A 57,671-nucleotide genomic window follows, 5' to 3' on the forward strand; every position below is an offset into this window, starting at 1 on the left:
CCCATCGACATGCTCTTTATTACCTGGACGTGATGCAGAGCGACATTAAAATTGAGGATTGCCAAGTTGTGTTGCCCATCGACATGCTCTTTATTACCAGGTACAATACAGATTGATGTAGAATTAGAATAGGGGGAAACCATGTTATTCTAATCAATATAAGTTTCTCAATTAATGCTACATAGACATACTTTGAAATCCTATTACTATCAATAAAAGGAATTTGGTAAAGTACCTTTTACAAAAATGATGTAGCCTTAAAACATTATAACTACTAAAAATCTCTAATTCCCAGTAACTTATTAGTTAGCAAACCATTTTTTCTAAAGAAAATTGGTCTACAAAGGACTTCACTTTACCATATAGAATTCTACATATAAAAGGAGGGTGTCGCTATGGAAAACGACACAACAAGATCTGAAAAAGCATATTGGACAAACGAAGTTGCTAAAAGATTAGATATAGCAGTTACAACAGTACGCAAGTACGCTACTTTGATGGAAAAACATAATTATAAATTTATACGTAATGAGCATGATCAAAGGGCCTTTTTGGAACGTGACATACTTGTTTTAGAAAATATTCAATCCCTAAGTAAATCACCTGGTATTACATTAGAAGAAGCTGTAAAAACTGTCCTCGAGGATATCCCTAAGACACCCGTGTCGACACCCGACATAAAGGAGAATGACCAGTTACAAGCTATAATTAAACAATATGGTAATGAATTTACTACACTAAAAAATGAGAATGCTGAGCTAAAAAATATGATGTTAGAATTACAGGATATGATGAGGGAGCAAAAAGAATATATTGCTGTTTCACTTGAAAAACGTGATAAACAAATTACTGAGTTTTATAAAAAGACTATTAAAGAAAAACAAGAGAGAAAAAAAAGTTGGTTCCAGCGTCTCTTTAATAATTAATTACTATTAACCTGATCTTGAGCTAAAGTAATAGTTCAATCAAAACTGTATCGCCCACCGACATAGTATTTTTCCCTAAATAAGATATAATTTAGGATTAAAATAGTAGTTAGTTATTCATATGTCGCCCTGCGATACAAAATCACACTATAAGTGCAACATAAGTTGAACTTAAAACAATGACTAGTTATTCATATGTCGCCCCGCGATACAAAATCACACTATAAGTACGACATAAGTCGAACTTAAAATAACAATGAGCATTCATATATCGCCCTGCGATATACGCTCCCTCCCACAAGTTGAACTGTAGTTCAACTTGTTTTTTTTATACAAGCAAGTTTAAAGATCATTTGTCTTACTAAATGATCTTTAAACCCTAATTATTTAATGTTTAGAGATACTTAAATCTCTAAAATCCACGTTGTATGCCTAGTAGAATACTTTTGAATGTAATATAAACTAAAATTTAACTTTAATACCAAGAAAAGGGGTTATAAATGTTACAGTCATGAACTTATTTTTATAAAAAAATGGATGTAGAAGGGGGTTATAAAAGCTGAGAGGAATAAACAATATTATTTCTAATAGATAAAGGCTTATATATCTTTCTTTTTTAGGCAGGGTGAGAAAAAATCACACTACCCAAACTAATCTTTTCGAATTAACATAGAGAGAGAGTAATGAATCTATTACCTTTGAACAAACCCTGTCTTAAACATTTCATTTTCTAATTAAGTACTCTATTCTCTAATAGATTCATTTCTACGTAGATATGTAGTTAAAAATAATTGTTTTAAGAGATATTATAATTTTTATTGAATTTTGAGACGAGTTAACGCTATAATAAAACTAACAAAAAGGACCGGAATAGAAAAAAGACTTCAACTGTTTAAGAAGTGTTGACCGCACTCTTAAACCGTTCCCCCTAATGACGGTAGGGAAAACACTTGTCGAAGTCTCTTGTTAATAGTTTCATTTTTTCTATAAGATAAAACTTATGTTTTTATTTTATATGAAATAGCTATCTATTTCAAGGGCTTAGTTCATTAAAATCAAGGCATTGTTTTCCTTTTTCCAGGGAAACAGTGTCTTTTTTGTGTTCCTTAAAGGAGACGATGAACAAATGACAAAGATCTTGACCTGTTATTTAAAAGATGTAGATACCTTCAATGGACGGTTCAAATGGTTATGGACCCACAAGTCCACACTTCGGAAAAAGAAAGAAGAGTTTTTAGAAAGTCTTCGTGCCCACTTTAAACAACAACAATCTGCTATACATAAAGAATTTCCTAAAAAGAGAATGGAAATGCTCGATCATGTCATCTATAACCTAGTGGCTACGGGCATTCAAGCGATCCGTTCTGAAACGCTTATGAAGAAATTTAATGTTTCCAAAAGTACCGTTTCTCGTTTTGTACGCTCGTTAAAAGCGACACCGTTTATCATTGTCGCTCGTTACATTAAAGAAGATACAACAGGTACTCATCCGGACAGTTATGTATTTATCCTTAAAAGTCATAAGAACTTTCATCACATTTGCGACGAAATCTTTTTTGCCCATGATACAACAGGAATACAAACGCTTCAACAAGAAGAAATGACCACTCCTGTGACACGTCCTGTGACGCATCCAGAAAGTACTGAAAACGTTGATACACCAAGCTTAGAGGCCGATAAATCACCTGATGCCTTTATTAACCTTGATTTACCTGTAAATCATATAAATAATCATTTAATATCTGTTTCACAGGCTTTCAGCTATATTAAAGGTGTGCCAAAGAAAGTTAATCAAGTCTATGCAGGTAAGTATGGACATCAACTACAAGACTTTTATGCTCGTATTCAAAATGCAGCAAAGGCAGTAAAAAGAGATACAGAGACTGAGATTAAAAAAGAGCAAGTACATGATATTGCGTATACATCTATTGTGGGATTAGATAAATATGTCCATGAAGCCAATCAACAAGGCAATCCGTTATCCCTACGGGATATGTGTCGATTAATCTATCAAATTGCGAAAAATCAATTCTATGATTTAACAAAGCCTAAAGACCAGGATTATTCATCAGTATACGCAAACCAACAAGAAGTTATACATAACGAAAGCAAAGAAACAACATTGGCTACACCAAAACGGATTATCCGTAAGGAACTCGTTCCAAATTGGTTAAAAGCTGAACAGCAACAAGAAGAAGCTCCAAAAGAAACAGAGATATCTTTGGATCAACAGCTTGAAATGATCCAGTTAAAGCAAGATTTAGGACAAGAACTCACGCCAGAAGAAGAGAACTTGCTGCAGGAGCACAGCTCTACGTATAGTTTGTTGGAGATAGCTCAGGTAAAACAAGACCTAGGACAAGCTTTAACACCAGAGGAACAAGAATGTTTGCGTCAACATAACCAGCTAAAAGACACAGCTTCCTAATCAAAAAAAGTAGAAATCTCTTAGAAGCTGATGTTTTAATAGAATTTGTTTATTTAGAACTGTGTTCTAAATAAACATTAACTAATCATCTACGCAGGAGGAGACTATTATGCCACATAAAATTACGTTAACCGGATCAGCCACAGGACCACTACGAGAGTACGATCGCTATGTTGCCTTTGATATGCGTGAAAAAGGGTCACCATCTGCGCCTAAAGGGTTAAAGAAGAGTACCTTTATTTCGTATACGGTGTTTGTTGCGAAGAAAGCCTTTAATAAAACCGGGCTTACAAAGAAAAGTATCATGCATGAAAAGGTTTTAATTCAAGGGGAACCAACGTTAGATATTCCGATAGATGAATGCCCTGGTGAAGTAGGGGTCATCTGTTTTCAAATTACGGTTCTCCCGAATAAAAATGACAAAGAGAAGAATCAGCCAGAAGAGAAAAAAGAACCTAAACAAGAGGCATCTGCGCCTTCTGAAACACAAAAGAAAACGGAATCTACTAAACAGGAAGGGGCGCAAGCACCTGTTTCTCAACCTCTAGCAAAAGAAGAGAAGAAAGAAGTAAAGCCTATTCAGCCAGAAGTACAACAAGCGCCTACAGAAGAGAAAAAGGCTGAGGAAAAAAAGACAACACTATCCAACCAACCGAAGGGAACTCAGGATCTAGTGAACTTTGATGATATTATCGTTCCTGATGAGTTCTTAAAGACACGCCCAAACCCTGAAAAAACGCAAAAAGTGATCGATTTTGTGAAGCGTACAGGGCGCTTAGATGAGCCATTGACGATTGAAAAAGGATCGAAGATCTTAAAAGATGGATACCGTCGTTATGTCGTAGCCAAAACGGTCAAAATGGATCAAGTTCCTGTTGTATATGAGTATCAAAAGTAAGAACGCAAAGAAAAAGTAACGATTGTTTATCGTTTCACTGACAAATTAGACAAAAACAGACTAAACAAAGTGATAACCTATGTCCAATAGATAAAAGGTAAATGAAACAGGATTTAATCTCTGTTTAGGTAAGATGAACATCTTCATTACTATTCTCTATACGTAGCTTTCTATACATCTAAGTCGCGAATTGGAGGGAGATATAATGACTAAAAACCAAAAACTGTGGACGAAGGAAGAAGATTTATTTCTAAAAGAACAATATGGGCGGATGACACTCCAAAAAATTGGTGAATGTTTAAATCGTAGTAAAGAATCGGTTAATAAACGGGTCTCACGACTACAACTTCGCAACAACCAGAATGGCATACGCAAAAAATGGTCCCCTGACCAAGATACGTTCTTAAAAGTAAATATTAATAAGATGAACAATCGAGAGATTGGAAAACATTTAGGCAAGAGCCTATCTTCTGTTGCGAATCGAATTAGACTGTTAAAATTAGTACGAAATACGTCATTACGCAGATGGACAAAGAAAGAGGATGAATACTTGGTAAAATGGTATGGAGTCAAGTCCCTTGACCAAATATCTAGACGCTTACAGCGAAGTACACAAGCATTAGAGTCTAGATTATATCGTTTAGGTATACGTGGCGTAAGAGCTCATCTAGGGAATGTTACAGTATATGAACTAGCAGAGTGTCTCCAAGTTGATGTTCATACCATTTATAATTGGATTCAGAAAAGAGAATTGCCCTATAACATCTTGAGAGCAAACACACGAACATTTTTAGGAATTGACGTAGCAGCCTTTTGGAAATGGGCACAGCAGAATAAGGAACTTATTAATTTTTCTAAGATATCCCTAAATACTCTTATTCCAGAACCCGACTGGGTAAAGGCACAAAGAAAATATGATTATTTTAATCGACCTAAATATGAAAATAAAAAGTGGACTGAAGAGGAAGATGCCCGTCTATGGTACATGTTTTATCAAGAAGGTCGTACTCAACAAGAAATTGGCCAACTAATCGGTAGATCAGCCCATGGAATTCAACGGAGATTACACCGACTACGGAAAAAGAAGTTACCTCAATAAATCCTACCTTTTTTTAATCGTTTTTACTGCTCTCACATATTAGTCCTTTACATTGCACATTCATTTTGTGAAACAGCCTTTTTTATAAGAAAGGTAGCCCTATAGAAGCATAGAAATTCATGTTATGCTTAAAAATATTATATTTTACACTTTACTATTATCTATTGTTTTATTCCATAAAGGAGAGGACTCTATACGGATAGATGGGGTTCTCTTTTCTCCTTCACTGATTAAATTGTGTTTTCTGGTCTGATAATTTATGAATTGCTGTTGTTAACAATGTTCTTACTTTCTCTTGGGCAGACTGCTTTATGACAGGTTGTTTTTTATTTTCTATGATACTCAAAAACTATTCATACCTATAACAAAGACCGCCCATTACTTATGAGTTTATAAGGCGGTCTTAACTGTATGTATGCTATATGATTATTCCAAAAAAGTCGACAGGATACACGAATCGGCTTATTTTCTTCTATTCTATTCGAAATTTGACTCCTTATGCCTACTTTTTTTCTTTTCTTAGGTTCAAAAAGGTGAAAAATGGACAGGCTAGTAGTAAAAGAGGAGTGTGAGATGAATGTCCTGGTGGAAGAATCCCAAAAGAACAAAGTTTGGTAAATTCTTAGATAAAGAAGGTATTACGCAGATGGATTTTGCGGATCGCAGTGGTGTGAGTAGAAATACAGTATGGCGTCTATGTAATGTAAAGGGATATATTCCAACACCTGTGGTCTTGAGAAAAGTTATGCGTGCCGTCATTAAAATTGATCATCGTAAAGATTTTCATGACTTTTTTGACATATAACCCCCATGATGTTTAGTTATAACATGGGGTTATGTTTCAGTTGGAAAAGTATACTGTGTACCAATGATGCGATTTAGAATTAATTCAGTATGTAGGATGTTACGAATAGAACCTTGGTCAGATGACAGAGAAATCATACCTTCTTCACCAACCTTTGAAAGAGTACACAAGTTTAGTACATGTTTTTCATACGTTGCAGTTGCTTCATATGCCTCTCCGCGAATTTCAAATTGAAAGGAAATAAATCCGTTTCTTACCTTTTTAAACCTCTTTAAATTGGCGATATCGTTTTCTTTTAAGCTAGTGGCATCCAAAGCTTCCATCCAATTTCCCTCTTTTTCTGAAGGCATACTTAGAATATCAAGAACATCCTGATAAATACGGATTGCGAGTTCAAGTTGTGCAACTGGCTCAGGATCTTCTCCATAATTCTTACTTATTGATTTTAATTGAACTTCTAGAGCCTTCTTTTTAGCTTTAATAAGCTTTATTTTATCTTGCATATCAAGAATCCTCCATTAGCTAAATAAACGCGAAAAAAATCCTATTTTATACTTTGTTTGTTGGTTTTGTTAGTCTTGTAACTTTTTCTGTAATAATTGAATACTTTCCATTATGAGTTACTCACGTTGAATAAGTGTTTCGTTCAGTTGTTCCTGCCAATTTTTCTGTTTACTTTCTTCTTTTGATATTTCTTGCTGTTTTCGAATGTTTTCCTCTTGTTCCGGATAAAAAATCCCCTCCATAATAGACAGAATAGGTAGCTTTCCTTTACTTGTCTACTATAAGGGGAGCATACCATACTATATCAATTCAAGGTAGATTTTTTTATTTATCATATTAGGTAAGACTAATTTTAATTTCACCAAGAGAAGGGAGCTTTTCTTTACTGTCTTGTAGAATTTTTATATTTCTCCATAAGATCATGATTACTTGCCACCTGTACAATGAGGATTTAGTCTGAAGATACTGCATAACGAACGGGCGTAATTGAGATAACGGAAGGAAAGATGGTTGTTCGATCTTCTGGCTGTCAATGTAAGGATCTCCATTCATCTGAAAAGAAAAAAACTCCTTATAGAGATTAATCTTCGTCTGCATTTTCTGCTCATTAATTTTCTCCATGATTATATTTAATTTCCTTTTGATATTATCCAACCGTTCATCAGTTCCAATTGAATTTCCAATCTTAAATTATTTCAATTTATAAATATTATTAATATCATTATGAATTACCCTTATGACTAAATTTAAATTACAGGAATTCATATACGCAGGATATTTAATTAGGAATCCTGAATATATGAACTTAAAAACATAATGAAAGTAGGTGACTTTTATTTATGTTAGTAGGTGAAATGCTTAATATGATTATAAATAAAGAAATAACAATTAATGAATTAGCTACAATGTATAGCGTTACTGATCAAACGATCCAAAGAAAGATTAAAAAATTAGGCTATGAATGGGACAAGAAAAAGTCCACTTACAAATATATAGGAAAATCACCTCAACCTTTAGACACTGATTTTAGTACATTATTTAGGAAAAAACAGGCTAGTAATTATAAGCACAGTCAGGTTAAGAATAAAGACAGGAAGAAAGCCAGTTACAGCAAGGGCACTAGTGACATACTAGATGTCTTATTGATAAGAACGAAATCGCCACCTAAAAGAGTATATCAAGGCTTTTACTTCGATAAAGACGTATTAAGTATTATAAATAGTGTTCCTAAAAATTATAAATCTGAACTAGTGAATGAAGCGTTAAGAAAAGTATTCAAGGAGAAAGGATTACTCTAATGAAAAAAGGGCACCCCCTTGGAAAGGAAGCACCCCGTGTCAATTAAAACGTTGGACCTTTATTATAGCATGGGTGGCCCTCGAAAAATTGGAGGGTCTTATCATGAATCAAAGCTAAAAACTATTAATGTGTATTGAAAATATCTTGAGTGAAGCGTCTGATTTAGTTGATGAAGTTGCTCGATTGAAGAGTGTAGAAGAATGTAAAATCCTGAAGGAGAAAGTCTCCATGAACCAACTTACTCAAGCAGAACAAAAAGCCTTTGCTCTTGCTATTGATGGTCTCTCTACTTTAGAAATACAAGACATTCTTCATAAAGAAGAGTGCACGATTAAGAACCAGGGAAGAAATATCTTAAGGAAGTTGAATACACCATCTATGACAGAAGCTGTTCAACAGTTTCAAAATTTGCGTCAAGAGCCTCCACAAAAACTAATACGCACCTCTTAACTATAGAATAGCCTTAAAGGTTATAATAGCAGGCTTAAGCCTGCTTTTGATACGAGATGTATCATTTTCTATACATAAATGTTTCATAACTGGTGAAACATTTATGTGAATGATTTATATCTTAATTGAACACACTATTGAAAAGATGGAGAGATGTTCATTCTCAATTCTTCATTGTGTACTATGAATAGTCTAAAAGAAAAACTTACTGTTCAAGGAGCAGTAAGTTTTTCTATTTTAAGCTGTGTATGCTATACAACCTTAGTTAACATAATGGATTTTATCGGTAAGAAGAGTTCCCTACGTAAAGGTTCTTGTTATTTTTATATTCATCAACTAAAAAAAGGTATTTACCTACTTATATCTAATCTTATAAAAGACCAAGTTCATAAAAGCTAGGTTATTCTCCTAATATTAATGTACTTGCTTAAACAAATGATATGAATAAAATGAAACTAATCACAGCCACTCCAATAAAATTAAATCCAACACAGAAAAACTCTACAAAAGTCGTAAATGTAGTATGTAGAACCATTGCTGTAGAACATGCCCAGAAAGAAAAAATTCAATTAATTGGATTTGGTATATTTGAAATTCGAAAGTGCACAAAACGAACAAGTCGCATTTTCAAACGGTTGATACAACGCTGATTCTTGTTTCAAGAATAGCTTCTCCTAAAGCAGGGAAGGAATCAAAACAAGATGTTAAATAACCTCGCGTACCCAAATAGGAAAGAAAAGTGCCTTGTTTTGATTTTCAGAAAGGGATACAAGTTTATAAATTAAATGTTTATTTGCTTTTGCTGCTGGATATATGCTCTGCCCCTTCAATCAAATCCGTTCACAACGATACAATTACACTATTTCATAGACTTTTTGCAGTTCACGTAATATCTTTTATAAATACATTCAAGGGGGAGCAAATCGGATGTCGCAAGAAATGGAATTATTGAATAAGGGAATTCATTTATGTAAGGAAATTATAGATTTATTAGAAAAAAGAGAGGATAGGAGCGTAGGTTTTAAACAATTAGTTACAAAAAATGATTTCCATCCCTTACCTTTGGAACATAAGAAAAAATAATCTCCGGTAAATGACATAAGTCATGGACTTCCTGAACGACAGTATTACTTTGTTTTCTTTTCTTTCTTCACAAAAAAATTCGGATTATGCGTAGACCTATCTACATGCAGGTATTCTTCATAAACTGTCATAACCAAAGGTTTATAAGCTTAAACGCTGGGTATTATAAAATCAAGACGATGTGTTAATGGTACCGCCCATGGGAGGGTGTGTTCACCTCATTCTGTAAAAAATGGCGCTTAAAACGGCGTCATTTTTTATTTGTAAATAAATTTATAGCTTCAAGAGCGAGGCTTACATTTATATAAAAAAGATAAGTAGATTCGGACCCAATGGGATCTATTTCACGTAAAGATTCAAAAAAACCAAATGAAATTCCCTTTATTTTGAACAGGTTGATTCTATTGGACTCTCTCATCTAATTTAGATTTATATTGGTGGATACACGGCCTACCAATTGTGTGAGCAATAGATAATTCCCCACCTTCCATCATTTCTATGTTTAGACGGTCACTTACAGATATTTTGAAGTTTTTGTACGAGAACCTTATTATGCATATAGGCAGTTCCTAATAATCTTTTAGTAGAGTTAGTAATAAGAAAGAACCTTAGAAAGGTCCATTTAATTTAAGTTTAAGGTGCCTTTATTGGGATAATATAATAAATAAGCTAGGTTTAATCTTAATCTGGTTTATTTTCTATATTGTGGGAGGAAACAAAATGGAACACGGTAAAGTGAAATGGTTTAATGCTGAAAAAGGATTTGGATTTATCGAGCGTGAAGGTGGAGAAGATGTGTTTGTTCACTTCTCAGCTATTCAAGGGGAAGGTTTTAAATCCTTAGATGAAGGTCAAGATGTGACTTTTGATATCGAACAAGGGCAACGTGGCCCACAAGCGACAAACGTACGTAAAGCAAAATAAAAACAGACTCTATTTTCAGAGTCTGTTTTTATTTTAAAAGTCCTTTTTACCAGAACACATTGAATAGTAATTGTTATCCACATTTCATTAATTCTTCTTCAAAGTAAAAAGTACTTGGGTATTTATCGACTGTGTAAGAGTATCTTTTCATGTTTTTTACATAATGACTTTTTATGATTGTAACTAATTCATTAGATGCTCTTATAATTACTATTTCTCCATTCGTAAATATATTTTGGCTCATATCTTTGTCCTCCCTAATACCAGAAATAATAAAATTTTTATTTTTAATTGCCTTCGGACATAATTTAAATCTTCTAAGTTGAGGTTGAAAAATAAGGAAAATAAGCGAGTGAGGGAGGGAAGAGAATCTTTTGATAATAATTATGAGGGAGAAATTCAAGAAAAGAAACTGTTAGGAGACAAAAAGTTTCAACAAACCTTTCTTTATAAGTTGGTAATTGTAATGTATATTAAACCCACTACAATATATAAAAATATGAAACTTACAAAACATCCATATGATCGTTTATTCTTAGTTCGTTTATTCATTATGTTACTCCTTGCGCTATGTACTAAAGATTACATTATATACTGATATATGGAATGTTTGCAAAAAAATTAAAAGGTTATCTTATTATACCACTAATGTAAAATACTCGAACTGTATGTTGTGAAAAAATATTATTGCGATAGCTCATTTAGAAAAGAATTAATTAGATCGCTAAAGCCAAGAAAAAGTCTGTTGAGGGAGAGAAAACAATGGAAATCATGGTCGGTCAAAAACGTAGAATTACATAGAATACACTTAAGATCATCCTAAATAAAAAGTATCTCAAAAGGACTAAGCAAGCCAATGTAACAACGGGAGTGGGTTTCAAACGAATCGGTTATTACAACAACACTCTTGTAGGATCTTCTAAAGCTCTCATAAAGAAATCGATAGGAGTAATGAGTTAGTCTATAGGAGTTGAAAAAAGCATTAAAAAAGTGAAAGAAGATACCCCTGAGGGTTTGAAAATCGGTGAAGGTTGAAAGTTCGGTGAATTTGTAAAAATCGCTCTTATTGGTTACAACTTAATGGGAGACTCCAATGCATCGATTCCAACACGATAGTCAGGCTTGTGACTTATAACGACCTAGCTTTCGGTTGCTCCCATATAGGGGTAAATAAAAAAGACGCTCTGCCAGGAGCATCTGTGTGATAAAAAAGAATTTGTTACAAGGTAGTCTCATTATACACTACTACTTGTGAAATTAAACTAGGAATCTCTTCCCAGTAAAATCTAACGCAAAGGATTTAGCCGCATCCTTTAACACATTTGTTTCTTTTTTCTTCTCCATAGTATCCTCTCATATAATCTATACGAATTAACTGTATGAAAGTTTCATACACAATGTCTAGTGAACAAAGGCAATTTTATTAAAAATACAATATAGAAGGTTTTATAATCTAGGGAAGAATTATAGAATAAAATTACTTTTTAAATACAATATGGAATTAAAGGTGCAAAAATACCTTTACTTTATTATCCAAATTATTTATAATTTACAAGTCGATTAGTAAGTTAATCACCACTTACTAAAAAGCAATCGCTTTCTCATGCTAGGCCAATGCGGAGAGAAAGCGATTGTTTTTTATTTATAAAGAAACAAATACTTACTTTGTTAAGCTTACCTTATGTAATTCATTCAATAATTGATCAATGGACTGACTAACTTGAAGTGTACTTTCACTGCTTATACCTTCTTCTCGTGCCACTTGAATCATATTCTCCTTAGCCTTTTCTATCTCTATAAGTAAAGTTTGTTTTAGAACACCCTTATCCTCCTGCAATATCTCTCCCACCCGTTTACTAAAAGTGTCAATTCGTCAACTTATTTAACAATAAATGTATTATCCTTCTATTTCAACACCCAATATAAAATAAAGGCGGGGTATGGTTAATAATGCGTACTTAAAGGATTGAAATCCAGGAAAAAGGGTTTGAATAGTCATTTTCTTTTTGTAATTCCATAAAAAATACAGAAAATTTTACATAAATTTGGTATTATTTAATTGCTGTAACATTCATATTTCAACGAGTGTGAAATCAGAAAAACTGCCTCATTCCTTGTGTGGAGGCAGTTTTTTTATGTTGGTCGTCATTACGTCAGATTGATTTTAATCCCACCAGATGATGCTGACTTTAATGGTTTTGTATCTCTTTGCTGTTTAGCTGAACTTCTGTATTTCTCCATAAGTTCATGAATACTTGCTACTTGTATAATGCGGATATGTTCAGAATTAACAGCATAGCGAACAGGCGTAATCAACATGACAGAAGGGAAGATGGCTACTCGGTCTTCTAGCTGCCACTGCAATGCTTTCCACTCATCCGAAAAGAAAAACTCTTCATAGAGATTAATCTTGGCCTGCATTTTTTGTTCCGAATACTGATTTCGTTGAATTTCAACCCAAAATGGAGATCCTTTAAAGATACAAAAGAGATCCGGTTCAATGCCTCCTTTTCTTCCAGTGGGCTTATCTTCCACAATGACACTCTTGGGCATACTATACAAACACATCTGCTTATAGATATCCAAGATAGAAAGGAAATGTAATATTTTTTGAGAGTTCTTTTTAATCTTCGCATCCACAGGTAAATAGACCGTCGGAGAATACTGCTGTGTACGTTCAACCAGCCCTAATCGATATAAACGTACCATCACGCTATTGCATGCATTAATAGGCGATTTCAGCTGTTTAAAGAAGAGTTCCACTAATGAGTCTCGGTCCACAGCTCGAAACTGATTGATAAACCCAATGATGTCTTTATCACGCTGAGATAACCGAAAGCTCATCGTTGTTCCTCCTTCTCTAATAACCCAAAGATAGGCTGTGGTACGACCTCAAGCTGAGGTTCAGGGTCTTTTACACGTGTTTTATAAGGAGAAAGTATTTCCTTGCAAGCTTCTTCATCTAAGAAATAGGCTTGAAACTCTTTCACGTCATCAATTTTAATTTTCATGCGTCCCCTGGCTGCAGCATCGATTTCCTCAGCCCCGAGTACTCCAGCTACTTTCGCATTTATAGCATCAGCTTGCCTCCCAGAAATCCGTACCCGTAAATTGGCCTTTAACGCAGAGTTTAATAAATCAGCATCAGGACGCTGCATCGCAATAATGGTATGAACGCCTAACGCACGGCCTTGGCTGGCAAACTGTTGGATCATCTCTACAAGCTCCATTTCTCTCTTCACTATGGACATTTCATCAATTACCACAACGATACGAGGGAGTTTAAAAGGTAGCCTGCTTATATGTGTGACCCCATGCTCTAACAATAAATCGCCTCGTCGATACATTTCAGCGCGTAATAAAGCAAAAGGTTTTCTCATATCCTTGGCTTCAAAGCAAAGCGCATCCACATGCTCAATCCCATGAAACAGCCCTAAATCAGCGCGTTTGAGATCTACTAGGACTAATCGTAGATCTTCAGGAGAGGCATACTTCACCCATGTGGTCAGAATCACACGCATTAAGCTGCTTTTTCCAGCCCCAATTTCGCCAGAAATTAACAAGGTTTCTAACTCCGCAAAGTCCCATGAGACGGGATTTCCATAGATATCTTGACCAATGCAGACTGGGAGTTCCATTTTTTTAATATGATGATGGAGGGCTCCATAGCTGTATTCAAGCATCTTAGGCAGGTTTTTGTGATGGACCGTGATACTAAAATTCTTCAGACTGCCGTTTATTTCGATATTGCTGCCTAATACTTGTCGTAAGACCCATCTTTTTTTATTTAGAAGTTCAGGATTGATACCATTTAGTAAGGAAAAGGCGTACCGAGTGTACGTTTGATGGTGATCGATTCGATGAATCTTTGGAAACAGATAGGAGGTACGGTCCCCACGTTTCACCACCTGGTAAATCTCTGCCGTACGAAACGCTTTAAGCAATTGGCCACGCAATTTTAGTTTTTCAAACATCTAAATCCCTCCTCAAAACATAAAGGTCACAAAAAAGTAAATTAAGGCGCTATAGAAGGTGACAGGTAAGATAAAACGCATGACCTTTGCGAACTGATCCACAAGATCAATGACACCCCATCGCTCTAATACCCGTTCGATGATAGCAACCCCTAAGACAATGCCTCCTATGGTTAGAATAGTAGGGTCAAGCATGGCAAATGGACTAAACGGAACAAACGAATAAGCATTAAAAGGACGAGGTTTTGTTGAGGGTTTAGAGGATGGTTTATGGAAGAAGTTTCGAAAAGTAATATAATGAGTTTTTCTCATGTTGGTACCTTCTTTCACTCGTTTAATTTTTTTGCTTTTTCAGTATCAATTATTTCAGCTCACCACATCCGGTCGCCCCCTTCGCCTCTTCGGCTCAGCTCCCTTACAGATTCCATAAAGGGCTTCACGAGGCGTATACAGCTTGTATTAACGCGGTAGCGATACTGAACTAGCTACTAAATAGATAATGAAGTTAAGATTCTTTAGATACTATGTAGCTACTTCAGTAAGCTTGCCTGTCCAATCGAAAAATAATAAAGAACCCTTACTGCAGTAGGGGTTCAGTAGATGGTGATGTAATAGATGCTTGGTTTTTATATGCTAGGGGTTGTCCTAATAGCTTATTCTTCTTATGAAATGGACGAGACATTTGATGTTGTCCAAGTAAACAAAAATAAAGGGCAAGCAAAACTACATGATCTTATGACATAAAGAGAAAAAACTTATAGAGGGAAAAAATAACAGGATTAATGAGTTTTAGCTGGGGGTAAAGTCAAATAACTATTTCAAAAGGAGAGAGTGATTTATGGAAATTCTATGGATGCTAATTGTAGGTGGAATTATCGGTTGGCTTGCCGGTTTAATTACAGGGCGTGACGTTCCTGGAGGCATTATTGGTAATATTATCGCTGGTTTTATTGGTTCTTGGTTAGGTGGTCTGATCCTGGGAAGTTGGGGACCAGTTATTGGTGGTTTTGCAATCATCCCAGCCATTATTGGAGCAATCATTTTGGTGTTAATCGTAAGCTTTGTTCTAAGGAAAATGGGACAAAAAAAGAATCATGGTCATCATGCATGATAAATCGAAAAAAATTAAATTGGAGTGATTAAAAATGAGAGAAGAAAGTAAGTCTGTGTTAGATGATTTTGTTGAAGATAATCAATTTGAATTAGATTCTTACCTTACTTATTTGTTCGATCAAATTAATAATGATATCGAAGTTCTGTCAGAAGCTTAATGAGAAACCAGATATTTTATTATAAAGAAAAAGAGAAAAAAATAAATCAGAATATAACATAAACGGCCTTAGTAACTTTGGTTACGATACATAGGGTCGTTTATTGTTATGGAGAATGTTTAAAAATAAAGTGAAGATATCCTTCTCTATAGGCAATGCTCAAAGATTATTAATTACTTTAACTGCTGCTTTAGTAAAAATCTATTGGTCCTATATTTTGATTAAAGACCTTTCAAAGTGCGAAACAAAGGACTGTAAATATGATTAAAAAGGCGCCTCCTCTGTATGGAAAAGTCTGTCCACTATCAAAAAGAATTTATCTACCTTAATAAGCTAACTGTTTATTAAATCATTTTATAATAAAGGAGATGGAAGTGTGTTTGGATTCAGTGATATGCCTAAGTTCTTGTTTTCTTTCTTACTTGTACTACCACTTGTATCTCTTGTTCACCAATTAGGTCATTCTATCATGGCAATCTTTTTCGGAGGGAGAGTGGATTTTACAATTGGAAAAGGAAAAACCATTTTTAAATGGAAGAAAGTTAAAATAAAATCAGTTTACTTTTTGGATTCTTTTTGTGTATATGAGAAACTAAAATACGACAACCGATTTACCCATGCCTGTGTCTATGCTGGAGGTGCCATTGCTAATTTAGCCTTTATTTTCCTTATAAATGGCTTAGTTATGGCTGACATCCTTTCAGCAAGTCTCTTTTCTTACCAGTTTGTCTACTTTTCTGTTTATTATATTGTCTTCTCGCTACTACCCATCAAATACACAGAAACAAATTCAAGCGATGGACGTGCTATTTATGATGCATTGAGATATGGAAAAATAACATGTAACCCTGATTAATAAAGCTGGAATAATTATGCGAAGCGATGGGTTTGCGAAGCTATATGGGATTCCTTTTTACGTAATAAATTAGATGGTAATAATAAAATCACTTTAAATAATATGGTTAATTCAGCAATTAGTGTTGATGTTGAGAAATAATTGATATTAAAAAACCTTCTACTCCTGTCAGGTAGAAGGTCAGTTGTGTGATTGAAATGTCATTGTATACCCTGCGAGAAAGGTAACACATTTATTCATTGCCAATAAAATCATAATTTAAACAGATTACATAGGAAAACCCTCTATCCTATAGATAGAAGGCAAGGTAGAAACATATTATAAACAAAGGTAGATGACTTAAATAACTTTACATTTATTTTTATATCAAAAAGGAAATAACTTAAACAAATAAAAAACCTTTCTACTCATAGAGAGTAGAAGGTCACATGGATCACATACTGCTAAAAAAAGTTAGTTGATTATAGATTTTAAACGGAAAAATAAAATTCAAACATCTTACATAAAAAATATCAGTACGTAAAATAAATTATATTTTTTATGATGCTAGAGGTTGGGCTATTGGCCTTTATTTTTCATGAGATAGTCGAAAAGCCAAAGAATGTCCCATCAACTGAATACATTAAGTTAGAGTCACCATTGAAAGACGTTTGTATAAGGTATTGGTTATGAATAGCTATTCTATACGAACACAAATAAAATGTGATCCATATCGGATGGGTTTTGTCATAGGTAGGCTTGCGATTGGATGCGATGGAAAAGAGTATCATTCTTTAGGAGCGCAAAAAGCACATGATTGAAAGAAAGATGCCTATTTGAGGAAACGAGGATATAAAGTAATGCGCATCAGTGGTAGCAGTATTATAAACCATATACCTTAAGTTCTAAAGAGAGTTAGAAAAACATTAAATAAAAAAGAGAAGGTGAGAATATGTGTGGAAGATTTTCTTTAGCAACAGATATATATGCGCTTCAAGAACAGTTTAACTTTGAATTTAACGACGAAGTAACAATTAATCCAAGGTTTAATGTGGCTCCCTCCCAACAAATTTTAACAATAGGATCTAATGGAGGAAAAAGAATTGGAATAACGATGAAATGGGGACTAGTACCTTCGTGGTCTAAGGATAGTAAAATTGGATATAAGATGATAAATGCACGAGCCGAAGGTATTGATCAAAAGCCAAGTTTTAAGACACCTTTTAAACACAAGAGATGTTTAATTGTATGCGATGGATTTTATGAATGGAAAAAAGAAGGGGAAAACAAGCAGCCTTTTCGATTTGTAATGGAAGATGGCCGGCCATTCGCATTTGCTGGACTTTGGGATGAATGGGATAAAAATGGTGAGCCCCTTTATTCGTGCACAATTATAACCACCACCCCAAATGAAATTACACAAGAAGTTCATAATAGAATGCCTGTAATTCTTGAGGAAGATGCATATGATGTATGGATGGACTCTAAAATGAATGATACAGAGTATCTTAAATCACTGCTCATTCCTTTTCCGTCGAAAAAGATGAAATCATATCCTGTATCTACACTTGTTAATTCACCGAAAAATGATGTTGCGGAGTGTTTAGCCCCAATTAACAGTTTATAAAGAGGAGTAAAACACAGTTAAACTAAAAAAGAGAAGGTTTTTAACCTTCTCTTTTTCTATATCTTTTATGCTTAGATATTCTTCTTCATGCCATATTCCCTACATTAATGTAAGAAAACGCTACCTTTTACCAAACTTTTAAAGTGAACTGAGTTGTAGTTGTCGCATCTACCACTGATCTAGATATTCAGCGTAGTCATACATTTTATCAAGATCTATTTTTTTAAAAAAGACAACTTATCTTATGGGCTTGTCTATTCAAAATCAAAAAGAATTCATCGATCAAATGTTTGGATTATCATCATAAGCTAGTAGTTTAAAGGAAGCTGCCAATTTATATTTCTATAAAGTATTTTTTGCACTAGAACCAGTAAGGACCTTTTAATTCACTTTACAGTCTATAATCCCTATCCCTAAGGAATCATTTACATAAAAATTAGCTTCCAATAAAATAAATAGTAGTTATATTTACAGGAAGATGTTAGCAAAGAACTTCATAGACCTAGTACATATAAAGTAACTAGGTAGGGCATTTACGTCAGTCCATTAGTGAATGCCGAATTTTCTAACGAGGGAGTGAGATTGTTGAAAAAGAGAATCTGTATTATTGGTAGTGGAGTATCCGGACTGCACCTAGCCTATGCTCTAAGGAACGATTTTGATATTACGGTCATTGAACGTCAATCACCAGATCAGATTAGAAGAGGCAGAATCATGTCCACCCAGGTGCATTTCGGACCTACAAGGAATCGTGAAACACGCTTTAATGTGCTGAAATGGGGAGAACAACCCCTTATTGAAAGTATTCATATTACGATTGGAAATCAGAAACTATTTGTAGGAAAGTTGAAAGAGCCTGCATCATCTGTTGATCAACGTTTATATTACTCGTATTCTATTAATGACCTTATAGAAAAAGGAGTTTCATTCCGTTTAGAAAAGGTAGATAGAAAGAGTGTGGAAGTACTAATAAATGAGTTTGATTTAGTTATTGATTGTACAGGGAAAAATGGGCCTCTTTTGCCGTTTTCGATCGAAGAGGATCTTTCTCCTTTTAAAACTCCTCAGCGAAAATGTATCGTTGGTTATTTTAAAGGTATAAAAGCAAATACTCCTCTGGGAGTAGGCGTAACGGTTCTTCCTGAGTTGGGTGAAGTGTTTGAAATACCTGCAGTAACAGAACACGGTCCTGCTACTATAATATTCATTATGGCAATACCAAACAGTGATTTAGACGTATTTAAAGGAATAAAAAGTGCAGATGAGTTTACTCTTAAAATGAGAAGCACAGCTAAACAGTTTTTTTCTGAAATTTATAATCGAATTGATGAGAAAAATTTTTCTTTATGCGATGAAAATAGCTTTCTTCAAACTGCCCTAACACCTATTATTCGGAAGCCATATCTCATGGTTAAAAACAAGCTGGTGGTGGGCTGTGGCGATAGTGTATTTCTAAACGATCCTATTACGGGTCAAGGTTGTAATCTCTCTTCCTACTGTGCGGAACAATTGTATGAAACTCTTATGGAATATAAAAATTCTAATTGGGACGTAGAAATAGGAGAGTCTTATTGGAATCGAACGAAACAGTATGTAAAAGAGGTAACTGAATGGACAAATGCTATGACGAAACCATTACCTGAGCATATCGTTCAATTGCTATTTCAGAGTGCACAGGACCAAGTAAAAGCAAATGAAATTGCTGAATGGTTTGCCAATCCCACAAAAGCATATGAAGCGTTTACTTCAACAAAATTCATTGTTTAAAAATTATCTATTAAAAAGAAGCAGTGTACATAAGACACTGCTTCTTTTTAATTTATTGATGACGAAGTATTTCAATTTCTTCTATAGAAAGACCTGTTAATTTACTTATTACGTTGTTAGCTATACCTTCTTGAATCATTCCAATAGCCATCGCTTTTATAGCTTCTTCTTTCCCTTTTTTTTCAGCTCTTTTTAAAGCAGACTTTTCATCTAATAACGCTTTTCTTCGTGCTTCATAAGCTAATAATACTTCTGGATCTTGACTCACACGTTCCCATTCGTCCATCGCTTTCTTTAATACTTGATCTTCTTGCATCGCAATCTCCTCCAATACCTGAGTGATTTCTTCATCTTCGGATGCTTCAAGTAATAATAACCATCGTACGAGTTGATCTTCCCGTGGATCTACCTCTCTGTTACGCCATTTAATTAATAACTTAGGTAGCTCCATAAAATGAATTTCGAGCATATCCGTTAAGAGTAACTTCTGTTCTCGCTCATATAACTGAAAGGTGGAGTGATACTCATGAATATGAGATAAATAACGGAAGTTCACAATGTTAATGGTAATCGTTTTACAAAGCTCTCCATAGTCCATGCCTTCTTTCATTTGACTACTATACATTTTGGACCAGTAATAGAGCGTTCGTTTTTCCATGTCATGTTTATTATTAAGCTGAATTTCAATATTGACACGACTTCCATCTTCTAGCTGCGCGTGTACATCCAAAATAGAACGTTTATCTTCTTGATTTTCTTTATTAAAATGAGGATCTAATAATTGAACCGTTTGAATTTTCTTCTCATCTGGAAAACGGAGTGCTGCGTTTAAAAAGGCAGTTAAAATAGATTCATTTCCATGTGTGCCAAATAGTGATTTAAAAGCAAAGTCGACACGTAAATCTAATCGTTTTGTCATAATATCCTCCATCATCTCCATGTTTGTTATTAGTATACCATGGCTATATGGATTCTTTCTATTTCTCGCTTTATAGCGTAATAAAGTAGCCATCAGGCATCTTTTGTCCTTCATTATTTATAAAGACAAAAAGTTTAAAAATAAAAGATCTACAGTACGTCTGTTAAAAAAACTCATAAAAAATGACGTGAATCTCTTGTAGACAAAGCGATATAATTCATAAAAATAACTACAGTTTTAAGTGAATTGTAGCTTTATGGTTTTACTTACATTATAAAAGGCACTTGCTATATGCAAGTGCCTTTTGCTACGTTGATATTTCTAACCACCTATTATAAAAATAGATGGTAAAAATAATTTTAGATAACTTTAAGTTAAACTATAACAAAATAGGTGGCCTTGTAGATAACTTACTGTTAGTTATTGGGATATTATAGAAAAGATTTTAGGGTTTATTTACCTTAAAAATGCTCTTCCTTTGCTCCTGTTTAACGCGTTTTAAGCGCAACTCTATTTTTTTATCTAACGTTTTATGTACGATTTTGATGATTGTACATATAAATAGTAAGATTACAGTTATAAATACAGATCGCGGTACGTGAAAGCATAAACAAAGTATGGCTACAAGTAGGGATATAGCACAAATAAAATTGATTATCCATTTTCTATTTCTATGAGCTTCAAGGTTTCTTTCAAGCAACTGCTTTTGTCCTTCTTCCCTTTTTATACCTTCTGAATGATTGTGTGTAAGATTCATCGTTGTTTCTCCCCAAGAAAACTAATTTTGTATAATCTACGTATTAGTTTGTTCCTAAGATGGCGCCTTTTCGGAACAAATAATCCACAGTTTTTCCTTTTTTATTATAAATTAAACAATATTAAAATTTATAACTAATTTTTCATAAAATATCCAATGATTGAACCTAAACAGCATAGCTTTAATTGAAGTACATATTTTGTAATCTTATTTTCTTTGATAAATGATTAGTAGGTTTCATATAAAAAAGGGAACACCTGCTAACGAGGAAGTTCCCTTTTTATTTCGCTAGATAAAAATACATCAAAACAAAGATTAAAGAAATAGGCTACGGTGGGGGCAAAATTTTTTTCAAACGTTACTGTTACATGATCTATAGGAGTTGCATTGAATAAATAGGACTAGCTACCAGCGCCTACGACTAAAGTGTTGGATTTGCAGCGCTGCTCCACCATACTACTCCAGAATCAATCATAACTCCTCAATAACCTAACCTCTATAAACACTAGCACATGTATCAGGTTTTGGTTCATAATAACAATGATTTTTAAATTGACCAGATGCAGGTTGACCGTACCATGTTGGAGGGCACGGAGCATGTGGGTTAAAATACCAAAGAGCAAATTTCGCTGGGTGTTGTCTCCAATAATCCAAATTCTGCTTTGCTAATCTTTTTTCAACACCTCTCGCTCTTTGATAAAAAACATTGCCTTTTTGAACAGCTTCAAACGAAAAGTTCCCCCCCTGTACTTGATAAATGACTTGTGAAACGGTTCTTAAATTTTTAAAGTCTATACAATTTGCTGCAAGACGATTAACAATTACATTTCCGACATATAACATCCCTAGTCTTCCTTCACCTTCAGCTTCTGCTCGCATCATCCTTGCCATTAAGTTAATGTCTGCACTTCGGTAACTTACTCTTGCCATTTACTCACCCCCAAAATATAGTATGAAAAAAAGTCTATATTGATGTCATGGTTTATAAGATAGCAATGCTTAGTTTTTATATATCATCGCATTAAATAAATAGCTACTGCTTAATAAGTGAAGTTGTGATTACCTGGATACTAAGTAGTTACCACAGTAAGGTTGCACGTTTACTCCTAGGAATAAAAAGAAACGATACCGCAGTAGGTGATCTTTAGATGATTATCGAATACGTTATAGGGCGCAACATTGTAAATCGGATGCCTCAAGTTTTAAAAATACGCCTTTGCAATAAATATATCCTCTACTAGTTACAAATCTAGCGCTGATTCATTTGTACAATTTACTAATATGAAACTTGAATTTTTAAGGAGAGAGAAAATGGGAACATTATTTAATCAAACACCTAGAAAAGATTATTTTGATAATGATGCTGTTAATTTTCTTGATACAGTAAAAACTCTTGCAAGAGATCATGGCCTGACAGTTGAAGAGACCTGTCGTATTTTAGAACTATCTATGAAAATTGATGATTATGATCGCAAAGATGAACAATTAGCCGGATTGGGACGATTAATAAAAGATTTAATTGAAGAAATTTCTATGTTAAGAGAAAAGTTATAACATGATCAATTAGAAAAAACACCTAGAGAGTAAGGTGTTTTTTCTAATTAAAGAGGGTTAAAACACAGTTAAACTAAAAAAGTAAAAGTCAAATTATTTTATGTAAAACGAACATCAATTAGCTCACTAACCTCATTTTATTTTTCAATTCGAATATTTCATCGATAAAAATAAACAAATTCCCCAGGGAATCAACAAATTGTATGAAACCTGTTTTGATTATACATTGCCCGTTCTTATAATATGTAAGGCTTCAATCAACATGAAATTAATTTGTTGCATTTGCTCTTCTGTTAAAAGAGGTTGAGGTACTTCTAGTTGCTTGTTTATGACTTCCATTAAGACCGAAAATTTATTAAACTGATGCACAAACTGTGTTATAATAGTAGTGGGAATAATACGTGAATTATCTAATGTGTTCAACGTAGCAAAAAGCCACTTGTAGTATACAAGTGGCTTTTACTTATTAGAAATCTATCTACTTTTATTTACAGTGATTAATTAAAGATAGAAAAAAATACATATAGACGAGGTGTAAAAAATGATTAATCTATATACGACAACCAGCTGCGTTTCTTGCCGAAAAGCAAAGGCTTGGCTTGAGGAACATCAAATTGATTATATTGAGAGAAATCTATCGTATGAACCTATTACAGAAGATGAAATTAAAAATATTCTTAGTATGACAGAAAAGGGTACAGATGAAATTATTTCTACAAGGTCAAAGATCCCTCAAAAGTTAAATATAGAGATTGATGCACTGTCGTTACAGGGTCTGTATGATTTGATAAAGAGCCATCCTTTTATACTTAAACGTCCTATTATTATACAAGATCGTAAAATACTGCAAATCGGATATAAAGAAGAAGAGATAAGAGCTTTTATTCCTCGGAAACTTCGTACTCTCACGATGACAGAACAGGCAGTAGTAGGTGATCATTAGAAGGTAATAGAAGAGCTGCCTTAACTTCTAAAGTAGATTGTAATAAAAGGCATCGGCAGTGTAGTAAGGTATATATTTCAGATTCTAAAAATGAGTAAACACAACTACATCTACATAAAAAGGAGAAGGGTAAAAACCCTTCTCCTTTTACTATATAATCCTCTATACTTAGATACTCTTCTTCATGCCGCATGCCCGACATTCGCGTAAGAAAATACCACCTTTTACAGAACTTTTGAAGTAAGATGAATTGCAGTTGTCGCATCTACCACTGACCTTATCCGGAAATTCAGCATAGTCATACACTTTATCAAAATCGATTTCCTGCTCCTTTATTTCTTCCAGGTTGATCACTCTTTTCTTGTTGACTCTTATTAGATTACCACAAAAATTGAGGGTGAAATTATTTTATGTAAAACGAACATCAATTAGTTCACTTAACCTCATTTTGTTCTTTAGCTCAAATACTTCATCGGTAAAAACAAACAAATTCCCCAGGGAATCAACAAATTGGATCAATCCTGTTTCTGTTATACATTGCCCGTTCTTATAATATGTAAGGCATACTTGTTTATTTGTATGTAAGGCTTCAATCAACGTGAAATTAATTTGTTCCATTTGCTCTTCCGTTAAAAGAGGTTGAGGTACTTCTGCTTGCTTGTTTATAACTTCCTGCAATCCTGTGTATTGTTCTGGCATACTCGCAAATGGGCGCCATTTTTTCATTTTATCAATACATCCTTTTAAAAAAGCTTTTGTTTTAATGGTTTTTATCAATGTAGCTATGTCTATATCGATAATCGTTTTTTGTGATCCTTACTCCATTAAAGCACCAGATTGTTGAAAATCTTACGATTACTATTTCTTACCGAACTAAAGCACCTTTTACTTTAGGTACAACCTTTCACAACCTACAATCCTTCTTCATTTAAACGTAGTTTTCTCTCATTCGGTCTATATCTACTCTGGGTGGAAAGCCAAACATTCGGGAATATTCTCGACTGAATTGTGATTGACTTTCGTATCCTACCTTGAATGCGACATGAGCTATATCTGTTGACTCTGCTAATAACAAGCGCCTCGCTTCCTGCAATCTCAGTTGTTTTTGAAACTGAATGGGACTCATTGCCGTTACCTCTTTAAAATGTCGGTGTAGCGATGAAACACTCATATTCGCTATTTCAGCAAGCTCTTCAATACGAAAAGACTCTTCATACTTATTGATGATATGATCTATAACCTCTCTTATTCTAGAGGCATTGCTACCTTCTAATACCATTTGTTCAAGCGCTTCGCCATGTGGACCTTGCAAAATCCAATAAAGAATTTCTTTTTTTAATAATGGAGCAAGAACAGGGATATGTTGTGGAGTGTCTAGCAAAGATGCTAACCTTACTACTGCGTCCAACAAAGATGGTTCTATTTTGCTAACATACATAGCTCGTTTTGCGTTCTTTCCCTGCCCAGTTTTAATATCTGTGCCATTTAAAACCTCTAAAACCTGGCTAGAGGTAAATTCAAGTTTAAAGGCTAAATATGGGGACTCGGCTGAGGCTTTGATGACTTGACCTGTAACTGGTAAGTCAACTGATGCCACAATATAATGACCAGGACCATATAAAAAGCGTTCCTCTCCCAATAATACCTCCTTCTCTCCTTGGAGGATAATGCAAAAAGATGGCTCGTTAACCCTAGAAATGGGTTCAGTAATAATGGATTCGCGGATGAGAAATAAAGATGGAATAGTGGTAGGGTGAACACCGTCCTGCTTCGAAAGGCGTTCAATGAGTTTAGCAAGTTCATGTTGCTGTTTATAGGGTTTGTTAGACATAACTTATTCTCCTTTTCTTTATTTTCGGTTCATTATACCTGATAGTTATAGATTTAGTAAGGGAGTTTGAGAGGATTAGGCAAAAACTTGATAATAATAGGTTAAGGCTTTTTTGATATTTATGACATAATTAAAAACGTTAAGAAAAAAACGATTTAAAAGAAGTTCACGACCAATCAATTGGAATAAAAGTAGCTAATATAAATGTGAGCTTATCCAAATTTTTCTATCAGGAGGCTTGTTTATGAATCGTATCGAAAAGAGTAAAGAAAAATTCAAACAGCTATTTGGTGAAGGAGTACCTGGTACACATGCCACTGATCCTGATTTCCAGGACATTCTGGGCCATTTTATTTTTGGGGAAGTTTTTTATCAAGGTAATCTGGATGACAAACAGCGTGAGTTAATCACCCTGGTGGTTCTTGCTACTAACCAGACGTTACCTCAATTAAAAGCACATGTTAGTGCAGCATTGAATGTTGGGCTAACACCTGTAGAAATCAAAGAGGCGGTTTACCAATGTGCTCCGTATATTGGATTTCCGAAAACGTTAAATGCTATCAATGAAGTTAATGAGGTATTCAAAGCAAAGAATATCGCCTTACCGGTTGAAAGCCAAAAGACGGTAGATGAAGATAATCGCTTTCAAAAGGGTCTTGCAACTCAAGTAGAGATTTTTGGAGATGTCATAAAAAAAATGCAGGAGAGTGCTCCATCAAATCAAAAGCATATGCAGGAATATCTTTCTGCTTTTTGCTTCGGAGATTTTTATACTCGTAACGGACTCGATTTGAAAACACGAGAGCTATTAACGCTCTGTATTATAAGCGCGTTAGGCGGTGCTGAAGGTCAAGTGAAAGCACATGTGCAGGGTAACATAAATGTGGGCAATGATAAGGAAACATTAATCACTGCTATCACTCACTGCCTACCATATATGGGCTTTCCGAGAACACTTAACACATTAGCATGTGTCAATGAAATTATTCCCGAAAATTAAGAGACCTTGCTGAAAAGAAAGTTGTTACCGTTAAGGTCTTTTTTTAAAAAAAGTGTATGACTCATTAGAAAAGTAGGGGGCAATTAAATGGAGTATGTAAAACTTGGTAATACAGGCTTAGATGTATCTCGACTTTGTCTTGGATGTATGGGTTTTGGGGACGCTAAAAAATGGCTTCACCAATGGGTGCTTAATGAAGAGGACTCTCGCCCTGTTATAAAAAAAGCCCTCGATTTAGGGATTAATTTTTTTGATACAGCAAATGTATACTCACTGGGTACAAGCGAGGAATATCTTGGACGAGCTCTTAAGGATTATGCTAATCGTGATGAAGTTGTCATAGCAACTAAAGTACACGGACAAATGCATGGGGGTCCAAATGGATCTGGTCTTTCCCGAAAAGCAATTATGAGTGAAATTGATAAGAGTCTTAAGAGATTAGAAACTGATTATGTAGATCTTTATATCATCCATCGCTGGGATTACAATACCCCTATTGAAGAAACGATGGAAGCATTACATGACATAGTGAAGGCTGGAAAAGCAAGATACATTGGTGCTTCTGCCATGTACGCTTGGCAGTTCCAAAAGGCATTACATGTGGCTGAAAAAAATGGTTGGACTAAGTTTGTGTCCATGCAGAACCATTTAAATCTACTATACCGTGAAGAGGAACGAGAAATGTTACCTCTTTGTAAGGAAGAGAAAATTGGTGTCACTCCATATAGCCCTCTTGCATCAGGGAGATTAACACGTGACTGGTCAGTAACAACACATCGTTCCAAGACAGATCAAATTCAAAAATCTAAGTACGATGCGACTGCGGACGCAGATCGATTGGTTGTGGAACGAGTAGCATCCATTGCAGAAAAAAATGGTATTCCTCGTACACACATCGCACTTGCCTGGTTACTACAGAAAGAACTAGTAGCAGCTCCTATAATTGGGGCTACGAAACTACAGCATCTTGAAGATGCTGTAGGTGCTTTATCGGTTAAGCTAACACCTGAGGAAATTGCGTTTCTCGAAGAGCCCTATGTGCCACATCCAATAGTTGGTCACAACTAATTGTTTTGCTGATAAATAGAAGGAAACCCAATCTTCTGTAATGGTAAGGTTGGGTTTTTCCTTACTTTAACCTTTAACTCCACCTCCTAATATTTATTTCTATGAATACTATAGATACTGCATATTTTTAGTATTGTTATCTATCTTACAAAGAAACGATACTAGATGAATAACAATCTTTGTATACTTTATATTCCCCCTTATAATACACTATTGTTTCTTTCATTCCTCTATGTTCCATGTTTCTGTCCTCCTTACGCTTTGTGGCCTCCAAGTAAGCCATTTCGATAACGAGCTGTTGAATGCTCAAGATGACTTGAAGCCCTCAGCACACTATTCTTCCCATAACGCAGCCGAATTTCATCAATCGTTTTTGCAAGAGCATAGGCTCTTTCACGCTGATCGATATCCTCAAATAAGCTCATTTGCTCCTCTTCTTCAATGCTAGTATTGGATAACGAAATCCCAATGGAGCGAATCGGCATTCCATTATCAAAATTATGTAAGATGGTTAAACAATAAGGGAAAATATCTTGGCTTAAGTTCGAAGATCGCCCCATTTTCTTTTGTCTAGAGAAGCCTCCACCTGTTTGTTTGCTGTAGCCAATCGATAAATGGATCGTTTGAGCCACCACTTGATGCATGCGTAAACGAAAACAAACATCGTCCAATAGCTCCAATAGTAATAATTCCACTTCTTTTCGGCTTGTATAATCTCGAAAGAGAATCTGACTTTTCCCAAAGGAACGGGAACTAGGAATGTACACATCCGAAATACGACTAAAATCAATGCCATTTGCATGTTGGTGCAACTCCTCTCCCATGATACCAAATTCTTTTTGTAACATTTCCTTTGAAGAAAGAGCGAGTTCTTTTATGGTATAGATGCCTAAACCGTTTAAGCGTCTTTCTGTAGCTGACGAGATCCCCCAGAAATCCTTCATTGGATGAATCGACCATAACTTAAAGGGAATATCCTCATATCGCCAATAAGCAACCCCTGTTGGACTGTGCTTCGCTTCATGATCTAAGCTGACTTTAGCCAGTAAGAGATTAGGACCGATTCCTGCGGTAGCTGTCAGTCTAGTTTTGCGATAGATCTCATTAAGTATTCGATAAGCTAGCTCCTCTGGTGTTCGAGCAAATAAATGCAAAGAAGCTGTCGCATCAATAAACAACTCATCAATGCTATACGCATGGAAGTCTTCAGGAGCAACATACTGTAACACCAAACTAGAAATATAGTTCGAAGCCTTGATGTATCTCTCCATGGATGGATTCACCACATGGATATCTTTCCTTTTAGGAATTTCAAAGAGGCGACTTCCTGTTTTGATCCCTTCTTTCTTTAATAAAGGTGTGGCAGCTAACACAACAGATCCCGACCGTTTGATATCTCCTACAACAGCAAGCCTTGTTTTCAAAGGATTTAAACCTCGTATGACAGATGAAACCGAAGATAACGATAGGTAGCCTACTAAGTGTAAAATCTGGTATGATTCCATTCTCTTTTGGGCTTTCCCCCGTTCCACACCGTGCGTGAGACTTTCACCTCACACGGCGCTCCAGCAATGCCTAAGTTTGATTTCTACTAAGTCATAAACATTTCATTGGTTTAGTTCATTAGAACAAAGTTAGTTGTTCATAGTAAGTTTTGTTAGTACAGATTGAATTGTTTCCCACAAGAAATCGCAGTTTATTTAATTTCTCGATTTGTTTATCTGTCATTTTTAGTTTGTCCACTAGCTTTTTTGCCAGAGGTTCAGTAGTTAGATGTATCAGCTTATGAATTTCTGATTTTACGAGAATAAGATTTGCGTAGTTGTCGTCCTGCGTTTCGCTCCATAATCGTTTGTGGTGACAATGCATGTCTGTCAGTTCAAGTTTTTCATTCGTAACCCCACACCTTCCGTTTTGTGCAACGAATAGGGAGATTCGATTATCATTGAACTCAATTGTTGCTCTGTCATTAATTACTGGATGTTCCCTTAGCCACCTTAATTCTGCTTCGGTCACGTTTTCCAGTCCTTTATGGATTAGTTTGCGTCCTTCTGATGTGTACTTATTAATAGCTATACGTTTACTCATAGGATTCTTATGCAGAACATACGCAAAAGGAAGAATTGGTTTTTTCATGTAAAACCTTATGGTTTTTGATCCGAGATAGGGAATAATTCCTTTGTCTTTGCCAACATATTTACCTACCCTTGAGAAACCGAAGGTGTCTGCTTTGTTAGCTCTTGGAAGCCGATTGTACATTTTCCTAGTCAAGTTTCTTCCCGGCCAAAAGAAATCTCGACTTACATGGGTGGCAATGCAATAGTAGTTGTGCGCTCCAATTACCATACTGTTGTACTTTCCAATATTCCTAATTATCTCTTGATGGCTTGCTGATTTTTGTAACTTCTTGATTTGGTCTGTTAATTTAGCTACTTGAATTTTGATAGCTTTTGGTGATACATGCGTCTCTGCCACGTATTTGGTTTTTCCCGTGGAAAGGCGCTTGCCTTTCTTGGTCGCCTTTAAGGTAAAGCCAAGAAATTCGCTTCTTTCCCTCTTTAGATTCGTCACTTTGGACTTTTCTTCAGAGATAGGAAGTTTCAATCTTTCCTTGAGCCATCCTTTACACGCTTTGTAAATTTTTTCGGCGTTGCTTCTTGTATTCGTAAATATTTTGAAGTCATCTGCATATCTCACAATGTACATTGGTTTTAGTCTGGTTTTTCTAAGTTCGACATTCTCGTGTGAACGGTTTTGCGCTCCTTGCTTTGTTAGCTTGGGCGTCCTCTCTTTTACCACGAACGTTTCCCATTGTCGGCTTATCCACCAATCAAATTCATTCAGATTGATATTGGCGAGCAACGGACTTAAAATTCCACCTTGCGGTGTTCCTTTTGTAGGATATATGGTTGAACCATCAGTCATTATAATTGGGGCTTTGAGTATCTTTCGTATAATTACTAACAGTTGTTTATCTCGTATTCCCAATGTCCATAATTGTCGCATTAGCTTTACATGATTTACTTCATCGAAGAATCCTTTAATATCAACATCTACAACGAAAGTTAAATCTTGCCGATTGATCTTTCTAACTGAATCTGCAATAGCTTGTTCGGCAGACCGATTAGGTCTGAATCCATAGCTCCTAGAGCAAAAGTGTGCTTCACATATCGGTTCCAGAACTTGCAAGATACATTGTTGGATAAGTCTATCCCAAAACGAGGGTATGCCAAGAGGTCTGGTTTTCCCGTTCGATTTTTGGATTTCCTTTCGCCTAACTTTACCTGGTGTGTAATTTCTAAATCGCATTTTAACAGACTTAACAAAACTTTCTTGAGACATTTTTTCGACAGTTTTAATGGTAATTTTATCGACTGATGGTGTTCTACTTCCTTTATTTCGCTTAATATTTCGATAGGCTAGTAGGATATTTTTCTCAGAAACGATTATTTTCATTAGTTGTCGAAAGTTTTCTTTGTTCTTTGCCCTTTGATACAAGTTATCGAAGGTCTCTGTCATACTGTAGTATTCTGAGTTCCGGATATTCTTGTCTTTGAGCCTTTTTTCCACTGAGTGTTTATTCATGGTTTGTCACCGTCCTTTGAAATTCAGTGACCTTTTTAGTCCTACCAGAATCCACGCTAGGATTTAGTGAAATCATGTTTTGACCTTAGTTATTGCCTCGTGGCTGTTCCTCCAGTTCTATTACATAACCTTCATTGGTCGTGCCACTACTTTCATCTACCATTAAAGAGAGTTATATCCTTACGGAATTTCCCCACCTAACTCGACATGCCTGCCTAGTTTTATTTCACACTATACGTTGGTAGCTTCCGACGTTCCTTTTCAGTTATCAATGATTATACTTAGGTGCTCACTCTACTCCGTGGTTTGCTCCACTGCCTATAACAGTGTAAGAATTAGGGCATTTATGATTACCTTTGTTTCCTTAAACCAAATCATATTTTCAGACCCGACTCATTTCTAAGCCGTAAGGCTATCGAAGCGTACATTCGCAAGTTCGTCAGTGATTTGTCACATTCTCACCTTATATAATCGACGGCATACATTACTCGTCCAGTTCCATCGGGTTTATTACTCCCTTTGGCTTTCGGTTACCTATAGAAAGGCACTTCGGTTTATTTTCATGCATATGTTACCCAGCTATGGTTGCCCAAGCCGTTGCTGCGACTTGAGGTTAGGGCATATTACCGCAGAAGTTTCAAGGCGTTGCCCAATCATTCCTTCTGTCACTGAAAAAGTTGTATCTCTTGTAAACTAAATTTAGACTCCATTGAGATCAATCTCTCCCCGTTAGGTTATTAGCCTAACTTTTGAAATTAACGTCTCGCACCATAAAATGCTTTCATATCAATGCAAATAATAACTCTGTTTGGTAGCTGCCCATAATCCATTGAACTAACTCCTCAATAAAGAACGTTTGTTCTCTATTATATACGAACAAACGTTCTTTATTCAATGGAATCTTTTCCCGATTATTGCTATGGGATTTGCTTTTAATAAATTTTTAGCATTAAATGTAGGATATAGATAGATCAATTTTTATCCATTATTAATTAGTAAAACTCAATATAAGGTTGCAATAAAAACAAAAATATTAAAAACTATCTATGAAATTATTAAAAGAATATAACGCTCTTATTTTGATTTTGGAGGAATTCAAATTGACGTATTGTTTTGGCTGGAAATCTGATGACGAAGTATATATTGTTGCAGATTCTCTTACATCATCGAAATCAGAAACTTCGTTTGAAAAGGAAGTAACATTATCTAGCATGGGGGAAGCTTACGGAGAATATAATTCTTATTTTATCGCAGAAACAGATACTAAAATTCATATAAAAAATAATATTGTAGTTGCTTTTGCAGGTGAAATGAATACTTTTGAAGAGGTAAAAACAAATCTAGACTTAATGGAAGGCTACCTATCCTTTAAAGAAATTATGAATTCCCTTGTAGGTATGATAGGTAAATCAGAATTAATTGTAGGGATAAAGCATGAAAAGAATACATTATATTATTTGAACAGCCATGGCTTTAAAGAAGTTGGTGATTATATAGCTATTGGTAGCGGAAATAAAGTACCGGATTTAAACAATTTAATGCAAGAATTTACGGTAACCTATCCTGAACCAAGCTATGAGCCAAGAAAAAAGCTCAGTGCAGCTACAGCTTATTTGCAAATGTTATCAATAAAAAATAATTTCTTGAATTACGGTGTGGGAGGAACTATTTGTGGTATTTGTATACATAAAGAAATAGAATGGACTGATGATTTACTGTATTTCTTTTACGATGAGAATTTTGAAGAAAGAAATTTAATAAATGTGATAATCAGGAAAAATAGTATTGTTACAGGATCAGATTTTACAGGTTTATCAAAATTATTCAAATACGCGGAAATGAACGAAACCGAATTACGAAAAATGTCTGGGTTTATTCATAAATGTATATCATCCTACACGCCTAGGTATATAGTTTTTTACAGTACGGAGTTTAATAACATATATTTCTGTGATATTTATAAGCATAGATATACAGATCTCGTAAGAATGTTCTATCGAAGGGGACATAAGGCTGCTAAAACTGAATTATTCGCTTCGCCTTTTTTATTAGAAAACTTTCTATTGAAAAATAAGAACGAAGAGAAATTTATTATTCCTTTTAATTATCTAGATACAAGTCCTGTTGATTATACCCCAAGAGATCAATTAATAGAAAATGTAAAAAATATTTGGGATGTTGATTTTGAATATGAATGTTTTGATTATCCATTAGAAAATATTCATATTCCTCTTGAAATAAGTAATGTTTTTAAATCTCAGCTAGAGGACTATGAAAACATACTCGTTGTTAATTTTGATTATTTGAAATCAAAGATTTTGGAGTTAAGAGCCTTTTACAGTGGTTTAAATGTTAGCTTTAACAGTTCAAAAATTTTAACTGGAATATGTGAAAAGATAGAAAAAGACTTTGAAATTGACAACTTAAAAATTCTTCTGTTTAGTAAAAGATATGAGTTCTTCTACGATAGAATTAACAACTTAGAGATTTACATAAAAAAGGTTGACTGTTCTTATAACGGATTTATTAAAACACTGCTTCTTAATTATTACACAAACGATAGATACTATCATTTAAATAAAATATTCATAATAGATGATAGTCCATACTTAAATGATATATTTGAAATTTTACCTGATTATAATAGAGATAGAGAAGAAGCAGATATTTTTATGATAAAAAATCAAAATAATGAATCAATGGTAGTTTATTCGCCCTATTATTACAATGCAGACATATTATTTTCTAAAGCAGTTGGGTTAGACGACGAAGCTTTAAGTCTATGGGACCCTATCGGAACACCCAAAGAAGAGTTAGAAATAATAGCTGAGTATTTGAATTGGCAAATTGATAATTAAATTTTGATCTAAATGATTTACTAATTTAGTCAGTCTAGTTCTGATAGCTGGTGACGGAATTGGTTCAACTGCGAGTTTTATAGATACAAAGGTCAGTAGAACAGTGGCAATAGACAAGCTTTTTATTAGCCAAACAACTCTAAATTTAGATTAAGAGACTTACAAATAAAATTGAAGGGATTGATAAGAAATGGTTCTAGCACCTAATAAAGCAAAAGCGATATGGCTGGTAAGAGCCGGCCGTTATGGAGATCAGGAACAAGCAGCATTAGATAATGATATTGTCACAATTGGCTGGAATGAGTTAGGGAATATTTCAAATTATAAAGATAAAGAAGCCTTTTTTACATTTTTTGAAACAACCTATCCAAATGAAAAACCAAAAGCGATTATTAACAAAGCCAATCAAGTATGGCGCTTCAAGAATGAAATAGAAATTGGAGATTTAGTTGTACTTCCTTTAAAACAGGAACCTTCTATCGCTGTAGGTGAAGTTATAAGTGATTATGAATTCACTGAAAATTTGGGACCAGATATCATTCATACTCGTAGAGTTAGATGGATTACTAAAGATATGCCACGAACTAGCTTGAATCAAGATCTTCTTTATTCTTTAGGAGCATTTATGACTGTATGCCGCATTCAACGAAACGATGCTGAAACAAGAATACCTGCTGCGGTTCAAAGCTACCTTCATAAAGTCTCCTCAGCTTCTCCTCAGGCCTTAACTACTATAGAGGAAAGTCTGGATGACAAAAGTGTAGTAGCTGATTTAGAAACTCTAGGAAAGGATCAAATACGTTCTTTTATTAATCAACAGTTTGCGGGTCATAGGCTACAGGATCTGGTTTCTGCTATTTTTGAAGTAGAGGGTTATGCAACAGTTGTTTCACCTCCCGGAAAAGATGGAGGAGTAGATATATTAGCAGGTAAAGGTCTTTTGGGCCTAGAAGAGCCACGAATATGCGTACAGGTAAAGGCTACAACAACCCCATCTGGAATTGATGTGGTGAATAGTCTGCTTGGAGTTGTAGCAAGTTATGGGGCATCCTATGGCTTAATTGTTTCTATGGGTGGATTTACCCAAGATGCCCGAAAAAAAGCCAAAGAACAATTTTTTAAGGTTAGATTATGGGACTCAAACGATCTTATTAATGCAACATTACGTAATTACCATAAATTAAATGATGATATACAGGCCAGCCTTCCTTTAAAGCAAGTATGGGTAATAGTTGATGAAGGAGAATAAGCATTACTATTAAAGGATTTGTCTATGAATTTAGGCACGAAACAACTAGGGTTGCTACATTATAAAGAAGAAAAGGTTTAAAGAAGTTTAAATCTTTTCTTCTTTATAATGTAGCCGAACAATCAATTTCCGTTTACTGTATACCACTTTTGTAATAAATAAACTGTAACTTTATCTAAAGGAGAATTTATTTTTGGAAAGAGCTCAAAATTTCACCCTAAATTATTTAATGCTAACTGTTAACAAGATATATACTGAATTATTTCATAATAAAAATGAGCAACATACCTCTAAAGAGATACCACTACTCTTATTTAGATCCATGTTAAATAAAATACATACACTAAAAATATTAGTAGATAGTAGGGATCCTCTTGTAGAAGAAAGTGCCTATAGTATAACAAGGTCTGTACTTGAGTGCCAATGGAATATACTTTATATAATTAAAGAAGATTGCGAGTTCAGAACAAAAGCATATGAGTACTTTTCAAAAATGGAGGCTGCGAAAAGCAGAATTAAAGAAATTAACTTCCAGCGTGACCTACAAGAAATGCTTTCAGATCAAAGTGAAGAAGTAGTGGATAGTCTAACAACTAATATTTTGAAGTATAGAAAAGCCCTGCAAAATAATCAGGAGGATGTTGTAAGATACTTCCAGGATATATACGGAGAAAATGCAGAATACGAGATGAGATTAAAACATGAAGAAGGGATAAAGGCTAATTTACAAGCCATGGGTAAATGTAAAGAGCTAGATCTGGAAAAACAATTCTATGACGAAGAAGTTCAGTATTTAAGACTGGACCCAAAATATAGTCATATCCGCCATGAAATTACTTTAGCCAAAAGACATATGAGATATCCTAAATGGTATTCACTTAAATCACGTCATAAACCGTACCGTAATAATTTAAAAGTATTAACAAGCTATCTTGGTAAAGATTTTTCTGCTCAATACGTAGGACTATATAGTTCACTTTCTCAAGAATCGCATGTACTAAATGCCACCAAACAACTAACATACCAAGATGGTAAAGCTGTTTTTAGAAATGTAGAAAATTCATCTATTGATTTAATGGCTCAAGATGCCTTTGGTCAAGCAATGTATTCCTTATTTGAGGTGTGGCCAAAAATTCTAAAACACTATAATAAAGATCATGAAACATCAATATTATTTGAAGGGCTAAGAATTATAAGTGAAGAAAAATATGAACACTTCTAATATAATCTGCTATATCTTTAAGGGTATATTTAAAGATACATATAGTAGCGTGAAAAAATCATATGCTTTAGGTTTTAAAATAAATGAAATCACATAAAAAAGAGAAGATTTCTATCTTCTCTTTTACTAAAACATCGATAATTATAGTTGCTAAGTAAATCACTAGTATAGATATAATTACCTCTTATTTAATAAGGCTGATTTTTAGGCAGATCACTAATTATAAGACTCCTCTGAAAAACAACCTGATCTTTTATAAATAATTAAACTTATCAAAGCAATTATTCTGAAGGATTTTCCAATCTTTTTTCAATACCCCTCCAATGTTTTTTCACTTGAGATTCCATAAGATTAATTGTAGTTGAGTCTTCATCAAAAGCCTCTTGCGCTCTAGACACATAACTCAAAAAGTTACCATAATCTTTCCTGTTTTTACCTAAATGCGAATAATTTTTGTATAGTCCCCTTCTATAGGACTTACGACCAAACTCTTTCGATTTACGATTACAAATCCTTATTTTCCGATAGGTTCTCGTATAGTATTTAAAGAGACTCTTTTCCCTAATACGAACCTCTAATCCATTAAAGCTAAACCCTAAATAATCTAATTCTGCTTTATTAAATTCTAAGTCCGTTATTTGATTATTTGTGTAAAAATAATTTCCTGTCTTTTCAGATTGAATCTCTAGATTGGGAATTTCTCTTCTTACATTTTCTAAAAATTGATGATGCCTTTCATAATTGTAATTCTCAACTTCTCCTTCCAAGGGAATGACGATAATCAAGTCATCACAGTACCTTCTATATAATCCTTTTTTTTCATCAACGTAATTCTTGATTTCTTTATCGAAATCTAGGAGATAAATATTAGAACAGACCGAGCTGATACCAGCACCTTGAGGAATCCCAAAATTCTTAGAGTTCTTATGTATGTTTTTATGCTTAAAAGCTCTAAACTCTTCACCAGTAAAATATCTGTGATTTTTCTTTATTTCACTTTCAGTGTATTTAGTCTTTAAATCAGTTTCTATTGAATCTTTTATAAGATAGCTAAATTTTGTTATGTTTTTAAAAACATTATAATAGTCGTCAGGTAGAGTCTCTTCTTTAAGAACATAACGGATTTTCTCTTTTAAATAACTATGGTCCAGTGTATCAAAGAAATTAGTGAAATCAGCAACGAAAATATATGCCTTTTCTTGTGCTTTGATAAAATCAATAACCTCTTTAGCAAAATGAATATTACTTTTACCAGATAAGTTATTTCGATAAGCGGTAGCTACATCTTTAATACCTAATTCTTCAACAACGGAATTATAATAGTTATTTAGATTGTCACCGTAATATTTATAAATAAAACTGTCAATGTGAGAGGCATAATATATTTTTCGGATTTTTTCTTTCCGTTCTTTTAATTTTCTATTATACTTTTGAAACTTAATCTCAAAATGTATAAACGGGTAAAATCCATGTTTAGCTACCCATTTTGGATTTTGAATTTTAGTCTTAACTTTATCAATAGATTTTTTATTATCTAAGTGTGTATATCCCTTGACTCCATATTTTTTCTTATCCATTTTTGGCAGAGCTAGCGAGGGTATGTAATCGTAGCCTATCACTCTATAAAAGAACCCTCGCAAGCATACTCTCCTTTCAAATTATAGACTATTCCTAACCTATAAAGAGGCTACTAAATGCACTGATAGCATATACTATAACTAGTATATTGAATTGGTTAATTATGACGAATGGAGTTATCCAAATGCCCAATTATTCAGAAGCAGTATCAATCGTTCTTAGTTGCGTTAGCAGTATGATTACAATTGAAATAAAGCTTGACAGAAATTCACCAAATTCCCTCATAACTACTTTTATGAGGCATAAACCATGATAATTTTACCATTTTATTTCTGAATAGTCAAAATTCAATAGCTAGTAGACTAGATGTTCACTCCTTTTTATCTTCCTTAATTTGGAATTTATATGCATATTTCACTATTTATCTAATAATAAAAAAAGGAGCTATTATTAGCTCCTTTTTTTATAGTTCAAATGCCAACTGTGCAGACATTAACTCTGCCTGTTCAATAACAATTTCAATAGCATCCTTCTGAAGATCTGGTGGATAGCCATACTTTTTAAGAAGTCTTTTCACAATAACACGCATTTTTGCACGTGCTGAATCACGCAAATTCCAGTCTATACTCATGTTGTCTTTAATTGACTGTGTAAGTTCATGTGCAATGATTTTAAGCGTATCGTCACCTAATACTTGTTCGGCCGTTTCATGTGAAGATAAAGCATCATAAAAAGCAATTTCCTCTTTAATCATGCCAGTTCCTTCGCCACGTTTATATGCTGCATCCATTTCCTTTGCTAGTGCGATTAACTCCTCGATAACTTTTGATGTTTCAAGAGTACGTTTGTTGTATTTGTTCAGTGCATTATCCAGCATTTCAGAAAATTTACGTGCTTGTATTAAGTTACTACGTTGTACACTTTTCACTTTCCCGTTAATTAAACGGTTTAATAATTCAACTGCTAAGTTTCTTTGTGGTAGTGCACGAACGTCTTCTAAGAACTGATCAGATAAAATTGATATGTCTGGGTTTTCTAATCCAAGCTCTTTGTATACGTCCACAACTTCTTCCGAAATAACTGATTTAGAAATAAGTTGATTAATTTGAGCATCCATTTGTGTTGCTGTTTTCTTTTTACTACCATCACCGATTGTTTTGACGATACTTGCTTTTACTGCTTTGAAGAAACCAATTTTATCGTTTAATTCTTCTGCTTCTGGTGTTGTTGCGCATAGGGCGTAAGCCTTTGATAATTCCGTCACTGTATTTAAAAAGCGTTTTTTCTCTTCTTCTCCTAAACCAATAATATAATCCATTGTATTTATAATTGCTTTAATACGTTGAGAAGATTTTTCCGATTTGTATCCTGAGTAATCATGCTGATAAAGTTGTTCTACCAGGAGTTCATGTTTTTCAAGCATGATATTGACTGCTGCAGCTGTATCAACACCAGCTGTGTTACGATCACTATCTGTATACTGTTTAAGTGCTTGTTTTAAATTATCTGCAATACCAATGTAGTCTACAACAAGGCCACCAGGTTTATCTTTAAAGACTCGGTTTACACGTGCAATAGCCTGCATTAAGTTATGGCCTTTCATAGGCTTATCAATATACATCGTGTTCATAGACGGTACGTCAAAACCTGTTAACCACATATCACGTACAATAACAATTTTTAATGGATCATCATTATCCTTCATACGTCGTGCTAAAAACTCACGACGCTTTTTGTTACCGATAAATGGTTGCCACTCCACAGGATCACTCGATGAACCGGTCATCACAATTTTAATCGCGCCCTTATCATCATCATCTGAATGCCATTCTGGTCGTAGTTTCACGATTTCTTTATACAAATCAATTGCAATACGACGCGACATCACCACAACCATTGACTTACCGAACATGGCCTTTTCACGTTCCTCATAGTGGTGGACAATATCTTTTGCCATCTTTTGTACACGTGATTCCGCACCTGCAACCGCCTCTAAACGAGACCATTTCGATTTCAATTTTTCTTTAACAGATGTTTCTTGATCCTCAGTAATTTCATCATAGTCTTCATCAATTGATAAACCTTCTGGAAGCTCTAGTGGGATAACGCGTGATTCATAGAAAATTTTTACTGTTGCTCCGTCTTCTACTGCTTGTGACATATCATATACATCAATATAATCACCAAATACAGCAGGTGTGTTTTTATCTGTTGCTTCAACAGGTGTTCCTGTAAATCCAATAAATGATGCATTCGGCAACGCATCACGAACATACTTTGCAAAACCGTATTTCACTTCACCTTGACGATCTTTCTGATTAGAAATTGATGCACCGAACCCATATTGAGAACGATGCGCTTCGTCTGCCATAACAATGACATTTTTACGGTCGGTTAAGCAAGGCATTTCCCCTGTATCTTCGTCTGGTGCAAATTTTTGAAGAGTGGTAAAGACAATACCACCCGACTCCACACTTAATAGCTCTCTTAAATCATCACGTGAATCTGCTTGACTTGGTGTTTGACGCAGAATATCTTTAGACATTGAGAATGTTTTGTATAGCTGATCGTCTAAATCGTTACGGTCTGTTAGTACAACAAGTGTAGGGTTGTTCATCGTTTTAATCAGTTTTCCAGCATAGAATACCATAGATAGACTTTTTCCTGATCCTTGAGTATGCCAAATAACTCCGATTTTATGGTCTCCGTCTTTTGCTGTTGCTTGTATCGCCCTTTCGACAGCTTTATTAACGGCATGATATTGGTGGTACGCTGCTAAAATTTTGAACGTGTCAACACCGTCTGTTTGGAACAAAACAAAGTTTTGGACAATATCAAGTAAACGGCTTGGCTCCATCATACCCTTTATCATGACTTCAAGCTGGGGGTCAGCAGAACTTGCTAGTGTTTCCCCATCAACGGTACGCCATTTCATAAAACGTTCCTCATTGGCAGTTAATGAGCCCGCACGAGCATTAACACCGTCACTTGCGAGTAAAAATGCATTGTAACGAAACAGCGTTGGAATGGTTTGCTTATATGTTTGTAGTTGATTATAGGCGTCAGTAATATCAACATTTTCATTTGTTGCATTTTTAAGTTCAATAACAACGAGTGGTAGGCCATTTACAAATACGATGATATCTGGACGTCTATTCGCTTGTCCTTCAATAACTGTAAACTGGTTCACTGCAATGAAGTCGTTATTCTTTGGATTTTCAAAATCAAATACATAAACAGATACAGTTGGATTGTAACCATCTTTACCTTGTGTTTGAATTTCAATTCCATCTGTCACAAGCTTATGAAATTGCTTGTTATTTAAAACGACGTTGGGGGAAGCATTTGCAACTATCTTTTGAATCGCTTCTTCAATGACTTTTCGCTCTATTGTTGGATTAATCTTTTGTAATGAACGACTTAATCGGTCAAGTAATATAACATCGTGGAAACTCTCACGTTCAGAGTAATCACCATCTGGTGCAATGTCAGGACCCTCAAGGATTTCATAATCCAATTCTTCTAACCATTCAAGTGCTGCGATTTCTAATTCTGATTCGTTATATTGAAACAACTAACTCACCACCGATTCATCTGGTATTACGATTTCTCCCGATAGCAATTTGGGGAGAAGAATATCGCGGAGTTCTTTTAAGTAAAGATTTTCATGTGTTATATCTTGTATCTTTTTAAGCATTGGTGAAATTTTTTTTTCGAAATTTAATAATGTGCTTTCATCTGGTATAACAATTTTATAGCTAGATATTTGTTTCCATCCCGATCTGGGCATACGAGTTCCTGTAGCCGTATTACTAGTGTATTCTATAAATCTATCTTGTATTAAGTTTAAAAGAAGATATGATTTCTCAAATGATTGCTTAGAATTGAAAACCAAAATATCCGTAGAACAAACCCCATCTATAGAAGCAACACCTACTTTTTTAAAATATGGGCGCAACTTTCCAAAAAGAATATCATCTTTTTTAAATAAGCTTTTATTTCCAGAAACCTTTTCACTACTTTCCCAATTAGACAGTGCAATGCTCCCTTGAGGCATGTGTTCTAATCCTATATAGTTAAATATTTCTTCAGTTTTATCTAAATTAACTTTGTCTTTAACTTGCTCACATACCTCCCCTATACATCCAACTTTCCATCCTCTGGGTATTCCTCCTAATTCACTTTCTACTATCGCGCCACCATTAGATTTATATGGTAAACCTTTTTCATTTGGGAATTCAAAATCGATGAACCAGTATTTAAAAAGTGTTTTTGGGATTTTTTCCAAATTAGAAATTATTCTGTAGTTATTATCATGTTTTTTTTCTATTAAAGTGATAAATGAAGCAATTTTTTTTTGCTCATCTAAAGAAGGAATTTTTATATTAAGACGTTGTAAATCGTTAATAGTAATTTGTGATTGAGCCGATCCACTGTCTAAATACCTTAAATTTAATGAATGTAAATATAATTGCATAAACTTTTTATCACATTTGCTTTCGTCTAATTCTATAATTATAGCAAGATTCGTTATGTAGCTTTTGGATGGAGCTAATTTTACATCTCCAGTTCCACCTACCCCTCGAGCAACTATTATTAGAGCCTGTTCCTCATACATATATTCTGAATAATATCCTGATATTTTATATCCTGTATAAATAGGGTATCCGTTTTGTACTTTTTTGTCTGCTTTAGGCATTTTCCCATACTTGAATTTAGCAATATCTCCTAATTCCAATTCTTTAAAATTCATATCCAATGCCCCCTAAAGCTTGTCGGATTTGTTCCTCTAACTCTTTCGATTTTGTAAATTGCGATGATAGTTCAATTGTTAAACGTTCCATTTTTTCTTCAAATAGTTCACCATCATCTTCTTGCTCTGCTAAACCAACATAGCGACCAGGTGTTAAAATATAATTATTTTCTCGAACTTCTTCTAATGTTGCAGCTTTTGCAAAGCCTAGTGCATCTGCATATACTTGATCATTTGTACCACGCCAAGCATGGAATGTATCCGTAACTTTCTTAATATCTTCCTCACCAAATTCTTTGTGTGTGCGGTCTGCCATTTTCCCGAGATTACGTGCATCAATAAATAAGATTTCTTTATTGCGTTCCCGTTTACCAGCCTTCGATTTATTTTTAGAAACGAACCATAAGCATACAGGGATTTGAGTTGAATAGAATAGTTGACCAGGTAATGTCACGATACATTCAACTAAATCATTTTCAATTAAATTTTTACGAATATCACCCTCACCACTCGTGCTAGAAGACATCGAACCATTCGCTAATACGAAGCCTGCTGTACCAGCTGGTGCTAATTTAGAAATCATATGTTGTACCCAAGCAAAATTCGCATTCCCTTTTGGCGGAATACCATATTGCCAACGAACATCATCTGTTAATTTTTCTCCCCCCCAATCACTAATGTTAAATGGTGGATTCGCTAAAATATAATCGGCTTTTAACCCTTTATGTAAGTCATTGTGAAATGTATCCGCATTGTGTGCTCCTAGATTTGCATCAATCCCTCGAATCGCTAAGTTCATTTTGCATAGTTTCCATGTTGTCGGATTCGACTCTTGACCATATACAGATAAGTTATCAATACGACCTTGATGCTCTTTAACAAATTTAGATGATTGCACGAACATACCACCAGAACCGCATGCAGGATCATATACACGTCCTTTGTACGGTTCTAGCATTTCAACGAGTAATTGAACGACTGTTGAAGGCGTATAGAATTCGCCCCCATTTTTTCCTTCTGCGCTTGCAAATTTACTTAGGAAGTATTCATAAACGCGTCCTAAAATATCTTTTGAACGACTTTCTTCATCACCAACTTTGAATGAGAACAAGTCGATTGTTTCACCTAAACGGGTTTTATCAAGCTCTGGTCGTGCGAATGATTTTGGAAGTACCCCAACAAGTGAAGGATTTTCTTTTTCAATCGCTACCATTGCAGCATCGATAAATTGACCGATTTCTGGTTTTTTTGCATTGTCTTTGATGAATGACCAACGTGCTTCCCGTGGTACAAAGAAGATATTGTCTGCTAAGTATTCATCCAGATCTTCCTCATCCGCCCATTCATCTGCTTTTAATTCCTCATACTTTTCTTCGAATGCATCAGATACGTACTTTAAAAACAGTAATCCAAGCACAACGTTTTTATATTCACCGGAATCCATGGATCCACGTAGTTTATCTGCCATTTGCCATAGCTTTTCTTCAAATCCTAAGTTTACTGTAGCCATTATGTTGCCTCCTCTATAATCCATAAGTCATACTGTAATAGTCATGATGAACAACCTTTTTCCTCATCATGACTATTATATCAGTTCTAACTGAAAATAAGATGACTACATAAATAATCTAATAAAAAGTTCATAAGTTATTTATGGGTTACTTATAAACGTTGTTATGAAGCTTATTTTTTGATTTATAGGACATACTAACAATATTATTTTGGAGAGAACTTTAACTATAAGAATAAGCCTTTATTATTATATACAAAGGCTTATTTTGACGAGTTTTCTCTATAATATGTTACTTTTATCAAGAACAATTTTTTCTTGATTTGCATTTTTGTAATATTTTAGATTTATATTACTATTATTCTGTTAAAAACGTTCGTAAAAGTGTATATTTTTTAGAAGACGTTCGTAATTCAATTTCAAAATTAAACGAACGGTAGAAATAGTAGATTTCTTATATAAAATAAACGACCGTAAAAGTATACTTTTACGGATATTGAATTTGTTTATGTTTAAAAACTTTAAAGGAATATAGTCAAAGATTTTCTTTGAATTATTAATGATAATATTAGATCTAGTTATTTTAATGGATTTCATTGGAAGTTCCATAGTATACACATCTTGTATAATTTTTGCCTCCTTAAAGTAGTTATATCGTTTAATTCTTTAAAGAGTGGGCAATATAAACAGGGAATAAGGAGGAGGAATAAGCTATATGAACAAAAAAATGGTATTACTCTGTATTTCATTAGCTGGTGCTTTAACTGCAGGACCTCTTACAGGTTGTTCTAATCAAAATGATTCATCCCAGAATACATCACAAAATGAAAATAGCTCTTCTGAAAAAAAATCAAATTTACAACAGTATTCCAGAGATCCTGATAGTAAACAGGATGAAGATTTTGATTTAATAGGAACGCTAGATAAAGAGACAAACGATGAGTTAACACTTGTTATTGATGATAAAAAGGTAAAGGTACCTAAAAGTGATTCGTTTAAAAAGGAAAAAGATACACCTAAGAATATTGATGGAAAACAAGTAAGCGTAGAGATTAATGCTAAAAATCAAAATGCAGAAAGCTTAGAGTTAACTCCTCAAGCAAAAGCAGATTCAAATGGTATATACGAAAAAGATGCGGATGGAGATTACAGTGTAATTGGAAAATTAATCAATGAAACAGATAATGACGTAACAATAGAAGTGTCTAGTGGAAAAAAGACTTATAAAAAATCTAAAGACTTTGAGCAAGATAACGACAATATGTCGGGAGATAGTAAAAATAAAGTAGTGCGATTAGAAGTAAAAAAGAATGATGAAGTTGAAAGTCTTGAGATAGATCCAGAGGATCAATAAATGGAATAGAGAATTTAAGTAGCTTATTTGTTTTACTTATAATGTATGTTTTTTTCTTTTTAAAAAGGGTAAGAACCAAATAAGATCATGTTAATTCTTAAAGTTAACACTTTTCCCCTTTTACACACTATTTCGTTGGATATAGGCGCCATAATAGGCGTCCTTTTTTTGCACAAAAAAAGGCAAACCACTATGTTTCCATGAATATAGATAGGAGAATAATGTAGAAGGGGAAGGTGTGAATGATAAGAAAGTTATCTATTCCTATTTTAATTTTAGTGATACTATGGACAATTATTCTTTGCCTGGAAAAACAAGTTATTGTGGCCTGTTTTCTATGGATCGTTTATAGCGCCTTACAATTTTTTCGAAGGGCATAATTTTTATCTTCTAAATAAAGATTTTTAGGCAAGTATATGAATCATACATAAGAAGATTTCTAATAGACCTTTGAATTCCTTTAGCAATACTACAAACTTAACCTCCTTATATAAACAAAAGACACTGGATCTTAACCAGTGTCTTTTGTTTATCCTTTTATTTTATGCTCAATAATTTTTATAGAGATGTCATTTATGTAAATCATTAGACACTTTTCAATTCCCTTGGATCTGTTACTTTGTTTTTGTATTTTTTTTCAAATTTATTAAACATGGATATATTCGCTAGTACTCCTACAGCAAACATAAGCAAGGTAAGAGAAGAACCACCGTAACTGACAAATGGTAACGTTACGCCTGTGATAGGAAGAATCCCCGTTACTGCTCCCAGGTTAACGAATGCTTGAATACCAATCATGACCGAAATTCCAATGGCTAACAAAGCACCAAAAGGATCATTGCATCTTTTAGCTATTTTTAAGCCTTGTAAAATAATAAAAAATAGCAACACCAATACAAGCAGTACTCCCCAAAAACCTAATTCTTCAGCAATAACTGCCATAATAAAATCTGTATGAGACTCAGGTAGATAACCAGCCTTTTGAATACCTTGTCCTAACCCTTGACCAGCTAGCCCCCCAGTGCCTATAGCTAGGTAGGAGTTAACCAATTGGTAGCCATCTCCTTGCTGATTTGCAAAAGGATGGAGAAAACCAGTGAAACGAGCTAAACGAACAGGAGAAAAGACTGTATCTATATGTCCCGTTACTAATAAAACAACTAACATAACGATTACACCTATTACTCCCAATAAAGCAATCTTTAGCATGGATTTTCTAGAGATACCTGAACATAAGACAATAGCTGCAACTGTACCTAAAATAAGGAGAATTCCACCGTAATCGGGTTGTAAAGCAATTAAGAAGCAAATAAAAAATACGATAAGGATAGGTGGAATAATAGCACGCTTTAAATCGTTAATATACTCTTGTTTATTCGCAAAAACAGCCGATAGGTATACAATAATCGTTAGTTTCGTAAATTCAAGTGGTTGTATTCTAATTGGACCTAGTATAAGCCAACTCTGTGCATTCCCGGCGGTATGTCCAAAAATAAGAACCAAAGCAAGAAGCGTAATTACTGTTACTAATAAGATTTTTAATACTTTTTTTTCTCGATAAATTTTATAGGGAATAAAGGCAGCGACACAGAAAAAGAAGAAGCCTGCTATAAGAGCAAGTTTTTGCTTTTGATAAAAATAATCCCCTTCAACACCGTAACGACTAACCGCCGTTACCATACTAGCACTGTAAACCATGACTAAACCGATGAGGCTTAGAACAATTAAGGCTGCAATAAATTTGTAATCATAACATTTTACTATTTTCTTAAACATAAAAACTCCTCGTTCCTTGCAAGTGTAAGAATCTTATTTTTATCATAAAACAAAAATTCTTAGTAGATTATATAGAGTAAAAAGAACACTCAAAAGTATAATACCAGTTCCTCGTGCTTTGTTCTTTCCTACGATATAATCATTTATACCATGTAAGAGAAAAGATACTGAAACCATAAGAACGGCTATATTGTACCAGTAATCGCTGTCAAATAGCCAGGCTATACTCATACAAATAAGCAATACAATCAACGTTGCATTTCGAATTCGATTATCAATAAAAATTTGCGCATATTTCATAAAAATCTCCCACTACTATTTCTTTTATTATATATCGATACGTTTTATTCTTTCCTCTCCGTCTCGCCTTATTAACTTATACACTTCTTAGACATCCCTGTTTTTAAGATTAATAATCCTCTTTCTTCCAAAAGGTTAGGACATATAGAATGTTTTGGTATATAATAAGTTGTTTTGTATGTTTTAATTATAAACATTAGGATAAGGAAAACAATAAAAAGCGAACCCTTTCTTTTCTATGCTATTCGTTATTATACAGCTACGTTAATTTTAGTACTTTTTTTACCTGATTAAAATATGAAGAGAGCCTTATTACTTATTTAGTATTCTCACACTTGAACGTGAGAAATAAGGAGAATTACTATGTCATTTCTTACTATAGATCATTTCTTTCATTTCTTAATACTCGATATCATCTTTAGTTTCCTCCTGCTTTGTTTTATTATTTTTATAGATAAATATTTTGGTAAAAATAAAGATACAAGTGAAGAAAAGAAAAGGAAATATCAGAAAGATTTCCTTGCCTTGTTAGCAGTTGGATTAATCGTTTATTTTATGTAACATACTATAATGTATAGAAACATTAATCACATGGAGGAGCAGTAGCATGATTCGAACAATCGCTATTACACAGGATCTACACGTCAAAGAAGATATACCCCTTGATCACTTGTCTGATCCTTCAATTAAGTGGTTCTGGGTAGACCTTGCCTCTCCATCTGAAGAGGAAGCAAAAGTGTTAGAGACGTTTTTCCATTTTCATCCTTTAGCTATCGAAGATTGTCTTCATTTATTACAACGTCCTAAACTTGATTATTATGAGGGTTACAGCTTTTTAGTTCTTCATTATTTAAACAGCAACACGTTAGATGTTGAAGAAGTAGACTTATTTATTGGAGAAAATTATTTAGTGACCTTTCACTTTAAACCGGTAATCAGTATTAAAACAGTACAACAACGCCTTTTACAACATCCTAGTGGATTTAATAAAGGAGTGTCTTATATTGCCTATGCGGTTCTAGACCAATTAGTGGATGATTACTTCCCAATTGTGTATGAAATTGAGGATAAATTAAATGAAATTGAAAGCAGAGATGCCAAAAAATCAATTGCTTTACTAATGAATGATGTTTTTGATATCCGAAGTGATTTATTAAAGCTCAGAAAAACCATTCTTCCTATGCGTGATCTGTTATATCGAATTATTAATTCTGAACGTTTACATATACCTGCGGAGCAGAAAGCCTATTTCAATGACATCTATGACCACTTGATAAAATTAACAAGCATGGTGGAAGCTAATCGAGATATGACATCAGATATGAGAGATAATTACCTTTCACTTAACGCCAATCGGATGAACTCCATTATGATGACGTTAACCATTATCTCCTCTATTTTCATCCCTCTTACATTTGTCGTAGGGCTATATGGAATGAACTTTGATTATATGCCTGAACTTCACTGGCACTACGGATATTATATTGTTTTAGGAGTTATGATTTTAATGACCATCGGTATGATTCTCTGGTTTAAACGAAAAGGCTGGTTTAATGTCAATAAGTAGGAAGGGCAGGAAGGAAGCTCTCTAATATTTTTAAAAATAAAAAGCATCCATTTACGAATTGCCACTGCTTTTTCATTATGCTAGTATGTACTCAATGGTTATCAATTTGCTTACTTTATGCGTTGAGTTATAAAGTGGAAATTGAGACAAAAAACACCTCTCTTAGAGAGGTGTTTTTTGTCTTTATTATATATATCCTCACAATTCCCTACGTCTATTCAAAGAGAATGACTACACAAATATATATGTTAAAAAGTATGTCTTAAAAAGAACAAATAGAAAACTACCTCAGATTGTGAGGTAGCTTATAAGGGAAACTTAATATGAAATTTATTTCACAATAAATCATAATGAATTTTTGCTATAAATACTATCTTTTCCATTGCAAGCATATGAATAAAAGGTGCGTTTCTTATGCATCATCTCTTCAACTACCTGTAAGGAGAACTCCGTCATATCAACGATGTATAAAAAGCTGCATAATCAATAAAACTCTTCTTTCTGCGGGCCCTTGCCTACCAAGGGTTCTTTTTTGTGGTGTGTTCCGGAAAGAGTGATTATGTTGACTAGAAATTACTGTTCTCTGTATTTAAAATGTACGTAACTAAGTATATTCAAAGGAGATGTCTCGTTTTGTTGAATTATATATGGATCGATGGAGATTTACCTATTTTGTCCCAATTACCTAATGACTTTAATTCTGCTGCTATTCTATTCCACCCTTTTATTCAAATGCCCTCTGGTTGGGATAAATTAAAGAGAGAAAATCCTTATCAGCATATATATCCTAGTGATGAGGAAATGCTTAAACTTGGAGAACCAATATCATGGAAAGAAGTAATGGCCAAATGTAATTTAAAATCCTACAAGGAACTATTCAGAGCGTTGCAACACCTTACTGGTGTGCCTAGTGATGAATATAAAAAATTAGCCCCTTATGTTAAGTCTAATCCAGATTTTTATTACCCCGAAGAAGATCGTACATCGTTGTTTATACTAAATAGTTTAGTAGAGATCCTCTGTTCAAAAGAGGCAAATACTTTATATTTTTCTGAACCTATTCACGACACAAACGGTTCATTTAAAGTCAATGATATGTCACCTTTAGAAATAGCTAACTTATCTCCTAACGAGTCAATTATCACAGATGAAAATACAGATTTTGCATTTATGGGGATCTATGATTCGTTTATAACATTGCTTTTAGCTAAAGATACAAATATTGAGGATACAATTAAGTCTCTAAACCTTGAAGCTTTAATATGTGATAAAGAAACATACCTTAATTCGTTTATTTAATAGGTACCGATAAAATCCATTATGTTAACTTTGGCATAGGATATGGAAAGATTTCAGTGTATTATAAAGAATATAAGTGGAGGTAATTTATGTTCTTTAAAAACTTATTTAATAAGGAAAAATGCAAACATAATACATATAAATTAGAAGCTGATTTCTCGGCAGATCCCATCTGGTGTAATAATTGTGGAGAAAATCTTGATCTTGAAGAATTTCCTTTGTCTGAAAATCTTAAAGGTGAGCTTGAAGAGTGGATTGATGATTATGGAAACTGGATTGATTTTGATACCGATTCTTTAAGGGAAAATGGAATGGAAATGGAAACGGAATATAACAGAAAAGGCCAACAGCTCTTTGAAGAAGTAAAAAAACAATTAGGTATAGACTATCCGATTGTTTTTGTTCCTTCTAAATCAGGAGAACTATATAAAGACCTATAAGAAAAATAAGCAGTCCTCTTATTAAGGACTGCTTATTTTTCATTACCGATAATACCTGTTATGTAAATTAAAAATGAATATAATAGACAAAGGGTATTTTGTTTAAAACTAAGGAGATCAGTATGAAAAAAAGAATTAAATCTCAATTAGAAATACTAGTAGGGTCTAAGTTAAGCAATATTGGAAGAGCATCTAATCTGTTTTGGCTTGAATTTGGAGAAGCATTATCTGTAATTAGAAGAGGAAAAACTCAAGAATTAGCTGAATATGCTTTAAATATTCAATGTTCATGGCGTATTACCAAAGATAATAAAATTTTAGTAGCCTCACGGGATTTCTATTCTCCAAGAACAGGATTAGATGATGGGAACGAGCATTTCGAATGGGATGTGCAAGGAAATAATCGATTCGATGAAAGAATCGAATACTTTATAAGAAGTTTAAAAGAACCATTAACTGTAGAAAGTATTGATTCGGATGAATTTGGAGGACTAAAGGTTATTTTGTCTAATGGCTTTACACTAAACGTTTTTCCAGATATTTCAGAGGATGATGAATACAGTGAGTTTTGGAGATTCTTTACTCGTGGTAAGGATAGTTTCCATTTTGTCGTTGCAGGTAATGGTATTGAGAAGGATTTTAACTAGGAAATACATAAAATAAAAACGGTACCTTTATTAAGGACCGTTTTTGTTTTACTACCTATAAGTGGTTTTATGTCAACTAGAAAGAAATATATAAACATATACTTTAACACCGTTATATATAGACCTGCGGTATTATGTCAATTCAAAAATAAAAGAATGTAAAGTTATCAAAGGGCAATTTGCTTAAAAAAAGCATCACGAAACTAGACCAGTAACTAATGTAATTTACTGGAAGTTATTTGAAAGGTAGCGATGACATGTTTTATGTCATATTTTCACGCACCTTTCTGGCGTAAAGAGTTGGTGACTGCGTAGTAGCGCATCCACCAATCGCACAAATTTTCTTGCGGTTAGAACGAGTGCACGTTTGTGTTGATGTTTTGGTACTTCATTATATTTTTTTATGTAATATTCCTGATAGTCTGATACATGCCTTCTTACTGAGTTGGCGGCTTCAACTAAGTAATAACGCAAGTAGTGATTACCAGTGCGAGATAATGAAGTATCTTCAGCTGTAAAACGACCAGATTGATGTTTCCTCCAGTATATTCCGGCGTATTTAGCGATTTTGGTTTCATCTTCAAATCTTTCAATTTGACCAATTTCAGCGATGATACCGGCAGCGAATACAGGACCTACTCCAGGAATGGATTCAAGTGTTTGAGTTAATCCAGCCATAATTTTCTTAATAGACTTTTCTAATTCCTTGATTTGCTGTTGAAACGTACGAATAACTGTGATTGATGTACCTAAAATGACATCTATGGAATCTTCGACTACCTTATCCAAACGATAAGAAGCTTTTACAGCTCTTTGAATGGACGATGCTATACACCTTGGATCACCAAAGCGATTTTTGCCTTTTTCCTGTAGGAACTCAGCGAGTTCTTCTAAAGGCATATTGGCGAGTTCCTCTAAACTGAATTTTTCGAGAAATAGTTCCATCATGGCGTTGCCAAATACAGAAGAATCTACTTCTTGTGAAAATGTATTACATTTAAAACTTAGATGTTGAAGAAAGTGCTGCTTTTCTTTTGTTAACATCTTGACGAGTTGATAGCGAGTTCTTGTTAATTGCTGCAGCGCCACGTATTGGCTCTCTTTCACGATGGACATTTGATTACGTCCAAATCGTAAATAATCGGCAATGACAAAGGCATCAAGCTCATCTGTTTTATCCATGTCAGAATAGCTTTTCTTAAAGTTTGCGATTTGCTTAGGGTTTAGGAGAAATACCTTTGCTCCAAAGCGCTGTAAGTCTGTATCGTGATGAAGAAACATAGAAGGATGAAAGCTGTAAACAGATGTTGATTCTAGGCCTATTTTAAGCATTTCTACTTCTTTACCATCGACACACTTTAATAATTTTTCTTTTAGTGTGGTAGCTCCTGGTAAGTCATTACTGACCGAAAAAGCATCTATTTTGTCTCCTTCTTCATTCAAAAAGCAAACTTTCATATCAAACGAACTTACATCTAGACCAACAAATAATCTCACGTAAGAGACCTCCTTTCGATTTAGAATCATTTTCTTGGACGTCTCGAGATATCTCTAGTGTGTACGCCGACCAACAACCTCGTGTATAAGAGCTTATCCTGAATCGAAAGCCGCCCTAGAGCCACTATCATCTAGGTTCGAGGGTCAGGGTGCTCAGCCTGCGAGTAGGATGTCCCGCGCGTTCACTGAGAAACACTCTTTATAATGTGGTAGATCCACAGGGGCGAGAAGAATTGTCCCAAATGATCCTAAGATCATTATCTAGAAATATCTTGAGACGTCCAAGCATTTTATTTAAATGGCTCTCATTGTAGAGAAAGTCTAAGCTTGAAATAGAGCTTAAATATAATATACGAGGGGTGTTAAGTATGGGAGTATCTTTTTATAATGGCCAAATATGTGTTGAAGGTATAATCTGCGGATCGTTTATAGAAATAGGAATTACTTTCATAGCTTTGCTCGTTATATATGTAGCTTACGAAGTAATCTATAAAAAACCAACAAAAGCTCAATGTGTGATTACAGAGCCTTTGTTGGTTTTTATCAAAATTTGCGCAACTTATTTAATCTATATAGATAAGCTATATATGGGAGGCCGGGAAAGACTAGGATAATAATTGAAATTATTAATAAAATCTCGCTAATATTTCCGATGTATTCAGGTAACCAACCATATAAACTCATAATATTAAATAATAAAAACATTATACTTATAATAAGAGTAATTAAAGCAGCTTTACCCATTTGCTTTTTTTCCCTTTCATATTTTTCAATTATTGTTACTTTGTCTGAATAAATTGGCTTTGCTTTCATAGAGGCACTAAATATATGAATTTCATTTCCAATTGAGCAAGCATGTGACCATCCTGCCTCTTCAAAATACATGAAATACTCTTCATCTGCATCTGGCTGAAAATCCATTGAGTATTGTATTTCTTGTGGTTCAGCCTTTTTTAATTTGTAACCAAATAAAGCAAAACGATCTAAAATCCATCCCTTTTTTGCATAGTTACTAAGTTTTTCTAAATCTTTTTCTTCAGAAAATGCGATTCCACCACTCATTATATACTTTGTTTGTTTCACATTACAGACCTCCCTTTCGGTTTAAAATTTCTTCAGCATGTTTAATCATTTCTTTTCTACGCTGTACTTCTTTCTTTAATAGTTCAATGCCTTTATCTGTTGCTACATACGTCTTCTTTTTGTCATTTTCTTCATCACATAACTTAATTAATTTCGCTGATAAGAGCTTTTTTATAGTGGTATACATAGATGCAGGTCCAATCGAAAATTGATTACTTGTCATAGCTTCAATTGTCTTCATAATAAGATAACCATGTTTGGCTTCTACTAAGGACAGTAAAATATAGTAAGAAGTATCTGTGAGTTCTCCCATTTCTAATGAATCATTTCTTGGCATTATGAACCTCCTTATATCATTAAATGATATATCATTAATTAATATATATCATTTAATGATATAAGTGTCAAATAGGTAAACTAAATTTTATTTAAAAAAGATCCCCAGAACTTTGCAAAGTTCTGGGGATCTTTTCATTTCCTATAAGAGACATTATGGTAACTAAATTTATATATCGTATACAATTTTATCTTGCCTTATGTTATATGATATAAAAGAAAAAAAGAGATTATGGAAGAGGTAAAATGATGTCCGTTACGTTTTATATAGCAGATAACGAAGAAGAAACTAATGTTGCTGAATATGGTGTTTATTTAGAAGATGAAGTACATGATTATTTACGAAAAAAAGAAAAAGGAAAACGCTACGAATTTGAGTTATTAATTAACTTAGATCCCTATGGCAATAAGCAATTTAATATACATGAGGTAAAAAGGCTGAAGAGGATATGTGAGCTTATTTTAAAAGATTATAAAGAGTCCTTTGTAATAGAATTCGTACAAGAATTATATAGCTTATGTACTGAGGCTTTAGATAGAAACAAGCTTATATTTGCCTTGGGAGATTAATTTTTTTAACTACCAGAATACGTTTTATGTAAATAAGATATACATATCCAATAGGATTATTGTATCTTAAATAAAGCTGAATAGATTATAGATTAATTGAGGAGCATAAAACATGTTTAATTTTAGAAAAAAAGAGAAGAAATTTTATTTAGATGCAAGCCAAATAAAACAACTCATTGATTCATATGAAGGATGTATGGCAACTGATAGGATTACAGTAGATGGTTGTAAGGTTGGTTATATGTATAGAGAAGAACCCTATGAATATAACGAAGCAGATAGTGGTTGGAGATTTCTTTCTGGAGATGAAGATGATCGTTACATGAATAATTCTAAAAAACATGGTGTTTATCTGGTAAATACAATATGCAATTATGATCCAGATATAATCCCGTTTCTTGACGCAGAACCTGGTACTGCATATATTCGTGATGAAAAAGGCAATTTCGTTCTTGATGAGGAATAAAACCTGCCTGTCGATACATCACATTACGTTAAATAAGCTTGTATATGATAGGCTCTTTTAACATTCCTTGTTATTCTACTTATAACTAAACTTTTGATTGAAAGGAATTACATATAGTGAATTCAAAAAAGTCAGTGCAAGTAGGAGATATCTTTGCTACTCCATTGCCGATGAATAAGTATGGTGCAGTTAAAGTAATGAATATAATTGATCGCTCTTATCTTCTTGGTATTACAAATTATATAGGTGAACAGAGGCCTACAATTGCTAATCAAAATGTTCGTCAAATTTTAATTACTAAGTCTTTACTTAATGAAAAAGAAGAACCGACATTTAAGTGGGTAGATGGAAGATTACCTGAAGAGTTAATCTATATTGGAAACATTCCTTTAGTTCAAGAGGAATTGGGTATAGAGTCAAATGTGTACGGAGGGATATGGTCAAAGGAATGTGGGATGGATGTTTACTATAAATGGCGAGAAGAAACAGATCCTCAAGGGTTTAAAAGTGAGATGCAGAAGAAAATAGAAGAAGCTGACGCCAATGCTCGTAGAAACAAGATTATGAAACCAAAGAAAATGATAGATGATCAAGTCTTCTGGAGCATTATCTCTTTATTAGATTGGGGTAAAGAAGATGAAGAAGCGATTGTAGAGGCTGCTATTAAGGAACTTTCTACTTTGACTGTATGGCAAATAAGACATTTTGAGGAGGCTCTGTCTTATAAACTTTTCTTATTAGATACGGAAGAACATGCAAAAGAAATAGGAGAATATTGTTTTTCTCAACAAGATCAACAGTTCTCACCTGACCTTTTTTTATATGCCAGATGTGCAGTCGTTGCTCGTGGTAAAGAAGTTTTTGAAGATATCTTATCCAATCCTTCAAAAATGCTTAAGGACACTGAATTTGAAATCTTATTGTCTCTTTCATCGGAAGCCTATTATGTAAAAAAGGGTAAAGAATTCGATTATGAAAGTGGATGTAGTTATGAGACGTTTTCAAACAAGGAAGGCTGGCAGAATACTCTCTAAGAACTAAAAGTGAGCTGAAAAGCTCACTTTTTATATTCATACTACCAATAATACGTTTTATGTTAACTAGTTCTTTATATCGTATCTATTATAAAAATAAAAAAAGAGCTACCTATAGCTCTTTTTTTATTTTACTTAATAGCTCTATTAAGGTTATCTTCTGCTTTTTTCATAGGCTTATATACAAATACGTGTAAAGATAGCCCTATAATTGCGGTGATATTTAAAATAATGCTCATAATTGGTAATGTCCATTCAAAGAACGTAGGTAAATGTCCATTCATACTTATAGTAGAAGAACTAACTCCTATTATTAAAATGGAAATTAGTAAGGGTAAATTTTTTATCAATGTAAATCCTCCTATACATTTTCACTTTTATATTACCATAAAAAGAAAAAAATGTATTTATGGTAGGTTTTCCGATAAGTTACTTTATGTTAACTAAGGGTGTAACATATTAATTATACCGTTTAAAGAGATTCACTTACTAAGGACCATTTTTGTATTTTTTTGTATATATTGGATACAAGGAGGTTTTTTATGACTTATAATAAGAATAAATTAAAACTAGTAGAGGCTACTT

Annotated in this window: 53 protein-coding genes; 30 read left to right on the forward strand and 23 right to left on the reverse strand. The window is 34.0% G+C overall.

Translation table 11 applies throughout. From position 1 onward, the window contains the following. Window positions 1-395 precede the first annotated feature (395 nt). From ACFX4G_RS21360 to ACFX4G_RS21380, 5 genes are all read left to right on the forward strand, one after another. Window positions 396-926 carry a MerR family transcriptional regulator gene (locus tag ACFX4G_RS21360; protein ID WP_377576717.1) on the forward strand — a complete coding sequence of 177 codons (531 nt, stop codon included), beginning with the start codon at window positions 396-398 and terminating at the stop codon, window positions 924-926. A 1,126-nt stretch (window positions 927-2,052) separates the two neighbouring features. Next, window positions 2,053-3,354, forward strand: a complete 1,302-nt coding sequence (locus ACFX4G_RS21365) for a replication protein (protein ID WP_377576720.1) — start codon at window positions 2,053-2,055, stop codon at window positions 3,352-3,354. 109 nt (window positions 3,355-3,463) lie between these two features. Beyond that, on the forward strand, window positions 3,464-4,252 hold the full coding sequence (locus ACFX4G_RS21370) for a ParB N-terminal domain-containing protein (RefSeq protein WP_377576723.1): 789 nt from the start codon (window positions 3,464-3,466) through the stop codon (window positions 4,250-4,252). Window positions 4,253-4,457: 205 nt separating this feature from the next. Further along, window positions 4,458-5,351 carry a sigma-70 RNA polymerase sigma factor region 4 domain-containing protein gene (locus ACFX4G_RS21375; protein WP_377576726.1) on the forward strand — a complete coding sequence of 298 codons (894 nt, stop codon included), beginning with the start codon at window positions 4,458-4,460 and terminating at the stop codon, window positions 5,349-5,351. Window positions 5,352-5,928: 577 nt separating this feature from the next. Next, window positions 5,929-6,156: a helix-turn-helix domain-containing protein gene (locus ACFX4G_RS21380; RefSeq protein WP_043978001.1), complete on the forward strand. Its 228-nt coding sequence runs from the start codon at window positions 5,929-5,931 to the stop codon at window positions 6,154-6,156. 29 nt (window positions 6,157-6,185) lie between these two features. On the opposite strand, the gene ACFX4G_RS21385 is transcribed toward ACFX4G_RS21380, so the two are convergent. After that, window positions 6,186-6,659, reverse strand: coding sequence for a hypothetical protein (locus ACFX4G_RS21385; RefSeq protein WP_377576728.1), 474 nt, complete (start codon window positions 6,657-6,659; stop codon window positions 6,186-6,188). A gap of 840 nt (window positions 6,660-7,499) precedes the next feature. Between ACFX4G_RS21385 and ACFX4G_RS21390 the strand changes: the two genes are divergently transcribed. From ACFX4G_RS21390 to ACFX4G_RS21410, 5 genes are all read left to right on the forward strand, one after another. Then, window positions 7,500-7,958, forward strand: a complete 459-nt coding sequence (locus ACFX4G_RS21390; RefSeq protein ID WP_377576731.1) for a hypothetical protein — start codon at window positions 7,500-7,502, stop codon at window positions 7,956-7,958. 229 nt (window positions 7,959-8,187) lie between these two features. After that, window positions 8,188-8,409, forward strand: a complete 222-nt coding sequence (locus ACFX4G_RS21395; RefSeq protein WP_377576734.1) for a LuxR C-terminal-related transcriptional regulator — start codon at window positions 8,188-8,190, stop codon at window positions 8,407-8,409. Window positions 8,410-8,858: 449 nt separating this feature from the next. Continuing rightward, on the forward strand, window positions 8,859-9,059 hold the full coding sequence (locus ACFX4G_RS21400; protein ID WP_377576737.1) for an HU family DNA-binding protein: 201 nt from the start codon (window positions 8,859-8,861) through the stop codon (window positions 9,057-9,059). Between the two features lie 277 nt (window positions 9,060-9,336). Further along, the gene (locus ACFX4G_RS21405; RefSeq protein WP_157842246.1) at window positions 9,337-9,492 is read left to right on the forward strand and encodes a hypothetical protein; all 156 of its coding nucleotides are present in this window, start codon (window positions 9,337-9,339) and stop codon (window positions 9,490-9,492) included. Window positions 9,493-10,212: 720 nt separating this feature from the next. After that, a complete protein-coding gene (locus tag ACFX4G_RS21410) occupies window positions 10,213-10,416 on the forward strand; it encodes a cold-shock protein (protein ID WP_377576741.1) in 204 nt (67 codons plus the stop codon). A 73-nt stretch (window positions 10,417-10,489) separates the two neighbouring features. Here ACFX4G_RS21410 and ACFX4G_RS21415 read toward each other — a convergent pair whose 3' ends face one another. The 5 genes from ACFX4G_RS21415 to ACFX4G_RS21435 all read right to left on the reverse strand — a co-directional run bounded on the left by ACFX4G_RS21415 (window position 10,490) and on the right by ACFX4G_RS21435 (window position 14,702). Beyond that, the gene (locus ACFX4G_RS21415; RefSeq protein ID WP_377576744.1) at window positions 10,490-10,660 is read right to left on the reverse strand and encodes a hypothetical protein; all 171 of its coding nucleotides are present in this window, start codon (window positions 10,658-10,660) and stop codon (window positions 10,490-10,492) included. A gap of 1,416 nt (window positions 10,661-12,076) precedes the next feature. Next, entirely contained in the window at window positions 12,077-12,265 is a 189-nt protein-coding gene (locus tag ACFX4G_RS21420) for an aspartyl-phosphate phosphatase Spo0E family protein (RefSeq protein ID WP_277813715.1), read from the reverse strand. A gap of 299 nt (window positions 12,266-12,564) precedes the next feature. Then, complete coding sequence (locus tag ACFX4G_RS21425; protein WP_377576747.1) at window positions 12,565-13,260, reverse strand: hypothetical protein; 696 nt, start codon at window positions 13,258-13,260, stop codon at window positions 12,565-12,567. Continuing rightward, window positions 13,257-14,324 carry an FtsK/SpoIIIE domain-containing protein gene (locus tag ACFX4G_RS21430; RefSeq protein ID WP_377576750.1) on the reverse strand — a complete coding sequence of 356 codons (1,068 nt, stop codon included), beginning with the start codon at window positions 14,322-14,324 and terminating at the stop codon, window positions 13,257-13,259. Before ACFX4G_RS21430 ends, ACFX4G_RS21425 begins: the two co-directional genes overlap by 4 nt. Window positions 14,325-14,402: 78 nt before the next feature. Beyond that, window positions 14,403-14,702, reverse strand: a complete 300-nt coding sequence (locus tag ACFX4G_RS21435) for a hypothetical protein (protein ID WP_377576753.1) — start codon at window positions 14,700-14,702, stop codon at window positions 14,403-14,405. A gap of 526 nt (window positions 14,703-15,228) precedes the next feature. On the opposite strand from ACFX4G_RS21435, the gene ACFX4G_RS21440 reads away from it, so the two are divergent. The 4 genes from ACFX4G_RS21440 (at window position 15,229) to ACFX4G_RS21455 (ending at window position 18,123) form a co-directional block, all read left to right on the forward strand. Then, a complete protein-coding gene (locus ACFX4G_RS21440; protein WP_377576756.1) occupies window positions 15,229-15,501 on the forward strand; it encodes a GlsB/YeaQ/YmgE family stress response membrane protein in 273 nt (90 codons plus the stop codon). A gap of 34 nt (window positions 15,502-15,535) precedes the next feature. After that, entirely contained in the window at window positions 15,536-15,661 is a 126-nt protein-coding gene (locus ACFX4G_RS21445) for a hypothetical protein (protein ID WP_274598754.1), read from the forward strand. Window positions 15,662-16,037: 376 nt separating this feature from the next. Further along, window positions 16,038-16,517 carry a site-2 protease family protein gene (locus ACFX4G_RS21450; RefSeq protein ID WP_377559104.1) on the forward strand — a complete coding sequence of 160 codons (480 nt, stop codon included), beginning with the start codon at window positions 16,038-16,040 and terminating at the stop codon, window positions 16,515-16,517. Window positions 16,518-17,448: 931 nt separating this feature from the next. Then, a complete protein-coding gene (locus ACFX4G_RS21455; protein ID WP_016766112.1) occupies window positions 17,449-18,123 on the forward strand; it encodes an SOS response-associated peptidase in 675 nt (224 codons plus the stop codon). A 104-nt stretch (window positions 18,124-18,227) separates the two neighbouring features. Here the strand turns inward: ACFX4G_RS21455 and ACFX4G_RS28185 are convergent, their stop codons facing one another. After that, on the reverse strand, window positions 18,228-18,302 hold the full coding sequence (locus ACFX4G_RS28185) for a DUF8096 family protein (protein ID WP_479522632.1): 75 nt from the start codon (window positions 18,300-18,302) through the stop codon (window positions 18,228-18,230). Window positions 18,303-18,699: 397 nt separating this feature from the next. On the opposite strand from ACFX4G_RS28185, the gene ACFX4G_RS21460 reads away from it, so the two are divergent. Next, window positions 18,700-19,890: a styrene monooxygenase/indole monooxygenase family protein gene (locus ACFX4G_RS21460; RefSeq protein ID WP_377576759.1), complete on the forward strand. Its 1,191-nt coding sequence runs from the start codon at window positions 18,700-18,702 to the stop codon at window positions 19,888-19,890. Window positions 19,891-19,942: 52 nt separating this feature from the next. On the opposite strand, the gene ACFX4G_RS21465 is transcribed toward ACFX4G_RS21460, so the two are convergent. Together ACFX4G_RS21465 and ACFX4G_RS21470 are read right to left on the reverse strand one after the other, a co-directional pair. Continuing rightward, the gene (locus ACFX4G_RS21465) at window positions 19,943-20,809 is read right to left on the reverse strand and encodes an Rpn family recombination-promoting nuclease/putative transposase (RefSeq protein ID WP_016766114.1); all 867 of its coding nucleotides are present in this window, start codon (window positions 20,807-20,809) and stop codon (window positions 19,943-19,945) included. A 1,246-nt stretch (window positions 20,810-22,055) separates the two neighbouring features. After that, window positions 22,056-22,496, reverse strand: coding sequence for a cell wall hydrolase (locus ACFX4G_RS21470; protein ID WP_013084397.1), 441 nt, complete (start codon window positions 22,494-22,496; stop codon window positions 22,056-22,058). A gap of 381 nt (window positions 22,497-22,877) precedes the next feature. On the opposite strand from ACFX4G_RS21470, the gene ACFX4G_RS21475 reads away from it, so the two are divergent. After that, window positions 22,878-23,120: a hypothetical protein gene (locus tag ACFX4G_RS21475; RefSeq protein WP_241097429.1), complete on the forward strand. Its 243-nt coding sequence runs from the start codon at window positions 22,878-22,880 to the stop codon at window positions 23,118-23,120. Window positions 23,121-23,661: 541 nt separating this feature from the next. Further along, window positions 23,662-24,063 carry a transcriptional regulator SpxA gene (gene spxA / locus ACFX4G_RS21480; protein WP_053488258.1) on the forward strand — a complete coding sequence of 134 codons (402 nt, stop codon included), beginning with the start codon at window positions 23,662-23,664 and terminating at the stop codon, window positions 24,061-24,063. 168 nt (window positions 24,064-24,231) lie between these two features. Here the strand turns inward: spxA and ACFX4G_RS21485 are convergent, their stop codons facing one another. From ACFX4G_RS21485 to ACFX4G_RS21495, 3 genes are all read right to left on the reverse strand, one after another. Next, window positions 24,232-24,408 carry a DUF8096 family protein gene (locus ACFX4G_RS21485; RefSeq protein ID WP_480343157.1) on the reverse strand — a complete coding sequence of 59 codons (177 nt, stop codon included), beginning with the start codon at window positions 24,406-24,408 and terminating at the stop codon, window positions 24,232-24,234. 63 nt (window positions 24,409-24,471) lie between these two features. After that, a complete protein-coding gene (locus tag ACFX4G_RS21490) occupies window positions 24,472-24,789 on the reverse strand; it encodes a YolD-like family protein (RefSeq protein ID WP_377576764.1) in 318 nt (105 codons plus the stop codon). A gap of 202 nt (window positions 24,790-24,991) precedes the next feature. After that, window positions 24,992-25,894, reverse strand: coding sequence for an AraC family transcriptional regulator (locus ACFX4G_RS21495; protein ID WP_377576767.1), 903 nt, complete (start codon window positions 25,892-25,894; stop codon window positions 24,992-24,994). Window positions 25,895-26,138: 244 nt separating this feature from the next. Here ACFX4G_RS21495 and ACFX4G_RS21500 point away from each other — a divergent pair, with 244 nt between their 5' ends. Together ACFX4G_RS21500 and ACFX4G_RS21505 are read left to right on the forward strand one after the other, a co-directional pair. Continuing rightward, window positions 26,139-26,894, forward strand: a complete 756-nt coding sequence (locus ACFX4G_RS21500; RefSeq protein ID WP_377576770.1) for a carboxymuconolactone decarboxylase family protein — start codon at window positions 26,139-26,141, stop codon at window positions 26,892-26,894. Window positions 26,895-26,981: 87 nt separating this feature from the next. Then, entirely contained in the window at window positions 26,982-27,962 is a 981-nt protein-coding gene (locus tag ACFX4G_RS21505) for an aldo/keto reductase (protein ID WP_377576773.1), read from the forward strand. A gap of 254 nt (window positions 27,963-28,216) precedes the next feature. Here the strand turns inward: ACFX4G_RS21505 and ACFX4G_RS21510 are convergent, their stop codons facing one another. Both ACFX4G_RS21510 and ltrA read right to left on the reverse strand, forming a co-directional pair. Beyond that, the gene (locus ACFX4G_RS21510; protein WP_377576776.1) at window positions 28,217-29,467 is read right to left on the reverse strand and encodes a Y-family DNA polymerase; all 1,251 of its coding nucleotides are present in this window, start codon (window positions 29,465-29,467) and stop codon (window positions 28,217-28,219) included. Window positions 29,468-29,585: 118 nt separating this feature from the next. Then, window positions 29,586-31,547, reverse strand: a complete 1,962-nt coding sequence (gene ltrA, locus ACFX4G_RS21515) for a group II intron reverse transcriptase/maturase (RefSeq protein ID WP_377576779.1) — start codon at window positions 31,545-31,547, stop codon at window positions 29,586-29,588. Window positions 31,548-32,647: 1,100 nt separating this feature from the next. Here ltrA and ACFX4G_RS21520 point away from each other — a divergent pair. The 3 genes from ACFX4G_RS21520 (at window position 32,648) to ACFX4G_RS21530 (ending at window position 36,876) form a co-directional block, all read left to right on the forward strand. After that, window positions 32,648-34,405: an Ntn hydrolase family protein gene (locus ACFX4G_RS21520; protein ID WP_377576781.1), complete on the forward strand. Its 1,758-nt coding sequence runs from the start codon at window positions 32,648-32,650 to the stop codon at window positions 34,403-34,405. Between the two features lie 190 nt (window positions 34,406-34,595). Further along, window positions 34,596-35,654 (forward strand): restriction endonuclease, encoded by a 1,059-nt coding sequence (locus ACFX4G_RS21525; protein ID WP_377576784.1) that lies wholly within the window; start codon window positions 34,596-34,598, stop codon window positions 35,652-35,654. Window positions 35,655-35,847: 193 nt separating this feature from the next. After that, on the forward strand, window positions 35,848-36,876 hold the full coding sequence (locus tag ACFX4G_RS21530) for a hypothetical protein (RefSeq protein WP_377576787.1): 1,029 nt from the start codon (window positions 35,848-35,850) through the stop codon (window positions 36,874-36,876). A 281-nt stretch (window positions 36,877-37,157) separates the two neighbouring features. Here the strand turns inward: ACFX4G_RS21530 and ACFX4G_RS21535 are convergent, their stop codons facing one another. From ACFX4G_RS21535 to ACFX4G_RS21550, 4 genes are all read right to left on the reverse strand, one after another. Continuing rightward, window positions 37,158-38,516, reverse strand: coding sequence for a reverse transcriptase domain-containing protein (locus ACFX4G_RS21535; protein ID WP_377576789.1), 1,359 nt, complete (start codon window positions 38,514-38,516; stop codon window positions 37,158-37,160). 401 nt (window positions 38,517-38,917) lie between these two features. Beyond that, a complete protein-coding gene (locus ACFX4G_RS21540; RefSeq protein ID WP_377576792.1) occupies window positions 38,918-42,028 on the reverse strand; it encodes a type I restriction endonuclease subunit R in 3,111 nt (1,036 codons plus the stop codon). Further along, on the reverse strand, window positions 42,029-43,207 hold the full coding sequence (locus ACFX4G_RS21545) for a restriction endonuclease subunit S (protein WP_377576795.1): 1,179 nt from the start codon (window positions 43,205-43,207) through the stop codon (window positions 42,029-42,031). It lies immediately after the preceding gene. Further along, the gene (locus ACFX4G_RS21550; protein ID WP_377576798.1) at window positions 43,197-44,717 is read right to left on the reverse strand and encodes a class I SAM-dependent DNA methyltransferase; all 1,521 of its coding nucleotides are present in this window, start codon (window positions 44,715-44,717) and stop codon (window positions 43,197-43,199) included. The genes ACFX4G_RS21545 and ACFX4G_RS21550 overlap by 11 nt, the downstream gene beginning before the upstream one ends. A 715-nt stretch (window positions 44,718-45,432) precedes the next feature. On the opposite strand from ACFX4G_RS21550, the gene ACFX4G_RS21555 reads away from it, so the two are divergent. After that, window positions 45,433-46,071, forward strand: coding sequence for a hypothetical protein (locus ACFX4G_RS21555; protein WP_377576801.1), 639 nt, complete (start codon window positions 45,433-45,435; stop codon window positions 46,069-46,071). A 585-nt stretch (window positions 46,072-46,656) separates the two neighbouring features. Here ACFX4G_RS21555 and ftsW read toward each other — a convergent pair. Continuing rightward, window positions 46,657-47,847 carry a putative lipid II flippase FtsW gene (ftsW, locus tag ACFX4G_RS21560; protein WP_377576804.1) on the reverse strand — a complete coding sequence of 397 codons (1,191 nt, stop codon included), beginning with the start codon at window positions 47,845-47,847 and terminating at the stop codon, window positions 46,657-46,659. A gap of 907 nt (window positions 47,848-48,754) precedes the next feature. Here ftsW and corA point away from each other — a divergent pair. The 4 genes from corA to ACFX4G_RS21580 all read left to right on the forward strand — a co-directional run bounded on the left by corA (window position 48,755) and on the right by ACFX4G_RS21580 (window position 52,100). After that, window positions 48,755-49,714, forward strand: coding sequence for a magnesium/cobalt transporter CorA (gene corA / locus ACFX4G_RS21565; RefSeq protein WP_377576807.1), 960 nt, complete (start codon window positions 48,755-48,757; stop codon window positions 49,712-49,714). Between the two features lie 633 nt (window positions 49,715-50,347). After that, window positions 50,348-51,013: a DUF2711 family protein gene (locus ACFX4G_RS21570; protein WP_377576810.1), complete on the forward strand. Its 666-nt coding sequence runs from the start codon at window positions 50,348-50,350 to the stop codon at window positions 51,011-51,013. Between the two features lie 89 nt (window positions 51,014-51,102). Next, entirely contained in the window at window positions 51,103-51,453 is a 351-nt protein-coding gene (locus ACFX4G_RS21575; protein WP_098804025.1) for a hypothetical protein, read from the forward strand. Window positions 51,454-51,575: 122 nt separating this feature from the next. Further along, window positions 51,576-52,100: a hypothetical protein gene (locus ACFX4G_RS21580; RefSeq protein WP_342314870.1), complete on the forward strand. Its 525-nt coding sequence runs from the start codon at window positions 51,576-51,578 to the stop codon at window positions 52,098-52,100. A 267-nt stretch (window positions 52,101-52,367) separates the two neighbouring features. On the opposite strand, the gene ACFX4G_RS21585 is transcribed toward ACFX4G_RS21580, so the two are convergent. From ACFX4G_RS21585 to ACFX4G_RS21595, 3 genes are all read right to left on the reverse strand, one after another. Then, window positions 52,368-53,597, reverse strand: coding sequence for an IS110 family RNA-guided transposase (locus ACFX4G_RS21585; RefSeq protein WP_377576813.1), 1,230 nt, complete (start codon window positions 53,595-53,597; stop codon window positions 52,368-52,370). Between the two features lie 543 nt (window positions 53,598-54,140). Continuing rightward, on the reverse strand, window positions 54,141-54,680 hold the full coding sequence (locus ACFX4G_RS21590; protein WP_377576816.1) for a DUF2812 domain-containing protein: 540 nt from the start codon (window positions 54,678-54,680) through the stop codon (window positions 54,141-54,143). 1 nt (window position 54,681) lies between these two features. Beyond that, window positions 54,682-55,017, reverse strand: coding sequence for a PadR family transcriptional regulator (locus ACFX4G_RS21595; RefSeq protein ID WP_354348392.1), 336 nt, complete (start codon window positions 55,015-55,017; stop codon window positions 54,682-54,684). Window positions 55,018-55,265: 248 nt separating this feature from the next. On the opposite strand from ACFX4G_RS21595, the gene ACFX4G_RS21600 reads away from it, so the two are divergent. From ACFX4G_RS21600 to ACFX4G_RS21610, 3 genes are all read left to right on the forward strand, one after another. Beyond that, a complete protein-coding gene (locus ACFX4G_RS21600) occupies window positions 55,266-55,586 on the forward strand; it encodes a hypothetical protein (protein WP_272812605.1) in 321 nt (106 codons plus the stop codon). A gap of 112 nt (window positions 55,587-55,698) precedes the next feature. After that, the gene (locus tag ACFX4G_RS21605) at window positions 55,699-56,052 is read left to right on the forward strand and encodes a DUF2185 domain-containing protein (RefSeq protein ID WP_140457147.1); all 354 of its coding nucleotides are present in this window, start codon (window positions 55,699-55,701) and stop codon (window positions 56,050-56,052) included. Window positions 56,053-56,168: 116 nt separating this feature from the next. Next, window positions 56,169-57,086 (forward strand): DUF4240 domain-containing protein, encoded by a 918-nt coding sequence (locus ACFX4G_RS21610; RefSeq protein ID WP_272812606.1) that lies wholly within the window; start codon window positions 56,169-56,171, stop codon window positions 57,084-57,086. A 131-nt stretch (window positions 57,087-57,217) separates the two neighbouring features. On the opposite strand, the gene ACFX4G_RS21615 is transcribed toward ACFX4G_RS21610, so the two are convergent. Beyond that, on the reverse strand, window positions 57,218-57,436 hold the full coding sequence (locus ACFX4G_RS21615; protein ID WP_050691106.1) for a hypothetical protein: 219 nt from the start codon (window positions 57,434-57,436) through the stop codon (window positions 57,218-57,220). Between the last annotated feature and the right edge of the window lie 235 nt (window positions 57,437-57,671).

Source organism: Priestia sp. YIM B13486, from assembly GCF_042787865.1.
Lineage (GTDB): Bacteria > Bacillota > Bacilli > Bacillales > Bacillaceae_H > Priestia > Priestia megaterium.

Bases quoted from the DNA above. Each gene is read 5' to 3' on its own strand.
- ACFX4G_RS21360 (WP_377576717.1), top strand. From the start codon at position 396: ATGGAAAACGACACAACAAGATCTGAAAAAGCATATTGGACAAACGAA.
- ACFX4G_RS21365 (WP_377576720.1), top strand. From the start codon at position 2,053: ATGACAAAGATCTTGACCTGTTATTTAAAAGATGTAGATACCTTCAAT.
- ACFX4G_RS21370 (WP_377576723.1), top strand. From the start codon at position 3,464: ATGCCACATAAAATTACGTTAACCGGATCAGCCACAGGACCACTACGA.
- ACFX4G_RS21375 (WP_377576726.1), top strand. From the start codon at position 4,458: ATGACTAAAAACCAAAAACTGTGGACGAAGGAAGAAGATTTATTTCTA.
- ACFX4G_RS21380 (WP_043978001.1), top strand. From the start codon at position 5,929: ATGTCCTGGTGGAAGAATCCCAAAAGAACAAAGTTTGGTAAATTCTTA.
- ACFX4G_RS21385 (WP_377576728.1), bottom strand. From the start codon at position 6,659: ATGCAAGATAAAATAAAGCTTATTAAAGCTAAAAAGAAGGCTCTAGAA.
- ACFX4G_RS21390 (WP_377576731.1), top strand. From the start codon at position 7,500: ATGTTAGTAGGTGAAATGCTTAATATGATTATAAATAAAGAAATAACA.
- ACFX4G_RS21395 (WP_377576734.1), top strand. From the start codon at position 8,188: ATGAACCAACTTACTCAAGCAGAACAAAAAGCCTTTGCTCTTGCTATT.
- ACFX4G_RS21400 (WP_377576737.1), top strand. From the start codon at position 8,859: ATGAAACTAATCACAGCCACTCCAATAAAATTAAATCCAACACAGAAA.
- ACFX4G_RS21405 (WP_157842246.1), top strand. From the start codon at position 9,337: ATGTCGCAAGAAATGGAATTATTGAATAAGGGAATTCATTTATGTAAG.
- ACFX4G_RS21410 (WP_377576741.1), top strand. From the start codon at position 10,213: ATGGAACACGGTAAAGTGAAATGGTTTAATGCTGAAAAAGGATTTGGA.
- ACFX4G_RS21415 (WP_377576744.1), bottom strand. From the start codon at position 10,660: ATGAGCCAAAATATATTTACGAATGGAGAAATAGTAATTATAAGAGCA.
- ACFX4G_RS21425 (WP_377576747.1), bottom strand. From the start codon at position 13,260: ATGAGCTTTCGGTTATCTCAGCGTGATAAAGACATCATTGGGTTTATC.
- ACFX4G_RS21435 (WP_377576753.1), bottom strand. From the start codon at position 14,702: ATGAGAAAAACTCATTATATTACTTTTCGAAACTTCTTCCATAAACCA.
- ACFX4G_RS21440 (WP_377576756.1), top strand. From the start codon at position 15,229: ATGGAAATTCTATGGATGCTAATTGTAGGTGGAATTATCGGTTGGCTT.
- ACFX4G_RS21445 (WP_274598754.1), top strand. From the start codon at position 15,536: ATGAGAGAAGAAAGTAAGTCTGTGTTAGATGATTTTGTTGAAGATAAT.
- ACFX4G_RS21455 (WP_016766112.1), top strand. From the start codon at position 17,449: ATGTGTGGAAGATTTTCTTTAGCAACAGATATATATGCGCTTCAAGAA.
- ACFX4G_RS21465 (WP_016766114.1), bottom strand. From the start codon at position 20,809: ATGACAAAACGATTAGATTTACGTGTCGACTTTGCTTTTAAATCACTA.
- ACFX4G_RS21470 (WP_013084397.1), bottom strand. From the start codon at position 22,496: ATGGCAAGAGTAAGTTACCGAAGTGCAGACATTAACTTAATGGCAAGG.
- ACFX4G_RS21475 (WP_241097429.1), top strand. From the start codon at position 22,878: ATGGGAACATTATTTAATCAAACACCTAGAAAAGATTATTTTGATAAT.
- spxA (WP_053488258.1), top strand. From the start codon at position 23,662: ATGATTAATCTATATACGACAACCAGCTGCGTTTCTTGCCGAAAAGCA.
- ACFX4G_RS21490 (WP_377576764.1), bottom strand. From the start codon at position 24,789: ATGAAAAAATGGCGCCCATTTGCGAGTATGCCAGAACAATACACAGGA.
- ACFX4G_RS21495 (WP_377576767.1), bottom strand. From the start codon at position 25,894: ATGTCTAACAAACCCTATAAACAGCAACATGAACTTGCTAAACTCATT.
- ACFX4G_RS21500 (WP_377576770.1), top strand. From the start codon at position 26,139: ATGAATCGTATCGAAAAGAGTAAAGAAAAATTCAAACAGCTATTTGGT.
- ACFX4G_RS21505 (WP_377576773.1), top strand. From the start codon at position 26,982: ATGGAGTATGTAAAACTTGGTAATACAGGCTTAGATGTATCTCGACTT.
- ACFX4G_RS21510 (WP_377576776.1), bottom strand. From the start codon at position 29,467: ATGGAATCATACCAGATTTTACACTTAGTAGGCTACCTATCGTTATCT.
- ltrA (WP_377576779.1), bottom strand. From the start codon at position 31,547: ATGAATAAACACTCAGTGGAAAAAAGGCTCAAAGACAAGAATATCCGG.
- ACFX4G_RS21525 (WP_377576784.1), top strand. From the start codon at position 34,596: ATGGTTCTAGCACCTAATAAAGCAAAAGCGATATGGCTGGTAAGAGCC.
- ACFX4G_RS21545 (WP_377576795.1), bottom strand. From the start codon at position 43,207: ATGAATTTTAAAGAATTGGAATTAGGAGATATTGCTAAATTCAAGTAT.
- ACFX4G_RS21550 (WP_377576798.1), bottom strand. From the start codon at position 44,717: ATGGCTACAGTAAACTTAGGATTTGAAGAAAAGCTATGGCAAATGGCA.
- ACFX4G_RS21555 (WP_377576801.1), top strand. From the start codon at position 45,433: ATGAACAAAAAAATGGTATTACTCTGTATTTCATTAGCTGGTGCTTTA.
- ftsW (WP_377576804.1), bottom strand. From the start codon at position 47,847: ATGTTTAAGAAAATAGTAAAATGTTATGATTACAAATTTATTGCAGCC.
- corA (WP_377576807.1), top strand. From the start codon at position 48,755: ATGATTCGAACAATCGCTATTACACAGGATCTACACGTCAAAGAAGAT.
- ACFX4G_RS21575 (WP_098804025.1), top strand. From the start codon at position 51,103: ATGTTCTTTAAAAACTTATTTAATAAGGAAAAATGCAAACATAATACA.
- ACFX4G_RS21580 (WP_342314870.1), top strand. From the start codon at position 51,576: ATGAAAAAAAGAATTAAATCTCAATTAGAAATACTAGTAGGGTCTAAG.
- ACFX4G_RS21595 (WP_354348392.1), bottom strand. From the start codon at position 55,017: ATGCCAAGAAATGATTCATTAGAAATGGGAGAACTCACAGATACTTCT.
- ACFX4G_RS21600 (WP_272812605.1), top strand. From the start codon at position 55,266: ATGTCCGTTACGTTTTATATAGCAGATAACGAAGAAGAAACTAATGTT.
- ACFX4G_RS21605 (WP_140457147.1), top strand. From the start codon at position 55,699: ATGTTTAATTTTAGAAAAAAAGAGAAGAAATTTTATTTAGATGCAAGC.